This is a genomic window from Nocardia sp. NPDC050413 (assembly GCF_040655475.1).
Lineage (GTDB): Bacteria > Actinomycetota > Actinomycetes > Mycobacteriales > Mycobacteriaceae > Nocardia > Nocardia coubleae.
On the sequence record NZ_JBFAJZ010000014.1, the window covers coordinates 1 to 57671 of the forward strand.

53 protein-coding genes (1 of these 53 running past the window's edge) are annotated in these 57671 nt (G+C 67.5%); 22 read left to right on the plus strand and 31 right to left on the minus strand.

Translation table 11 applies throughout. The features are described from left to right. From AB0I19_RS25525 to AB0I19_RS25550, 6 genes are all read right to left on the minus strand, one after another. Window positions 1-462: MlaD family protein (locus tag AB0I19_RS25525; RefSeq protein WP_357151816.1), on the minus strand; the 462-nt coding region annotated here is incomplete at its 3' end. Then, window positions 459-1454 (minus strand): MCE family protein, encoded by a 996-nt coding sequence (locus AB0I19_RS25530; RefSeq protein WP_357151819.1) that lies wholly within the window; start codon window positions 1452-1454, stop codon window positions 459-461. The genes AB0I19_RS25525 and AB0I19_RS25530, both read right to left, overlap by 4 nt. Next, a complete protein-coding gene (locus AB0I19_RS25535) occupies window positions 1451-2476 on the minus strand; it encodes an MCE family protein (protein WP_067643952.1) in 1026 nt (341 codons plus the stop codon). The genes AB0I19_RS25530 and AB0I19_RS25535 overlap by 4 nt, the downstream gene beginning before the upstream one ends. Continuing rightward, window positions 2473-3966 (minus strand): MCE family protein, encoded by a 1494-nt coding sequence (locus AB0I19_RS25540; protein ID WP_357151822.1) that lies wholly within the window; start codon window positions 3964-3966, stop codon window positions 2473-2475. Before AB0I19_RS25540 ends, AB0I19_RS25535 begins: the two co-directional genes overlap by 4 nt. 6 nt (window positions 3967-3972) lie before the next feature. Beyond that, window positions 3973-4836: an ABC transporter permease gene (locus AB0I19_RS25545; RefSeq protein ID WP_067495001.1), complete on the minus strand. Its 864-nt coding sequence runs from the start codon at window positions 4834-4836 to the stop codon at window positions 3973-3975. A 2-nt stretch (window positions 4837-4838) separates the two neighbouring features. Then, on the minus strand, window positions 4839-5645 hold the full coding sequence (locus AB0I19_RS25550) for an ABC transporter permease (protein WP_243750043.1): 807 nt from the start codon (window positions 5643-5645) through the stop codon (window positions 4839-4841). Between the two features lie 538 nt (window positions 5646-6183). Between AB0I19_RS25550 and AB0I19_RS25555 the strand changes: the two genes are divergently transcribed. Beyond that, window positions 6184-6858, plus strand: a complete 675-nt coding sequence (locus AB0I19_RS25555; protein ID WP_357151826.1) for a serine protease — start codon at window positions 6184-6186, stop codon at window positions 6856-6858. 63 nt (window positions 6859-6921) lie between these two features. On the opposite strand, the gene AB0I19_RS25560 is transcribed toward AB0I19_RS25555, so the two are convergent. Next, window positions 6922-7548 carry a hypothetical protein gene (locus tag AB0I19_RS25560; RefSeq protein WP_357151829.1) on the minus strand — a complete coding sequence of 209 codons (627 nt, stop codon included), beginning with the start codon at window positions 7546-7548 and terminating at the stop codon, window positions 6922-6924. An 83-nt stretch (window positions 7549-7631) separates the two neighbouring features. Between AB0I19_RS25560 and AB0I19_RS25565 the strand changes: the two genes are divergently transcribed. The 7 genes from AB0I19_RS25565 (at window position 7632) to ugpC (ending at window position 15842) form a co-directional block, all read left to right on the plus strand. Next, a complete protein-coding gene (locus AB0I19_RS25565) occupies window positions 7632-8894 on the plus strand; it encodes a serine hydrolase domain-containing protein (protein ID WP_357151832.1) in 1263 nt (420 codons plus the stop codon). 36 nt (window positions 8895-8930) lie between these two features. Beyond that, window positions 8931-10256 carry a cytochrome P450 gene (locus AB0I19_RS25570; protein ID WP_357151835.1) on the plus strand — a complete coding sequence of 442 codons (1326 nt, stop codon included), beginning with the start codon at window positions 8931-8933 and terminating at the stop codon, window positions 10254-10256. A gap of 285 nt (window positions 10257-10541) precedes the next feature. Beyond that, window positions 10542-11411, plus strand: a complete 870-nt coding sequence (locus tag AB0I19_RS25575; protein WP_357151838.1) for a L,D-transpeptidase — start codon at window positions 10542-10544, stop codon at window positions 11409-11411. Between the two features lie 153 nt (window positions 11412-11564). Beyond that, window positions 11565-12494 (plus strand): sugar ABC transporter permease, encoded by a 930-nt coding sequence (locus AB0I19_RS25580; RefSeq protein ID WP_357151840.1) that lies wholly within the window; start codon window positions 11565-11567, stop codon window positions 12492-12494. After that, a complete protein-coding gene (locus tag AB0I19_RS25585; RefSeq protein WP_067643970.1) occupies window positions 12491-13357 on the plus strand; it encodes a carbohydrate ABC transporter permease in 867 nt (288 codons plus the stop codon). Before AB0I19_RS25580 ends, AB0I19_RS25585 begins: the two co-directional genes overlap by 4 nt. A gap of 20 nt (window positions 13358-13377) precedes the next feature. Then, window positions 13378-14706: an ABC transporter substrate-binding protein gene (locus tag AB0I19_RS25590; protein WP_357151843.1), complete on the plus strand. Its 1329-nt coding sequence runs from the start codon at window positions 13378-13380 to the stop codon at window positions 14704-14706. A 59-nt stretch (window positions 14707-14765) separates the two neighbouring features. After that, window positions 14766-15842: a sn-glycerol-3-phosphate ABC transporter ATP-binding protein UgpC gene (gene ugpC / locus AB0I19_RS25595; protein WP_357151846.1), complete on the plus strand. Its 1077-nt coding sequence runs from the start codon at window positions 14766-14768 to the stop codon at window positions 15840-15842. Window position 15843: 1 nt separating this feature from the next. On the opposite strand, the gene AB0I19_RS25600 is transcribed toward ugpC, so the two are convergent. From AB0I19_RS25600 to AB0I19_RS25610, 3 genes are all read right to left on the minus strand, one after another. Continuing rightward, window positions 15844-17037 carry a Fic family protein gene (locus tag AB0I19_RS25600; protein WP_357151849.1) on the minus strand — a complete coding sequence of 398 codons (1194 nt, stop codon included), beginning with the start codon at window positions 17035-17037 and terminating at the stop codon, window positions 15844-15846. A gap of 121 nt (window positions 17038-17158) precedes the next feature. After that, window positions 17159-17911 carry an MBL fold metallo-hydrolase gene (locus tag AB0I19_RS25605; RefSeq protein ID WP_357151852.1) on the minus strand — a complete coding sequence of 251 codons (753 nt, stop codon included), beginning with the start codon at window positions 17909-17911 and terminating at the stop codon, window positions 17159-17161. A gap of 61 nt (window positions 17912-17972) precedes the next feature. Continuing rightward, entirely contained in the window at window positions 17973-19988 is a 2016-nt protein-coding gene (locus AB0I19_RS25610) for a M13-type metalloendopeptidase (RefSeq protein ID WP_357151854.1), read from the minus strand. A 151-nt stretch (window positions 19989-20139) separates the two neighbouring features. Between AB0I19_RS25610 and AB0I19_RS25615 the strand changes: the two genes are divergently transcribed. Next, window positions 20140-20724 (plus strand): dihydrofolate reductase family protein, encoded by a 585-nt coding sequence (locus AB0I19_RS25615; RefSeq protein WP_357151857.1) that lies wholly within the window; start codon window positions 20140-20142, stop codon window positions 20722-20724. 12 nt (window positions 20725-20736) lie between these two features. Here AB0I19_RS25615 and AB0I19_RS25620 read toward each other — a convergent pair whose 3' ends face one another. The 3 genes from AB0I19_RS25620 to AB0I19_RS25630 form a co-directional block, all read right to left on the minus strand. Beyond that, a complete protein-coding gene (locus AB0I19_RS25620) occupies window positions 20737-21780 on the minus strand; it encodes an RNA polymerase subunit sigma-70 (RefSeq protein WP_357151860.1) in 1044 nt (347 codons plus the stop codon). Window positions 21781-21864: 84 nt separating this feature from the next. Then, on the minus strand, window positions 21865-22230 hold the full coding sequence (locus AB0I19_RS25625) for a DUF397 domain-containing protein (RefSeq protein ID WP_357151862.1): 366 nt from the start codon (window positions 22228-22230) through the stop codon (window positions 21865-21867). Window positions 22231-22240: 10 nt separating this feature from the next. Further along, on the minus strand, window positions 22241-23092 hold the full coding sequence (locus AB0I19_RS25630; RefSeq protein WP_357151865.1) for a helix-turn-helix transcriptional regulator: 852 nt from the start codon (window positions 23090-23092) through the stop codon (window positions 22241-22243). Window positions 23093-23226: 134 nt separating this feature from the next. On the opposite strand from AB0I19_RS25630, the gene AB0I19_RS25635 reads away from it, so the two are divergent. Continuing rightward, window positions 23227-23751, plus strand: a complete 525-nt coding sequence (locus AB0I19_RS25635; protein WP_220139377.1) for a hypothetical protein — start codon at window positions 23227-23229, stop codon at window positions 23749-23751. On the opposite strand, the gene AB0I19_RS25640 is transcribed toward AB0I19_RS25635, so the two are convergent. Next, window positions 23748-24521 (minus strand): pirin family protein, encoded by a 774-nt coding sequence (locus AB0I19_RS25640; protein ID WP_357151868.1) that lies wholly within the window; start codon window positions 24519-24521, stop codon window positions 23748-23750. The two genes, AB0I19_RS25635 and AB0I19_RS25640, sit on opposite strands and share 4 nt — an antisense overlap. Before the next feature lie 167 nt (window positions 24522-24688). Between AB0I19_RS25640 and AB0I19_RS25645 the strand changes: the two genes are divergently transcribed. Then, window positions 24689-25945: an MFS transporter gene (locus tag AB0I19_RS25645; protein WP_357152032.1), complete on the plus strand. Its 1257-nt coding sequence runs from the start codon at window positions 24689-24691 to the stop codon at window positions 25943-25945. A gap of 25 nt (window positions 25946-25970) precedes the next feature. Here AB0I19_RS25645 and AB0I19_RS25650 read toward each other — a convergent pair whose 3' ends face one another. From AB0I19_RS25650 to AB0I19_RS25680, 7 genes are all read right to left on the minus strand, one after another. Then, entirely contained in the window at window positions 25971-26828 is an 858-nt protein-coding gene (locus tag AB0I19_RS25650; protein ID WP_357151871.1) for a biotin-dependent carboxyltransferase family protein, read from the minus strand. Window positions 26829-26881: 53 nt separating this feature from the next. Continuing rightward, window positions 26882-27565, minus strand: coding sequence for an allophanate hydrolase subunit 1 (locus AB0I19_RS25655; protein WP_357151874.1), 684 nt, complete (start codon window positions 27563-27565; stop codon window positions 26882-26884). Between the two features lie 14 nt (window positions 27566-27579). Beyond that, window positions 27580-28335: a 5-oxoprolinase subunit PxpA gene (locus tag AB0I19_RS25660; protein WP_357152035.1), complete on the minus strand. Its 756-nt coding sequence runs from the start codon at window positions 28333-28335 to the stop codon at window positions 27580-27582. Window positions 28336-28400: 65 nt separating this feature from the next. Beyond that, on the minus strand, window positions 28401-29675 hold the full coding sequence (locus tag AB0I19_RS25665; protein ID WP_357151876.1) for an ATP-binding cassette domain-containing protein: 1275 nt from the start codon (window positions 29673-29675) through the stop codon (window positions 28401-28403). Beyond that, window positions 29672-30502, minus strand: coding sequence for an ABC transporter permease (locus AB0I19_RS25670; protein ID WP_357151878.1), 831 nt, complete (start codon window positions 30500-30502; stop codon window positions 29672-29674). The genes AB0I19_RS25665 and AB0I19_RS25670 overlap by 4 nt, the downstream gene beginning before the upstream one ends. Continuing rightward, window positions 30499-31239, minus strand: a complete 741-nt coding sequence (gene modA / locus AB0I19_RS25675) for a molybdate ABC transporter substrate-binding protein (RefSeq protein WP_357151881.1) — start codon at window positions 31237-31239, stop codon at window positions 30499-30501. Before modA ends, AB0I19_RS25670 begins: the two co-directional genes overlap by 4 nt. Beyond that, window positions 31236-31634, minus strand: coding sequence for a TOBE domain-containing protein (locus AB0I19_RS25680; RefSeq protein WP_357151884.1), 399 nt, complete (start codon window positions 31632-31634; stop codon window positions 31236-31238). Before AB0I19_RS25680 ends, modA begins: the two co-directional genes overlap by 4 nt. Window positions 31635-31852: 218 nt before the next feature. Between AB0I19_RS25680 and AB0I19_RS25685 the strand changes: the two genes are divergently transcribed. Next, window positions 31853-32668 carry a hypothetical protein gene (locus AB0I19_RS25685; protein ID WP_357151887.1) on the plus strand — a complete coding sequence of 272 codons (816 nt, stop codon included), beginning with the start codon at window positions 31853-31855 and terminating at the stop codon, window positions 32666-32668. On the opposite strand, the gene AB0I19_RS25690 is transcribed toward AB0I19_RS25685, so the two are convergent. Further along, window positions 32665-34119, minus strand: a complete 1455-nt coding sequence (locus AB0I19_RS25690) for a CCA tRNA nucleotidyltransferase (protein WP_357151889.1) — start codon at window positions 34117-34119, stop codon at window positions 32665-32667. The genes AB0I19_RS25685 and AB0I19_RS25690 overlap by 4 nt on opposite strands. Before the next feature lie 270 nt (window positions 34120-34389). Between AB0I19_RS25690 and AB0I19_RS25695 the strand changes: the two genes are divergently transcribed. The 8 genes from AB0I19_RS25695 to AB0I19_RS25730 all read left to right on the plus strand — a co-directional run bounded on the left by AB0I19_RS25695 (window position 34390) and on the right by AB0I19_RS25730 (window position 47101). Then, on the plus strand, window positions 34390-34845 hold the full coding sequence (locus AB0I19_RS25695) for an NUDIX hydrolase (RefSeq protein WP_067495077.1): 456 nt from the start codon (window positions 34390-34392) through the stop codon (window positions 34843-34845). Beyond that, on the plus strand, window positions 34842-37289 hold the full coding sequence (locus AB0I19_RS25700) for a DUF6049 family protein (protein WP_357151892.1): 2448 nt from the start codon (window positions 34842-34844) through the stop codon (window positions 37287-37289). The genes AB0I19_RS25695 and AB0I19_RS25700 overlap by 4 nt, the downstream gene beginning before the upstream one ends. 1391 nt (window positions 37290-38680) lie before the next feature. After that, a complete protein-coding gene (locus AB0I19_RS25705; RefSeq protein ID WP_357151895.1) occupies window positions 38681-42445 on the plus strand; it encodes a murein biosynthesis integral membrane protein MurJ in 3765 nt (1254 codons plus the stop codon). Between the two features lie 329 nt (window positions 42446-42774). Then, the gene (gene sigM, locus AB0I19_RS25710; RefSeq protein ID WP_357152037.1) at window positions 42775-43332 is read left to right on the plus strand and encodes an RNA polymerase sigma factor SigM; all 558 of its coding nucleotides are present in this window, start codon (window positions 42775-42777) and stop codon (window positions 43330-43332) included. A 96-nt stretch (window positions 43333-43428) separates the two neighbouring features. Next, window positions 43429-44217, plus strand: coding sequence for a hypothetical protein (locus tag AB0I19_RS25715; protein WP_357151898.1), 789 nt, complete (start codon window positions 43429-43431; stop codon window positions 44215-44217). A gap of 211 nt (window positions 44218-44428) precedes the next feature. Next, window positions 44429-45415: a thioredoxin-disulfide reductase gene (gene trxB / locus AB0I19_RS25720; protein WP_357151901.1), complete on the plus strand. Its 987-nt coding sequence runs from the start codon at window positions 44429-44431 to the stop codon at window positions 45413-45415. Window positions 45416-45446: 31 nt separating this feature from the next. Continuing rightward, the gene (gene trxA, locus AB0I19_RS25725; protein WP_225281643.1) at window positions 45447-45779 is read left to right on the plus strand and encodes a thioredoxin; all 333 of its coding nucleotides are present in this window, start codon (window positions 45447-45449) and stop codon (window positions 45777-45779) included. 134 nt (window positions 45780-45913) lie between these two features. Further along, the gene (locus AB0I19_RS25730; protein WP_357151904.1) at window positions 45914-47101 is read left to right on the plus strand and encodes an N-acetylmuramoyl-L-alanine amidase; all 1188 of its coding nucleotides are present in this window, start codon (window positions 45914-45916) and stop codon (window positions 47099-47101) included. Between the two features lie 57 nt (window positions 47102-47158). Here AB0I19_RS25730 and AB0I19_RS25735 read toward each other — a convergent pair whose 3' ends face one another. The 9 genes from AB0I19_RS25735 to rpmH form a co-directional block, all read right to left on the minus strand. After that, window positions 47159-47884, minus strand: a complete 726-nt coding sequence (locus AB0I19_RS25735) for a GNAT family N-acetyltransferase (RefSeq protein WP_181698208.1) — start codon at window positions 47882-47884, stop codon at window positions 47159-47161. A gap of 106 nt (window positions 47885-47990) precedes the next feature. Then, window positions 47991-49019, minus strand: coding sequence for a ParB/RepB/Spo0J family partition protein (locus AB0I19_RS25740; RefSeq protein ID WP_067644027.1), 1029 nt, complete (start codon window positions 49017-49019; stop codon window positions 47991-47993). Between the two features lie 37 nt (window positions 49020-49056). Then, window positions 49057-50052, minus strand: coding sequence for a ParA family protein (locus AB0I19_RS25745; protein ID WP_067644030.1), 996 nt, complete (start codon window positions 50050-50052; stop codon window positions 49057-49059). A gap of 537 nt (window positions 50053-50589) precedes the next feature. Further along, window positions 50590-51336, minus strand: a complete 747-nt coding sequence (gene rsmG, locus AB0I19_RS25750; protein ID WP_357151907.1) for a 16S rRNA (guanine(527)-N(7))-methyltransferase RsmG — start codon at window positions 51334-51336, stop codon at window positions 50590-50592. A gap of 93 nt (window positions 51337-51429) precedes the next feature. Next, window positions 51430-51963, minus strand: a complete 534-nt coding sequence (locus AB0I19_RS25755; RefSeq protein ID WP_067495109.1) for a protein jag — start codon at window positions 51961-51963, stop codon at window positions 51430-51432. A 26-nt stretch (window positions 51964-51989) separates the two neighbouring features. Further along, entirely contained in the window at window positions 51990-53066 is a 1077-nt protein-coding gene (gene yidC / locus AB0I19_RS25760; RefSeq protein WP_357151910.1) for a membrane protein insertase YidC, read from the minus strand. 4 nt (window positions 53067-53070) lie between these two features. Next, window positions 53071-53370, minus strand: a complete 300-nt coding sequence (gene yidD / locus AB0I19_RS25765; RefSeq protein ID WP_067495118.1) for a membrane protein insertion efficiency factor YidD — start codon at window positions 53368-53370, stop codon at window positions 53071-53073. Further along, entirely contained in the window at window positions 53370-53786 is a 417-nt protein-coding gene (rnpA, locus tag AB0I19_RS25770; protein WP_357151912.1) for a ribonuclease P protein component, read from the minus strand. The genes yidD and rnpA overlap by 1 nt, the downstream gene beginning before the upstream one ends. Window positions 53787-53808: 22 nt before the next feature. Then, window positions 53809-53952, minus strand: coding sequence for a 50S ribosomal protein L34 (gene rpmH, locus AB0I19_RS25775; protein WP_071932098.1), 144 nt, complete (start codon window positions 53950-53952; stop codon window positions 53809-53811). A 685-nt stretch (window positions 53953-54637) separates the two neighbouring features. Here rpmH and dnaA point away from each other — a divergent pair. Further along, window positions 54638-56818 (plus strand): chromosomal replication initiator protein DnaA, encoded by a 2181-nt coding sequence (gene dnaA / locus AB0I19_RS25780; RefSeq protein ID WP_357151915.1) that lies wholly within the window; start codon window positions 54638-54640, stop codon window positions 56816-56818. A gap of 773 nt (window positions 56819-57591) precedes the next feature. Then, on the plus strand, window positions 57592-57671 hold the beginning of the coding sequence (dnaN, locus tag AB0I19_RS25785; protein WP_067495127.1) for a DNA polymerase III subunit beta. It continues 1096 nt past the right edge of the window; 80 of the gene's 1176 nt are visible here — the first part of the coding sequence; its start codon is at window positions 57592-57594; the stop codon falls past the right edge of the window.

Here is a 57671-nt window from a genome sequence, read left to right on the forward strand (position 1 = left end):
GAGCGCGGCGGCGAACTGGTCGATGGTCTTGATCATCGTGTCCAGCTCGACCGGAGTCCTGGTGCGTGCCTTGGGCAGATGGTCACCGGACTCGAGGGCCTCCCCGCCGGTGTAGGGCGGGGTGATCTCGATGTGGCGGTCGGTGACGATCGAGGGGGAGATGATCGCGGCGATCGCCTCCTTGGGGATCTTCACCCCCGACTCGATGGTCATGTGGACCTCGACATAGGTCCCCTTGGGCACGATCTTGTCGACCTTGCCCACCGGCAAGCCGAGGACCATGATCTGGTTGCCCTCGTACATACCCGCGATGTTCTCGAAGTCCGCGGTGATCTTGGTCGAGCGGCCGAGGGCGTCGTCCACCTGATTCGGCAGCAGCGAGCAACTGCCGATGGTCAGTGCGGTCGCGCCGATCAGCAACGCGCGACCGAGCTCCTTACCGCGTCGGAAATTCAGTTTCATCCTGCGCACCCTTGGATCACCTGTGCGAAGCACAGCCAGTTGTCGGGGAGAATCCACGGCAGCGCGACCGAGCCGTAGTTACCGTTGCCGAGCGCGTTGTTGAAGTAGCGCGCGGTCGGCGCACCGATCTGCAACAGCTTGTCGAGGTTGTCCTTGTTCTTCTGCAGACCCTGGGCCATGGTGTTGAGCTGGCCGATGGTGCCCGCGAACTGGTTGCCGTTCTCCCCGCCGATCTGTTCGAGCTGACGGGTGAGGGTGGCGATGTTGTCGAGCAGCTGACGCAGCAGGTTCTGCCGTTCCATCACCCGGCTGGCGATGGCCTCACCCTGGGTGATGACGAGCAGCACGCTGTTGCGGTTGTCGGCGAGCAGCTGGGTGACGCGGTCCAGATCCTTGAGCAGGCTGTCGACCTCGCCCTTGCGCTTGTCGACGACCTTGGCCAGGGCGCCGACGCTGTCGAGCGCCTGCGCGACCAGCGCGGGCGAATCGCCGAGCTCGCCGCTGATGGTGTTGAGCGAGGCGGCCAGCTTCTTGGTGTCCAGCGCCTCGAACTTCGGCGTACCGACCTGCACCACATCGGCGATGTCGTAGGGGACATCGGTGTTGGAGCGCGGGATGGTGTCGTCCTTCAGGCCCGATCCGTCGCCCGGCTTCAGGTCGACGTAGCGGGCACCGAGCAGGGTCGCCATCTTGATCGAGGCGTGCGCGTCGGGTCCGAACTTGATGCTCGAATCCACGTCGAGGGTGATGACCACATGGTCGCCCTCGATCTTGGCGCCCGACACCGTGCCGACCTGAACACCGGACACGGCGACCTTGTCGCCGGTGCTGATGCCCGCGGCCTGCACGAACTCGGCCTCGATGCTCTGCTTACCGATCCCGATGAACTGCAGGATGCTCGAGCCGACCAGCAACAGCACGACCACCAGCGAACCGATGACGCCGAGCCAGAAGTTGCGGTTGCCGAGGAATGTTTTCTTGAGCTTGCTCATCGGCACACCTCCGAGTGCGACGTGCCACCGATCTGGCTGAACAGGCCGCGCGGGAAGAGCACCCCGTACAGCGAGACATCGAGGCCACACAGGTAGGCGTTGGCGTGCGTGCCTTCGGACGTCATACGGCCGAGGTCGGCGAGCATCGACGGCATGTCGATGGCCACCTGGTCGAGCTTGGCACCGTTGGCGAGCAACAGGTTCAGCGCCGCGGTGGTGGAGTTCTGCGTAGCGGCCAGCTGCGGCTGGATCTTGCTCATCATCGCCACCAGCGAGGTAGTGGCGTCGGCCAGCGTCGCCGTCGAGTTCTGCAGCGACTGGCCCTGGTCGTAGAGCCCGCCGATCAGCGCGCGGGTCTGGGTCACCAGGGTCTCCAGTTCGTCACCGCGCTTGGCCAGACCGGCCATCACCGCCGACAGGTTGGTGATGACATCGCTCAGGATGGCGTCGCGGCGCTGGAAGTCGGTGGCCATCTGCGCCGCCTGGATGATGAAGGAGGACAACGAGACTCCGTCACCCTGCAACGCCTGGATCAGCGTCTCCGACATCGCGTTCACCTGGGCCGGCTCCAGCGCCTGGAACAGCGGCTGGAAACCGTTGAGCAGCGCGGAGATATCGAACGAGGGCTCGGTGCGCTCGAGCGGGATCACCGAACCGCTGGCCAGCACCTGCGGGCTCGGCGACTTGCCCGGGGTAAGCGCCACATAGCGCTGGCCGATCAGGTTCTGGTAGCGGACAAGGGCTTTGGTGTCGTCGAAGACGTCCTGGTCGCTCTGCACGATGAACGACACCTTGGCGTCGTTCTTGCCGTCGAGCTCGATCTTCTCGACCTTCCCCACACGCACACCGGCCATCCGGACGTCGTCGCCGGGACGCAGCCCGAGGACGTCGGTGAAGATGGCGGTGTACTTGCGGGTGTCACCGTCTACCGAACGGGCGAGCGTATTCCACACGACCACGATGACGAGCATCGAGACGATCGCGAAGATGCCGAATCCGATCAGTGGCTTGCGGATACTCATGCGCCACCCTCGTTGTCGTACACGGTCAGAGTTCCGCCCTTCATGATCGGACCGAGCAGCAGCAGCTCGGAGACCGTCGGTTTGCGGCCGAGGAGTTCGACGATGGCGTCGTTGCCCTGGTAGGAGATGGGCGTACCCGACGGCACCGCGGGTGCCTGCTCGGGCGCGGGCGCAGGCGCGGGTGCGGCGGCGGGCGCCACACCGGGCAGGCCCGGGATCTGGAACGACGGGACGAGCCCCTCGAGCGGAGTACCGGCGAACGGCGTGATCTCGGTTCCGGCCGCCGCCTGCAGCGGTGCGGCCGGGATGGTGAGGCCCGGAATCTGCGGCAGCCCGGGGATGTTCACCAGCGGCGGCAGACCCGCGGCGGAGTCGAGCGCCCGGGGACGCAGCTTCTCCGGGAGCGGCGGCAGGCTCACCTCGGCGGGCGCGGTGAAGCAGCTCGGACCGAGCAGATCGCCGTAGCGCGGGCAGTCCGCGACGGTGTTGGGCTGGTACGGGGTGAACGTGAGCCCCGCGTTCCAGACCATCTGCTTACCGCTGGGACCACCGTGGAAGGTGGTGTTCAGCGCGGCGAGTCCGGGTCCGAACACCTGGAAGGTCTTGGTGATCGAGCTCGGTTCGTGGGCGACGGCACCGAGGGTGGCGTTCATACCGACGGTGACTTCCTTACCCACGTCGGGGTTGCTCGCGAACAGGTCGTTGACCCGGTCGGTGGTCGCGCTCGACCCCATCAGCAGGGCGACGAGCTGGTCGCGCTTGCTCGCGATGGTGTTGGCGGTCTGCACCGAGCTGCCGAGCACGTCGAGCAGTTCCGGCGCCGACTGGTTCAGCGCGTTGGCCGAGGCTGAGAAGTCGTCGAGCATGCCTGCCAGGTTCGGGCCCGCGTCGGAGACGGTGGTGATCCACTCGTCCAGGCGCTGGATGGTCGAACCGGGCACGCGGCCGCTGCCGTCGAGGGCCTGGGTGAGGGTGCCGAGCACGCGGCCCAGCTGCACCGGGTCGACCTCGTTGAGGATGTCGCGCACCGTGGTGAGCGTGTCCTGCAGGGCGATGGTGCCCTCGCTGCGGTCCTCCTGGATGACCGAACCCTCTTCGAGGTAGTCGTTGGAGGCACCGTTGAAGACCAGTTCCACCGAGGTGACAGCGAACAGGTTGCTCGGCACGATGCGGGCGGTGACATTGCTCGGGACGCCCTTGGCGAACTCGGGCTTGAGCTCGATGTTCACCTTCTGCACGGCGCCCTGGTCGACGATGTCGACGTCCTTCACGGTGCCGACGAGCACACCGCGGAACTTCACGTCGGCGTTGGACGGGAGCCCGTCACCGGTGGTCGACAGGTTCGCGGCCACGTTCACCTTGGGTACGAAGTAGCCCTGGTACCTGGCCATGAGGAAAGCGAGAATCACAGCGAAGACGACCAGGCCGCACAGGCCCGCGACGTACAGCTGTTTCATGGTGGGACCGCGCCCACTGGGATCGATGATCATCTGGCCCTACCCCGAGATCCTGATGCCGGGGTCGACGCCCCAGATCGCCAATGTCATGAACAGGTCGGCGAACACGACCAGGATGATGCACATCTTGATCGCCCGGCCCGCGGCCACGCCGACGCCCTCGGGACCACCCGAGGCGAAGAAGCCGTAGTAGCACTGGATGAACGTGGTGATCATGACGAAGATGACCGCCTTGAGCAGCGAGTACAGCACGTCCGTCGGTACCAGGAATTGGTAGAAGTAGTGCGAGTACGTGCCCGCCGCGGTGCCACCGATGAGCTGCACGGTGACCGAGCAGGACAGATAGGCCATCACCAGGCCGATGCAGTACAGCGGAACGATCGCGATGACCGCGGCCATCATCCGGGTGCTGACCAGGTAGGGCAGCGGGCGGATGGCGATGGAGTCGAGCGCGTCGATCTCCTCGGAGATGCGCATCGCGCCCAATTGCGCGGTGAATCGACAGCCCGCCTGGGCCGCGAACGCCAGCGCCGCGAGCAGCGGGCCGAGTTCACGGGTGGTGGCGAAGGCCGAGATGGCACCGGTGATCGGGCTCAGGCCGAGCAGGTCGAGCGAGGTGTGGCCCTGGATGGCGACGGTCATGCCGCCGAAGGCGCTGATGATGAGGATGACGCCGATGGTTCCACCACCGACGACGATGTTGCCGTTTCCCCACGTGACGTCGGAGAGCAGGCGCCAGATCTCCTTCGGATACTGCTTGAACGCCAGCGGAATGGAGCCGACGGACCGCAGGAAGAAGAAGACCTGGTGGCCGAGGCGGGCGAGCGCGTCGACGGGCGCTTTGCCCGCCGCCTTGAGCTGGCGTATCGGCCGCAGCAGCGGAGGTACATAAGTCGATGACATGGTCAGACCACCTGTGGGGGGAAGACAGCGGCGTAGATCTGCGTGATCGCGACGTTGACGCCGAGCAGCATGACCATGGAACTCACGACCGCCGAGTTCACCGCGTTGGCGACACCGCCGGGGCCGCCGCGGGCGTTGAGGCCCGAGTCGCAGGCGATGATCGCGGCGATGATGCCGAAGATGACCGACTTGAGCAGCGCCACCGCGAGGTCACGGGTGACCGCGAACGAGGCGAAGGTGCTCATGTAGGAACCGGGCGTGCCCGCCTGGGCGAAGATGTTGAACATGTAGCCGGTGATGAAGCCGACGAACACGACGAAACCGCAGAGCAGGAAGCTCACCAGCATGGCGGCGCCGAGCCGGGGGGCGACGAGCCTGCGCAGCGGGTCGACGCCCATCACCTTCATGGCGTCGATCTCTTCGCGGATGGTTCGTGAGCCGAGGTCGGCGCACACCGCGGAGCCGACGGCGCCGGCGATCATGATCGAGGTGACCAGTGGCGCACCCTGCTGGATGATGCCGAGGCCGTTGGCGGCACCGATGAACGAGGTCGCGCCGACCTGACCGGCGACCGCGCCGACCTGGATGGACACGATGACCGCGATCGGGATGGCGACCAGCAGCGTCGGAGCGGCGGCGACGCTTGCCATGAACGCGCACTGACGCACGAATTCGTCGAAGGGGAAGCGTTTACGGAAGATCGCGACGACCAGCTCCGTGATGGCTTCGATACCCATCGTGATCTGTCGACCGAAGGTTTCGAGGGACTTCTTCGGATGGTCTTCCCAAAGGCCCTTGGTCCAGTCCACAGCTTCACTGACCCGTGAACGTTCGGGCGGACTCTTGGTCGACTGCACTGCTATTACCCCTCTCGACGCCAGGCCATCAACACCCCGACGACTTGTTTGCTTGACGCACCTTACTACGGAGTAGTGCAGAACACACCACCGACATGTGAGCGCTGTCATAGATGGATATCACTGTCGGCGGCCCTTATGACCACTGCCATGACGGACCATACAGCCCTGAATTGTCCCGTTTCGGAGTTTGCGCCGGATGTCGTTTCCAGGCGCGGACTCCCAGCGTCTGCGGCTGCCGGAAAGAATATTGCGGAAAACTGTCATACATAACGAATGACACGCCTGATTTCTCGCACAGATCACGGGTATAACTCGCCAGGCCCGGCTTCATCACGATTTCGATAGAGAATCGCTATCACCGCCCGGGGTGTCGCGGGGCCTGGTAAGCAGCAATCCGAGGGCTTCGCTCTGGCGCGCCCGGGATCGAATACTGCGGCTATAGACAGACCGTATTGATATCGTGCGGACTTCCGACATCTGGAGGGACATGTTCAGCAAACTCGCGCGCGTGGCCACGGCCGCCTTCGCGCTCACCCTCGGTGCGGCTCTACTCGGCACCGGCGCGGGCACCTCGCAGGCACAACCCGGCCCACCGGTGGTCGGCGGCGGATCCGGGATCGTCATCGACAACACCTTCGAATGCACCCTCACCACGGTCGGCCACGACGGCGCGGGCAGGCTCGTCGGCCTCACCGCGGGCCACTGCGGTGACGCGGGCGCACCGGTGGCCGCCGAGGTCGATCGCGGATACGGCGAGATCGGCAGGTTCGTCTACAGCAATACCGAACTCGACTACGCCGTCATCGAATTCACCCCCGGCCGGATCACCCCGGTGAACCGGATCGGCAATGTCACCATCACCGGTGTCGGTGGGCCCGCCCAGTTCCCGACCATCGTGTGCAAGGAGGGCAGGACCACCGGCAACACCTGCGGCATCACCTGGGGCGACGTGTTCGCGACCAATGTGGAGACGTGGTCGCAGATGTGCGTCGTGGAAGGCGATTCCGGTGCGCCGGTGGTGGTCGGGTCGACGCTGGTGGGGATGGTGAACGCCTATCTCGCGGTGGCCTGCTTCGGCCCCGAGGTCGGCACGAACATGTCCGCGATCATGAACGACATGAACGCACGCGGCGGTCACGGATCCGGGTTCCACCCGATCTGATCGGCGAGTGGACAGACAACGGGCCGCGCGGTCACACCGTGCGGCCCGTCTCGTCGTCGGTGGTTACAGCGTCTGTGCGCAGACGACGAAGCGGCGGGTGTCGTAGACATAGCCCACGTCGGCGTCGTCGGGGCAGTCGTTGGCGCTGGTCGCGTCGCTCTTGATGGTGACGACCCGGACCGGCTCGTTGCCCGAGGCGTTGCAGTCGATCCGGCGCGCGACGAGTTGTTCGGCGGCCACATCCATGCAGCCACCGACCACCCAGTCGATGTCGAGGCACAGGGCGCCGGTCTCGACGCCGTCGAGGGTTTCGAAGTAGTTCTGGTCGCTGTCGGCGATACAGCCGTCGCGGTTGGGCGCCTTGCCGATCACCTTGTAGTTGGCCGCGCGGCTGCCGCACGAGGCCTTCTCGATGGTGGCGTCCTCGGCGGTGCCGCCGAGATTCACACAGTCACCGACGGCGGCCTGGAAGTCGGTGGTTCCACCCTTCTTGGTGGTGGGTGCCGGTTTGCTCGTCGTCGACTTGCCCGGTTTCTTGGTGGTCGGTGCGGCGCTGCTGGTGGCGGGGACCACGTCGATCGCCGGCTGCGCGTAGCCGTCGATGGTGCCGCCGCACGCGCTCGAACCGAGCGCGACCGCCGTGATGGCGAGCGCGCCGGCCAACCGGCGGATGGACAGATCTGCAAACACCTACTGTGAATACACCACCGAAGCCACCGGCGTCGACCCGATCCGGTCGGCGGATCGCTACGCAGCATCAGGAGGTTGGGCCGATGGTGTCAGCAACAGCGGGCGAGCCGGACGCGGGTACGCCGACCGCGCCACGGCAGATGCGTATCGATCCGAGGTTCATCCGGCTGGCCGACCACTTCTTCGGGATGTTCCAGCAGCCGAGCCGCGGGGGCGGCGCGCTGGCGGTCTACCTCGACGGGCGCCCGGTCGTCGATGTCTGGGCGGGGTGGGCGGCCAAGGATCAGCGGTGGAACGGCGGGCATGTGGCGCTCACCTTCTCCACCGGCAAGGGTGTGGCCGCCACCGTGCTGCACCGGGTCGCGGAGCGGGGGCTGATCGACTACGAGGCGCCGGTCGCCGAGTACTGGCCCGAGTTCGCCGCGCACGGCAAGCACGACATCACCGTGCGCGACGTGCTGTCGCATCGGGCCGGGTTGCATCGGGTACGCGGGCTGGTTCCGGGCCGCGAGGGGATTCTCGACTACGGCGCGGTGGTGACCGCCCTGGCCGAGAGCCCGGCCGACCCGCGCCGCATCCGCACCTCCGGATACCACGCCATCACCTTCGGCTGGCTCGTCTCGGAGATCCTGCAGCGTGCGACCGGCGAATCCTTCACCGAGCTGTTGCGCCGGGAAGTGGCGCAGCCCTTGGGAACCGACGAGTTCTGGTTCCAGGTGCCCGTCGCGCAGCGCCGCCGGATCGCGAAGATCTTCCCGCATCTCGCGCCGCCGGGTATTCGCTGGAACACCGCGTCGTCGGTGTTGTCGTGGGTGCGGCCCGTGCGCGGGCTCGCGGAGGCGGGAATGCCGGAGAGTTTCGACGAACTGGTCCGCGATCCGCGCGTGCACGACGCGGTGATGCCCGGCTGGAACGGGGTGTTCTCGGCGCGGGCGCTGGCACGGATGTACGGCGCGTTGGCCAACGGAGGCGTCGTCTATACGGGTGACGCGGAAAATGCTACGGGCGAACGTGATTCACCGGTGCAGTTCCTGCGGCCGGAGACGATCGAGCAGATCAACCGCACGCAGCAGACCGAGAGCCGTGACTATGTACTCGGATTGCCGTTGCGGTTCACCCTCGGCTACCACCGGCCCGTGTTGATGACCAAACAGCAACCGCGACATGCCTTCGGGCACTACGGAGTCGGCGGCTCCGGCGCCTACGCCGATCCCGATCTGGGAATGTCGATCGCGTTCGTCACCAACCGGCTCGGGAACGCGGTGACCGCGCTCGGGGACGCGCGGCTGGCCAAGCTCGCGGCCATCGCCCAGGGCACCGTGCGGCGCACCCGCGCCGAGCGGTAGTCGAACCGGGCGGGGGCGCACGCCGTAGTACCTGACATGAACGGTCAGCGCCCGCCCCGCCCCGCCCTGCTGCACGGCCTGGCCGCAGGCCTCGATTTCGAGGGCTACCTGCGTCGACGTGCCGCGAGCGGTGACCCGTACGCGGTCGGTTTTCCGGGGTTTCCGCCGGTGTTGTTCACCGGGTCCGCCGAGGGTGCGCGTGAACTGTTCCGGGCGCCGGTCGAGCTCGTCGACCCGCCGCGGCCGAACCCGATCGAGCCGATGGTCGGCACGGCGTCGCTGATCCTCAACTCGGGGCCGCGTCACCGCACGGATCGGGCCGTGCTCGCGCCCGCGTTCCACCGCGCGAAGGTACGGGCGCTTGGCGAGGTGATCCGGGAATCGACGCTGCGCGAACTCGAATCCGACAGTGGTACAGGCGTTTCCTGGCCGGTCGGCAGCCGGGTCGATGTGCTGACGAAGGCACGATCCATCACCCTGCGCACCATCCTCGCGGCGGTGTTCGGCGCAGGGGCCGACAGTGAATACGGCGACGCGGTCGACGATTTCCTCTCGACGTTCACCACGCCCCTGCTCGTAGCGCCCGGCTTGCGCCGTGCCACAGGAGGTTTCGGGCCATGGGACCGCTTTGTCGCGGCCAGGGATCGTCTCGATCGGCGGCTGCTCACGGGTATCGCACGCCGTCGCGCCGAGGGCCCGGCCGCGGGCGATCTGCTCGATCTGCTGCTCGCCACCCGCTACGAGGACGGCGCCGCGCTGACCGATTCCGAACTGTGCGAACAGTTGCGCACCCTGCTCGTCGCCGGGCACGAGACCACCGCGACCTCACTCACCTGGGCTTTGTACCACCTGCATCGTGAACCGGGCCTGCTCGCCAGGCTCACCGACGAGCTGGCTCAGACGGGCGACGACCCGGCCGAACAGGCCACCGCGCCGCTGCTCGACGCCGTCTGCCAGGAGACGCTCCGCCTGCACCCTGCCGTGCCCATCGTGCTGCGGCAGCTGCGCGAACCGTGGCGCTGGCGTGGGGTGGACGTGGCCGCCGGGCAGACGATCGGGTTGGCCGTCGGTGTACTGCACAGCCAACCCTCGACCTGGCCCGCACCCCGGCTGTTCCACCCCGACCGGTTCCTCGGCCGCAAATACACACCGTTCGAGTACGCGCCGTTCGGCGGCGGTCATCGCCGGTGTATCGGCGCCACGCTGGCCGAATACGAGTTGCGCGTCGTGCTCGCCACCCTGCTCACGAGCGCCCGGCTGCGCCTGGACCCCGCGCTGGCCCTCGGCCGTCGGCCGCGCACGGTGCCGCACAATCTCGCGACCGCGCCGAACCGGGCGATCCACTTCACACGGACGGCGTGATCTCCCTCACTCCAGGTTTGAGAGTCACATGCGTGTGCTTCCGGACCGTGGTGCCGACGCCTTTCCGACTCGCCGCCCTGAGCGTGGCGTTTGACGAAAGCCACTGAGTCACAGGTTGTTATGTGACACAGCGCACACCGTTGCCGTTCCGTGATCGCGATGCAACGGAGCTGGCACGTTGTCACCCCGGACGGGTAGGAATGAGCGGTCAGGGTCGGGGCGTCGTTACCCCGTGGAGACCCAAGCGGACTCCGCGTCATTCGAAGATATAGACGAGGAAACCTAATGCACTACGAGGCAAACCGGCAGCAATCCCATCGGCTTCGCCGTGGTCTGCTGCTGACGGCGGCGATCGCCGCCACCGGCGCGCTCATCGCTGTTCCCGCGCAGGCTCAGCCCGCGCTTCCCGGCGCGGGTTCCAGCAACCCTGTGGTCGAGCAGCCCGCGCCGCAGGCGACGTTCGCGCCGCCGAACATCAACATCGCCGACGGCGAGACCGTCGGTGTCGCACAGCCGATCATCATCACCTTCAAGGAGCCGATCGAGGATCGTGCGGCCGCCGAGCGGGCCATCAGGGTCACCTCGAGCGCCAACGTGGCCGGCAACTTCTACTGGACCGGCGACAAGCAGGTGCGCTGGAAGCCCACCGAGTTCTGGCCCGCCAACACCGACGTGACCGTCGTGGCCGGCGGCACCACCAGCTCGTTCCACATCGGTGACGCCTTCGTCGCCACCGTGGACGACGCCACCAAGGTCATCACCGTCACCCGCAACGGTGAAGTGGTGCGCGAGATGCCGACCTCGCTCGGCAAGCCCGGCTACGAGACCCCCAACGGCACCTACATCGTCGGTGAGCGCCTCGAGAAGATGACGATGGACTCGTCGACCTACGGTGTGCCGGTCACCGACCCCGAGGGCTACAAGCTCGAGGTCGAGTACGCCACCCGCCTGTCCAACAGCGGCATCTTCATCCACGCCGCGCCGTGGTCGGTCGGTCAGCAGGGCTACTCCAACGCCAGCCACGGCTGCCTGAACGTGAGCACCGAGGATGCCAAGTGGTTCCTGGAGAACTCGCGTCGCGGTGATGCCGTGATCGTCACCGGCACCCAGGGCCCCACCCTGAGCGCGGGCGACGGCCTCGGCGACTGGAACTAAACTCTCTGCCGCACTGAACAAAAGCCGAACAATACGATCAAACCCGGTCGTGTTGTTCGGCTTTTTGCTGTACTCGTCTTTGTGCGCCCGATGTTCAGGAAATCGGCGGGCAGGGTTAACCAGTGGTTCGCCATGCGCCGTAAAGCTGCCGCGGTGCGTAGCAGTCCGGAGCGGGTTCTTCCCGTGCAGCGAGGTCGTGGCCTGAGAAATCGGCCGTGGCAGGACTACGCGTTGTTCGTGTTACTCGTGGTCCCGAACTTGGTTCTGCTCGGGATGTTCGTCTACCGGCCGCTGGCCGACAACATCCGGCTCTCGTTCACCGACTGGAACATCGCCGACCCCGTCGCCACGCCCATCGGTTTCGCCAACTACGTGGAGTGGTGGCAACGCGACGACTCCTGGAAGGTCGTCGGCAACACGGTGATCTTCACCGTCGCGGCGGTGGTGGTTAGCATGGCGCTCGGCCTGGCGCTGGCGCTGTTACTGGACCGGAAGTTGTTCGGGCGCAATGTGGTTCGCTCCGCCATCTTCGCACCGTTCGTGATCTCCGGTGCGGCGATCGGCGTGGCATTCCAATTCATCTTCGACCCCAGTTTCGGGCTCGTGCAAGATGTGCTGCACCGCCTCGGCGTGACGAATGTGCCGGATTTCTACCAGGATCCGCAGTGGGCGTTGTTCATGGTGACGATCACCTATATCTGGAAGAATCTCGGATACACCTTCGTCATCTATCTGGCGGCGCTGCAGGGCGTGCGGAGCGAACTGCTGGAAGCCGCCGAAATGGATGGCGCGAGCCGGTGGACGACTTTCACCAAAGTGCTTCTGCCGCAACTTCGTCCGACTACATTCTTTCTTTCGATCACGGTATTGCTGAACTCGCTTCAGGTATTCGACATCATCAATGTGATGACACGTGGCGGGCCGCTCGGCAACGGCACGACGACCATGGTGTTCCAGGTGTACGAGGAGTCGTTCCGCAATTTCCGCGCGGGCTACGGCGCGACCGTCGCGACGATCATGTTCGCCGTGTTGCTCGTGGTGACCCTGATCCAGGTGCGCGTGATGGATCGAGATGAACGATGAAACACGTTGGTCCCGAAACTGTTTCGTATCGCAGGCGAGAACGCGCGATCACCCTGCTCGGGTACGCGGCGATGCTGTGCGTGCTCGTCATGGTCGGGGTCCCGCTGTTCTGGATCCTCATCACCTCGTTCAAGGACCGCGCCGACATCTACACCCAGCCCGCGGTGTACTGGCCGCACAGCTGGCACCCGGAGAACTACGGGCACGCCACCACCACCGTCCCGTTCTGGACGTTCCTGCGCAACTCGCTGATCGTCACCGGGGTGGTGTCGGCGGTGAAGTTCACGCTCGGGGTGTTCAGCGCCTACGGCCTGGTGTTCCTGCGCTTCCCCGGCAAGAACATCGTGTTCCTGGCGATCATCGCCGCGCTGATGGTGCCCAACCAGATCACCGTCATCTCCAACTACGCGCTCATCGCGCAGCTCGGCTGGCGCAACACCTTTCAGGGCATCATCATCCCGCTCTGCGGCGTGGCCTTCGGAACCTTCCTCATGCGCAACCACTTCCTTTCCCTGCCCGGTGAGGTGATCGAGGCCGCCCGGATGGACGGCGCCAACTGGTGGCGGCTGCTCACCCGTGTGGTGCTGCCGATGTCGGGGCCGACGATGGTGGCGTTCGCGGTGGTCACGCTGGTGAACGAGTGGAACGAATACCTCTGGCCGTTCCTGATGGCCGACTCCGCCGATGTCGCCACCCTGCCGGTGGGGCTCACGCTGCTGCAGAACACCGAGAACCCGAGCGTCACCAACTGGGGTCCGGTGATGGCGGGCACCGTGCTCACCATGCTGCCGATTCTCGTGGTGTTCCTCGCGCTGCAACGTCACATGATCAAAGGCCTCACCTCCGGTGCGGTCAAGGGTTGATTCTCGAACAGGAGATCCACGTGTCCACTTCACGATTTCCGGCGCTGAGCCGTCGCGGCTTCCTCGGCCTGTCCGGCGGTGTCGCCGCCGGTCTCGCGCTCACCGCTTGCGCGGGCACCGGCGGCGGGTCCGGTGGTGGCGGCGACGCGAACACGATCACCTTCTGGTCCAACCACCCCGGCACCTCCAAGGAACTCGAGCTCGAGCTCATCAACCGGTTCCAGGCACAGCACCCCCAGCTGAAGGTGAACCTCGTCGACGCGGGCAAGAACTACGAGGAGGTGGCGCAGAAGTTCAATGCCGCGCTCACCGGTGGTGACCTGCCCGATGTCGTTGTGCTGTCGGATGTCTGGTGGTTCAACTACGCGCTGACCGGTGCCATCGAACCGCTCGACGGGCTGTTCGGTGAGGCGGGGGTGAAGCTCGACGACTATGTCGACTCGCTGGCCGCGGACTACCTGTTCGACGGTAAGCACTACGCGCTGCCGTATGCGCGCTCGACGCCGCTGTTCTATTACAACAAGGACGTGTGGGCCAAGGCCGGGCTGCCGGATCGTGGGCCGAACTCGTGGCAGGAGTTCGACGAGTGGGGGCCGAAGATCCAGTCGGTGGTCGGTGGCGACAAGTTCGCACACGCCTGGGGTGATGCCAAGAACTACCTCGGCTGGACCTTCCAGGGCCCGAACTGGACCTTCGGCGGCGCCTACTCCGACAAGTGGGCGCTGAAGTTCACCGATCCCGGTTCGATCGCGGCCGCCACCTACCTGCGCGAATCGATCAATGTGAAGAAGTACGCGGCGATCCGTCCGCAGATCGCCGTCGACTTCGGGACCGGGGTCGCCGCCTCGACGATCGCTTCCACCGGTGACCTGAAGGGCATCCAGAAGAACGCGACCGGCAAGTTCGAGCTCGGCACGGCGTTCCTGCCGCATCCCAGCGGGCCCGGCGTCACCACCGGTGGTGCGGGTCTTGCGGTGCCGTCGCGCATCTCCGCGGAGCGGAAGGTGAACGCGCTCAAGTTCATCGAGTTCGCGACCAATGCGGCGAATACGGCGTACTTCTCGCAGAACACGGGTTACATGCCGGTGCGCAAGTCGGCGGTGAGCGACCCGACCGAGGCCGACTTCCTCGCGAAGAACCCGCACTCCAAGACCGCCATCGACCAACTGGCGGTGACCAAGTCGCAGGACTACGCGCGCGTATTCGTGCCCGGCGCCGACCAGATCATCGGCACCGGATACGAGCAGATCGGTCTGCAGAACGCCGATCCCGCAACGGTTCTCGCCAAGGCCGCCGCTGACATCCAGGCGATCATCGACCGGCAGATCACCCCCAAGCTGCCCAAGTAGTCCCCGTGGGCCCGCGGTCACCGCCGCGGGCCCGCTCGTCCGTTTTCGAGGAGAAGTCCATGGCGACAGTGCAGTTCGACGGTGTCACCCACCGCTACCCCGGCAGCGAGACCGCCGCGGTCGACGCACTCGATCTCGACATCGCCGACGGCGAATTCCTCGTGCTGGTCGGGCCGTCCGGATGCGGGAAGTCGACCAGCCTGCGGATGCTCGCCGGACTGGAATCGGTGGAGGACGGCACGATTCGCATCGGTGATCGTGATGTGACCGGACTGCCGCCCCGGGCACGGGATGTGGCGATGGTGTTCCAGAGTTACGCGCTGTACCCGAACATGACCGTCGCGCAGAACATGGGCTTCGCCCTGCGCAACGCGGGAATGTCGAAGTCCGAAACCTCGGTTCGGGTCCGCGAGGCGGCCGCCATGCTGGAACTCGAGCCGCTGCTCGACCGCAAACCGGCGAAACTGTCGGGCGGGCAACGGCAACGGGTGGCGATGGGCCGGGCGATCGTGCGCCGCCCACAGGTGTTCTGCATGGACGAACCCCTGTCCAACCTCGACGCGAAACTGCGGGTGAGCACCCGCTCGCAGATCGCCGCCCTGCAGCAGCGCCTCGGCACCACAACGGTGTATGTCACCCACGACCAGGTGGAGGCCATGACCATGGGCCACCGCGTCGCCGTACTGCGCGAAGGCACCCTGCAGCAGATCGCCGCACCGCGCGAACTCTACGACGACCCCGTGAACACCTTCGTCGCCGGTTTCATCGGTTCACCCGGCATGAACCTGCTCGAAGCGCCTGTGTCGGACGGTCATGCCGTCCTCGACGGCCTGCGAATCCCGCTGCCACGCAGCGTTTCCGGTCGACGCGTGATCCTCGGCATCCGCCCCGAATCCTGGGAAGTCACCACCGACCCCATCGGCATCACCGTCGTCGCCGAACTCCTCGAGGAACTCGGCGCCGAATCCTTCGTCTACACCCACGGCGCAGGCACCGACTGGTCGACCCGCGCAGGCAAAATCGTCGTCCGAGTAGACCGCCGCTTCCACACCACCCTCGGCGAAACCCTCCACCTCCGCCCCAAACCCGAAGAGATCTTCTACTTCGACGCCGAAACCGAACTCCGCCTCCGCTGACCTATTTCAGCCCGGCGGCGGTCCGCTTTCCGATCGTTGCCGAGAGAGCGTCGAGTTCGGCCAGAATGTCGGTTGCCGCCCATACTCGACCCCGCTTCGCTGCCGAAAGCACCTCGAGCACGCCCGCCTCGACCAGGCGATCCAGCGCTCGATAGGTGGCGGAGTCGGTCGTTCCGGCGATTCGCTGTGCCGTGTCGATATTGAGGATCGGGTGGTCGAGCAGTCCGGCGAGCAGCGCCTCGTCCGAAGATCCGGCCCTCGGCCGGGCCGAGGCGCGCCACTGCGCGGGCAAGTCCGCCAACGTCCGGGCGGATTCGATTGCAGCGTCGCTGGCGTGGACGGCCGCGAGCGCCACGTACTCGACGAATTCGTCGACGCGACCCGCGCGGTAGGCCATGAGTTGATCGAAGTAGCGTGCGGTGTTCGCCAGCATGACCGACGCCAACGGAACGGTGACCCGGCTGGTCAGGCCACGCCTGCGGAATATCGCGCTGATCAGCGCGCGCCCGATCCGTCCGTTGCCGTCGACGAACGGATGGATGGACTCGAACTGCGCGTGCGCGATCGCCGCCTGCGCCATGATCGGCAGGTCGGTTCGGGCGGTGAAAGTCAGCAGGTCGTCCATCAGCTCACCGACGAGCTCGGGCGGCGGCGGGACGAACAACGCGTGCAGTGGGGTGTAGTCGCTACCACCGATCCAGTTCTGCGCAGCGCGGAACCGGCCGGCCTCACGAGCGGCGTAATAGTCCGGAGCCATGAGCAGCCGATGTGCCGCAAGCAGATCCGAGGTCGTGACCGGGCCGCTGCTTGCCGCATCCACCATCGCGGCGAGTGCCTGGACGGCGGCGAGCTGCGATTTCGCTTCATCGCTCGCCTTCGCTCCGCCGACGGCCTTTCCGAAGGCCCGCCAGCCTGCGTCGATGTGTTCGATCTTCGACGACGCCACCGACTCACTGCGCAGCAGGAAGTCGGCGAGCGGAGCCATGTACTGGCCGAATCCCGCTTCGAGCCGCGCGACCGCGATCACGGCCGCTTCGCCCGCCGTCACCACCTGCGATGGCGGAACATAGTTCAGATCGGCGATGCGTGGGGGGACGGAGACCGTAATACGGTCCAGGAGGCGGTCGTCACGCGAACCCTGGCGTTGCCGCGGCGACCACGCGCGTTCTTCGAGGCGATGCGGTGGCCAGGTCATCGGCAGCTGCGATCGGAAAGTACAGCAGGCATCTGCTTACTATACTTTAGTTGCTATAAACGCGACTATCTCCGACCTTACTCGCGTTAGATGCACCGAAAAACGAGCATCTCCGGCAAGTTCATCGGAGGAGGGTGGTGGCGTGTTCGCGGGCTCGGATGACAGCTTCGGCGATGCCTTGGCGGAAGGGGAGGCCGTGGCCGGGGAGGACGAGGGGGGCGTCGAGGGGTTCGAGGGTGGTGAGGGCGTTCAGGGATTGGTCGGGGTTGTGGTGGAAGAACTTGGGGAGTAGTTGGGGGCCCTCGTGGGTGGAGGTGGGGTGGGCGGTGATGAGGGCGTCGCCGGTGGCTATGGCGCCCTGGGTGGGGAGGTGGAAGGCGGTGTGGCCGGAGGTGTGGCCGGGGGAGGAGATGGGGACGGGGTGGCCGGGGAGGTCGAGGGGGCCTTCGGTGGGGAAGGGCTGGATGTGGGGGACCGGGTTCTTGCGGAGGCCGCCCGCGGCGGTGATGCGCAGTGCCCAGGCCGCGGTGCTGGGGTCGGTGAGGCGTTTGATCACGTCGAGGGGAGTGGCGGACTCGTGGACCTCGCCTCGGGCGTGCGCTACCTCGGTGGGGCTGGTGTAGGCGGGGGTGTCGTAGTGGCGGTGCAGGTGGTTCAGGGCGCCGACGTGGTCGAGGTGGGCGTGGGTGAGCAGGACGGCGACGACGTCTTCGGGGCGGTGGCCGAGGGCACGGAGCGCCGATTCGATGATCTTCGCGTCGCCGTACCAGCCGGCGTCGATGAGGGTGAGGTCGCGGCCCTCACGCAGCAGGACCATGTTCACATCCGTGCCTCGGATGGTGAACACGTCGTCGGCTACTTGACGGTGGCGCATGAAAACCTCTCCCTGACAGTGGGTTTCGACCCTACCGGCTCAGCGGTAGGGCCGCGCCCGATCACCAGATGGTGACCCGCTCCTCCGGTGCCAGGTACAGCTTGTCCTCGGGAGTCACCTCGAAGGCCTCGTAGAAGCTGTCGATATTGCGCACCACCGCGTTGCAGCGGAACTCCGGCGGCGAATGCGGGTCGACGGCGAGGCGGCGGATCGCCTCCTCCTGCCGCGCCTTGGTCCGCCACACCTGCGCCCAGCCGTAGAACACCCGCTGCAGGCCGGTGAGGCCGTCGATGACCGGCGGCTCTTCCCCGTCGAGCGAAATCTTGTACGCGGCAAGGGCGATCGACAGACCACCGAGATCGCCGATGTTCTCGCCGATGGTGAACTCGCCGTTCACAGTGTGCTCGTCGGACAGGTCAGCGGGCGAGAGCACGTTGTACTGGTCGATCAGCGCCTTGGTCCGCTTGCCGAATTCGGCGCGGTCGTCGTCGGTCCACCAGTCCTGCATATTGCCGTCGCCGTCGTACTTCGCGCCCTGGTCGTCGAAGCCGTGCCCGATCTCGTGTCCGATCACCGCGCCGATCCCGCCGTAGTTGGCGGCGTCGTCGGCGTTCATGTCGAAGAACGGCGGCTGCAGGATGGCGGCCGGGAAGACGATCTCGTTCATGCCGGGGTTGTAGTAGGCGTTCACCGTCTGCGGGGTCATGAACCATTCGCCGCGATCCACAGGGCCACCGAGTTTGCCCAGGTCACGGTCGTGGTCGGCGGCGTAGCCACGGCGGTAGTTGCCGACGAGGTCGGTGGCGTCGATCTCGACCGCCGAGTAGTCGCGCCAGGTGTCGGGGTAGCCGATCTTGGGGGTGAACTTCTCCAGTTTGGTCAGTGCCGCGGCGCGGGTGTCGGGGCCCATCCATTCGAGTTCGGCGATATTGCGGCGGTAGGCCTCCTGCAGATTGGCGACCAGTTCCACCATCCGCGCCTTGGCCTCGGGCGGAAAGTGCCTGGCCACATATAGTTTGCCGACGGCCTCGCCGAGCAGTTCCTGGACCAGGCCGACGCCACGCTTCCAGCGTTCCCGGATCTCCTGTGCGCCGGTGAGAGTGCGGCCGTAGAAGTCGAAGTTCGCGGCGACGATCTCGTCGGTGAGGTACGGGGCGCGCGCGTGCAGCACCTGCCACGTGGCCCATGCCTGCCAATCCGCTTGCGGCACATCCGACCACGCGCGCGCGAAGGCACCGACGTAACCGGGCTGGCGGATCACGAGTTCGGCGAACAGCTCGGCGCCCGCACGGTCGACACCCTCGGCGACGGCGTCGGCCCAAGCAGCCCAGTCGAATTCGGGGTGGGCGGTGGCGAGCTCGTCGAAAGTGGTGAGGTTGTAGCTCTTTTCGGCATCGCGGCGGCGTACCACGTCCCAGTGGCCTGCCGCCAGAGTGCGCTCCAGCTCGAACACCCGGTTCGCGGCGTCGGCCGGATCGGTCGGCACGAGGCCGGCCAGGGCCGGGTCGGACGCGGCGAGGGTGAACATCTTGGTGATGTGGGCGCGGTAGGCGTCGCGGATCTCGGCGAACTCGTCGGACCGGTAGTACGACTCGTCGGGCAGGCCGATGCCCGACTGGGTGGCGTGCAGCAGGTAGCGGGTGGAGTCCTTGTCGTCGGTGTCGACGTAGTAGGCGAGCGCGCCGCGCACGCCGGTGCGCTGCAAGCGGCCGAGCAGTGCGGCGAACGCGCTCGCGTCGGCGACCGTGGCGACGGCGCGCAGTTCGTCGGCCACCGGGGTGAGCCCGGCGGCGGCGACCAGCTCGGTGTTCATGAAGCTCGAGTACAGGTCACCGATCTTGCGGGCGTCCGCGCTGTCGGCCGCGCCATCGGCGCACTCGGTGATGATGGTCTGCACATCGATCTCGGCCTGGTCGTACAACGTCCGGAACGCACCGTCCACCGCCCGGTCGGCCGGGATCTCGTAGTCGGCCAACCACCGCCCGTTGACATGCGCGAACAGATCGTCCTGCACCCGCACATCCTGATCACGGAAGGACAGGTCGATACCGGAGGGGCTGCTCAGATCCGAAGTCACGCGCTCCAGTATGCCGAAACATCATTGCGAACCGGGGGCGTGCCGGACGGCGCCGCACTGATCGACCGGCCGCTCACAGATCGCGCTCCGATCAGCTTTTCGCTCCGTGGCCGTCTGTACCTGGGACATCGACTCACAGGAGGCAGACGACATGCGGAAATTGATCTACGGGATGAATGTGACTCTGGACGGCTACACCGCCGCGCCCGGGGACGACCTCGGCTGGAGCGGGGGCGAGGGGCCGGATTCCTCATCGAGCGACGAACTGTTCCAGTGGTGGTCCGACCGGGTGGCGGCGACGGAGCTGTCGCTCTACGGGCGCAAGTTGTGGGAGGCGATGAGTTCACATTGGCCCACCGCCGACGAGCAGCCGGGCGCCACGCCGGCGGAGGCCGAGTTCGCCCGCCGCTGGCGGGACATGCCGAAGGTGGTGTTCTCCTCGACCATCGGCGCGGTCGACTGGAACACCCGCCTGGTCAGCGGCGATGCGGTCGGTGAGATCGGCCGGCTCAAGGCCGAGGGGGGCGGTCCGATGGATATCGGCGGTGCGACGCTCGCGGCGGCCGCCATGCGAGCCGGGCTGATCGATGAATACCTGCTGGTCACCCATCCGGTGCTGGTGGGCGGCGGTACACCGTTCTTCACCGCGCTGGACAGCTGGGTGAACCTGAAGTTCCTCGAAACGCGGACGTTTCCCGGCGGCGTGGTGCTGACCCGATACGAGACGAGGCGGTGAGCATCGATCGGTTCACGGTCGGCCTGCCCCTTCCCCGGCGCCTTGGACCCTGGCCTCGTCGACCGGCAGTGTCGTCGGCAGGCCCAGCCAGGGCTTGCCGGTGGCGTCGAATCCGGTGAGCTCGGCGATCTTCCCGCCGACGATGTGCAAGGCCGCCACGGCGAACAATCGGTACTCGGCGGCATCGGGGGTGCGTAGGTACAGCGCGGCGGCGGGCATGCGGTTGACCGTCGTGGCGATACCGCGCCAGTCGTCGTGGCCGGGCTGGAAGAGCCCGCCGGCGACCCAGCCGTCCACCGCGTCCTTCGCTGTCCTGGTGACGATGCCCGAGTCGGGCAGCATCACGAAACGCAGGTCCTCGCGCAGCAGGGCGATCAGTGCGTCGAGGTCGTTGCGCTGATGGGCGTCGATGTAGGACCGCACCACACCGCGCTCGTCGTTCGACAGTTCGTGGCGTGCGGGGAGTTGCCAGTCGAGGCGGCGGTCGGGTAGCTGCTCGCGTATCGTCCCGCGCGCTCGCTGCAAGCCACTGGTCACCGCGGCGACGGTGATCTCCAAGGCCTCGGCCACCTTCGACGCGGGCCAGCCGAGAACGTCGCGCAGGATGAACACCGCCCGTTGCCGCGGCGGCAGGTGCTGGACGGCGACGATGAACGCCAGCTCGATCGTCTCCCGCGCGACCGCCGATTCCTGCGGGTCCTCGGGCAGCATCCGGTCGGGGTAGGGCTGCAGGTGCGCTGCCTCGGAATCGGGCAGCTGCGAGGGTATGGGCGTGCGCTTGTCCAGGAAGTCGAGACAGGCGTTGGTCGCGATCCGGTACAACCAGGTGCGCAGAGCGGCGTTGCCCTTGAACGACTCCCGCTTGTGCCAGGCACGCAGGAATGTCTCCTGCGTCATGTCCTGCGCGTCGTCGTAGTTCGCGAGCATCCGATAGCAGTGCACCTGCAGCTCACGCCGGTGGCGCTCGGTGAGGGCCGCGAACCGCGCCGGATCGCCCGAGCGGACAACGTCGAGGAACGCGGCCTCGTCAGCGCTCAGCGGTCCGGCGTCGGTCATGTCGGTATTCCTTCCACCGGTGCGAGGGACATCAGAACTGACGACGCGGCGGAGGATTTCTGATCGGTGGCGGCCGGATCGGCCCTAGACGCAGGCGAATTCGTCGTCGCGGACGCCGGCGACGAAGGCGTCCCATTCGGCGGGGGTGAAGTGCAGGGCGGTTGATCCGTGGCGCAGGGTCGTGGCGCCGTCGGCCGCGTGCTGGGTGGTGAGGGAGGGGTGCGGGCGCTGGGCGAGCAGGCAGTCGAGGAACGTGGTCCACACGGAGGCGGGGACGGTGATGATGGGCTCGTCGAGGCCACGGTTCATCGGGTTGCGCCGGAATTTGCTGTCTCGTATCTGGACGGCGTCACCTTCGAAGCGAACCTCGACACATTGGTTACCGTTGTTGGAGCGCGACGAGGTGAACCAGCCGTGATCGGCCGGGCGGCGGCGAGCTGTGATCGACATAACACGAATCTTACACTCTCGCATAGTCGCTGATCAGGGCAAGGGATTCGGATCTCGGCATGGCCTGTTCCCTGGCACGCAGGAAGGCGTAGCCGAGATCGCGGACCTGTTCGGCGTCGTCGACGTGACCACCGAAAACAGCGCTCTCGGCCCACGCGAAGGTCGGTAGCTGGTCGCTTGCGAAGTCGAGTAGATGGAAGCTGGAACCGCCGAGCACCGCGCCCTCGGGTGCGCTGAACGGGATCACCCGGACGTCGACGGTGTCGAGTTCGCGCATCAGCTCCACCAGGTGACGCAGCTGCCCGCGCAACACTTCGGGGCCGCCGGTCTGCTGACGCAGCGTCGCCTCACCGAGCACGGCCGTGAGTTCCAGCGGTTCCGGTTCCCGCAGCCGCCGCTGGCGACGCAACCGGATTGCGACTAATTGGTCTACCTGTACTGGGCGGATCATCACGTCGGCACTGATGAGCGCCCGTGCGTACGCCTCCGTCTGCAGCAGGCCGGGCACGATCAGGCTGTCGTAGCTGCGGATGCTCTGCGCCCCCGCCTCCATGCCGTACAAACGCTGCAGTTCGGGGCCGATCAGCGCGGCGGAAGTGGACCACCAGCCGCGCTGTTTGCTGGCCTCGAGCAGCGCGAGCAATTCCCGGCGTTCGTCGGCGGGCACATCGAGTACATCGAGCACCGGTTCGATGGTCGTGCGTGTGAGGACCCGTCGGCCTTTTTCCACATGAGACCAGTTGGCGGGGGTGAAACCGACCCGCTTGGCAAAACCCGCGGAGTCGAAACCACGCTGTTCGCGCAGGTCACGCAGGCGCAGGACCAGTTCCCAGCGCGCGGCGGTAGGCGAAACGGGTGCCATGGGCGCTGATCGTACTCCGGGCGGACACACCTGCTACTGACTATTGTCAGCGTCGTTGTGTCGCATTAGGCTGTAGATAGCGGCAAATATCTAGCGAATGCAAGCTCCACACCGTCGACGGAGACGAGGTAGTGATGAGCCAGCGCACTGACAGCAAGGGCGGCTATGCCGCCGCCGAGGAATACTCGGAAACCCAGGACGCGCTCGCGCGCTGTCGTCACTATCGCAAGCACAACGGTCTGTATGCCGTGGTCGAAGCCACCTTCGGGCGCATCGTGCTCGAAATCGGGGCCGTCGGAGCCGTGGTGATGCCCTCGACGCTGGGCGAAAGAGTGCGCGGACAGCTGCTCAGCCGTGGTCAACGCTGCGGGCCGATCATCGGGCACCCCCGGTCCGGGCGCTGGACCTTCCTCACCGGGCCCACCGACAATTCCTACCTCGACACCGAACTGTTCGCCGAGATGTTCCGGGTGTGCGCATCGGTCGCCCTGCCCGGCAGCGACGTGGTGCTGCCCTCCCCGGCCGACGAACGCAGCGGCTACCGCATCTGGCTGCAACCACCCGACGGCGACTACCGTCCCGACTTCGCGCAGATCGTCGCCGCCACCCGCGCCAACGCCAGAACCACCGCCCTGGTGCGCGAACCCGGCTCGGCCTAACCGCCCAGCCGGGCGTGCATCTCCCAGACCAGCACCTCGGCGTCGCCGTGCGGACGAATCAGCTGACCACCCGAGCGGGTGAGCCGCACGGCGTCGCCCTGTGCCAAGGTGCCGACACCTTCCAGGTCCACCTCGCCGCGTGCGACGAAAACATGCAGGTAGGGGGCATCGGGCAGGGACACGGGGGCGCTGTCGGCGGTCAGCCGGGCCACGTGCATCGCCGCGTGCGAGGAATTGATCGAGATGGCGGTGCGGTCGCGGTAGCGCGGTAGGCCCGAGGCCACCGTCACCAGATCGCCGCGGGCGAGTTCGTCATCGATCTCGAGCTGCTGATAGCCCGGATCGACACCGGGTTCGTCGGGCACCACCCACATCTGCACGAAATGCACCGGCTCGTCGTGCTCGGGCAGCTTGCCGTCCAGGCGCCAGGAGTCGTTCTTCTCCGAGTGCAGGATGCCGGTGCCCGCGCTCATCCGCTGCGCAAGACCGGGATAGATCACACCGTTGTGGCCGAGCGAATCCTGATGCACCAGGCTGCCACCGAGCACCCAGGTGACGATCTCCATGTCGCGGTGCGGGTGGGTGTCGAAACCCTCGCCGGGCAGCACCACGTCCTCGTTGTTCACCAGCAGCAGGCCGTGATGGGTGTTGTCGGGGTCGTAGTGCTCGCCGAACGAGAACGAATGCTTCGAGTCGAGCCAGGAAATTCTGGTCTTCATCCGGTCACCGCCCCGATGCACCTCGATGCGCGGTGTCGTCGATGTGGACATGACCCTCCTCCTGCGCTGCACCCGTACCGCCACCTCAATTCTGGCACCACTATCCTCACGACGTGTCGACCCATCGCGCTGACGGCTCGAATCCGGCGGATGAGCGGCCGATCTCGCTGCGACATCTGCTGCGCGAAAGCCGCGGTGTGGTGCGGCGCAATCCACGGATGCCACGGTTGGCGCTGCTGCGCCTAGCCGCCCAATTCGGTGACGGCATGTTCCAGGCGGCGCTGTCGGGCGCCATCCTGTTCAACCCCGAACGCGAAACCGACCCCCTGGCCATCGCCGCCGGGTTCGCGGTACTGCTGCTGCCGTATTCGGTGCTCGGTCCCTACGCGGGCGCCCTCCTCGACCGGTGGGATCGGCGCAATGTGCTGCTGGTGGCGAGCATCGCGCGGGCGACGCTGATCGCGGCCGCCGCGTTGGCGCTGTTCGCCGGGGTGGGGGAGAGCGTGCTCCTGGTGCTCGCGCTGGCGACCGTCGGAATCAGCCGGTTCGTGCTTGCCGGGGTGTCGGCCGCACTGCCGAAGGTGCTCGAACAGCGCTGGCTGGTTCCGATGAACTCCGTGCTGGCCACGGTGGCCTCGGCGTGCGCGGGGGTCGGCGCGGCGGCGTCGGTGGCGGTGATCGCGGTGCTCGGGGCGGGGGATTCGGCCTCGGCCGTTGCGGTCGCGCTCAGCGGGGTCGGGTCGGTGGTCGGCGCGCTGCTGGCCATCGGTTTCGCACCGCACATCCTCGGGCCCGAAAAAGGTTCGGCGGGAGCGGAAAGTGCTGTCCGGGCGATCGCGACCGGATTGGCCACGGGTGCGCGGGCCGTCTGGCGATCGACGCAGGTGACGACGGCGATGATCGGCATCGGGGCGCATCGCATCGTGTTCGGGATGAACACGCTCATCATGGTGCTGGTACTGCGTCAGCCCGAGGGGCAGAGCGAAATGAGCGGCGGGCTGGTCGGATTCGGGGTCGCGATCGGTGCGGCCGCGGCGGGCATGCTGCTCGCCGCGATCCTCGCGCCCGTGCTGATTCCCCGGCTCGGCAGGCCGCGGACCGTGCTCGTCGGACTGGCGACGGCCGTCCTCGTGCAGCTCACCCTGGTGACACCGACCGCGCTCGCGTCCTCGGAAGCAGCCACCGACCACGCCCACCGGCTGCTGCTGATCGGCGCGTTCGGGCTCGGGCTCGCCGGGCAGACGATCAAGCTCACCGGCGACGCCAGCATGCAGATCGACATCGACGACGACCGGCGCGGGCAGGTCTTCGCCCTCCAGGACACGGTCTTCAACATGACCTTCGTGCTGGCCATCGCCGCGACCGCCCTGGTGATTCCGGCCGACGGTCGTTCGCTGCCGGTGGTGCTGGTCGGAGCCGGGGTGTACGCGCTCGGCATCGTCGCGATCGCGCTGAATTCACGGCGGGCACGCTGATCCGTCGAAGAGCGTCCGTGCGCGGTCAGTCGTCGGGTTCGAAGCGCAGGCGTTCACCCGGACGGAGTTGGGCGACGCGGTCGACGTCGGCGTCGAGCACGACCGCGACGACCGGGTAGCCGCCGGTGATCGGATGGTCGGCGAGGAAGACCACCGGCTGACCGCTCGGTGGCACCTGCACCGAGCCGAGGGCGACACCTTCGGCGGGCAGTTCGCGAGTGATCGAGCGGGTGAGCGGCGGCCCGGCGACCCGGTCGAGGCGGGCGCCCACGCGATCGGTCTCACTGCTCACCTGCCACGAGGCCCGGAACAGGGCGGTGGGGTCGGTGAACCAGTCTTCGCGCGGGCCGGGACGAGCCCGGACGACGAGCACCTCCGGCGGCACGGGGACCGGCGCGAACTCGACGGTCGGGAAGGTGCGCGGCGGGGGACCGACGGGCAGCTGCATGCCCGGGCGCAGCGGGTCGGGGCCGATCCCGGAGAGGGTGTCGCGGCTGCGGGAACCGAGAACCTTCGGCACGTCGATGCCGCCACGTACACCGATGTAGGTGCGTAATCCGGTGCCTGCCATGCCGAGGCGAAGGGTCTGGCCCGCCTCGAGCTCGAGAACGCTCGCATGGCCTACGGGTGTGCTGTCCACTGTGGCCGTCGCCGGTGCGCCGGTGACCGCGACGGTGACGTGCGCATCGGTGCGCACTACGAGCCCGCCGAGCAGTACCTCGATGCCCGCGTGGTCCTCCGGATTGCCGACCAGCCGGTTCGCCAGCCGCAACGAGGCGCGGTCGGCGGCGCCGGCCGGACCCACGCCGGAATCGAACCAGCCGGGTCTGCCCAGGTCCTGGATCGTCGCGAGCGGCCCCACCCGCTCGATGAAGATCACCATGCGATCTCTCCCCGATTATCTGTCGAGGCGGCGCACCGTTGAGCAGCCCTTGCCTATTGCGCGATGTCGACGAACCGCACCGCCGTTCCCGCCCGGATCAGTGCGGGTGGGTCGCGATCGACCGCCCACATGCGTAGATCGGTACTTCCGATCAGTTGCCATCCGCCCGGTGTGCCACGCGGATATACCGCCGAGTACCCACCGGCCAGTGCCACCGCACCCGGTGGGATGGCGGTGCGGGCCTGGGCCCGGCGCGGCACGGTGAGCCTGCCGTCGGGCGAGACGAGATATCCGAACCCGGGTGCGAAACCCACGAAGGCGCACTGCCAGACGGTACCGGTATGGGCCGCGATCACCTCGGCGACAGACAGGTCGAGCAGCCGGGCGACTTCGGGCAGGTCGACCCCGTCGTAGCGCACCGGTACCTCGACCACCTCCTCGGGGCGCTCCGGGTCGGACAGTGTTCCACGGGAAACATCGAGCGAATCCGGCTGTGCGGATTCGGAATCCAGGCGGTCGAGCAGCGCGAGCAATTCCCGGCGCACCTGCGTGCCGTAGTTCACCGAATGCAGGGTGACCAGCACGGTCTCCGCTGCGGGCAGCACGTCCTGGACACCGGCGATGGCATGCACCCGCAGCGCCGACGCCAGGCGCTGCACCGGTCGCGGATCGTCGAGGGTGATGAGCATGGCGCGGTCACCCGCGGGCCTGATCCGCGTGCTCCAGTCGGTCACCATCGCGCCTCCCACCCTCAACCGAATGGTTCGACAGGTACGCCTGCCTCGTCCAACGCCCCCCTGATGCGGCGCGCCATCTCCACGGCCGCGGGCGAGTCACCATGGACACACACACTGGCCACGGACACAGCGACCGCACCCGGACCGTCAACGGTACGCGCGGTCCCCGACAACGCAAGGGATACCGCCTGGGCGACGGCGTCGTCGGGCGTCAGCACCGCACCGGCAACCCCGCGCGGCGCCAACGTGCCGGTGGCGGTGTAGGCACGGTCGGCGAAACCCTCGCCGACGAAACGCACTTTCGCCCGGTTCGCGGCGTGTTCGAGTTCGGTTCCGGCCGGGCCGAGCAGGGCGAGACCGGTTTCGGCCTCGGCGACGGCGGTCGCGACCGCGTCGGCGAGCAGACGATCCCGAGCGGCCGCGTGATAGAGGGCGCCGTGCGGCTTCACGTACCGCACCCGTTCGCCCGCCGCGCGCGCGAACGCCGCGAGGGCGCCGATCTGGTACAGCACCTCGTCGCGCAGTTCGGCGGGCGCGATGGCGATATCGCGGCGGCCGAAGCCGACCAGATCGCGGTAACCGACGTGCGCGCCGATCCGCACACCCTTGGCCACGGCCAACTCGCAGGTGCGGCGCATGATCGTCGGGTCGCCCGCATGGAAACCGCACGCGATGTTGGCGCTGGTGACGATGTCGAGCATGGCGGCGTCCTCACCCATCCGCCACGGGCCGAAACCCTCGCCCAGATCACTGTTCAGGTCCAGCGGCATGCTGCCCTCCGGTTTGCGCGCGTGCATGAACGCCCTCATTGTGCGCCGTGCACCGGGGCCACGTTTCAGCAGGCGTACACCCGCACCTCCGTGGCCTTGACCGCGAAATACGCCCGCGCACCGACGGTGAGGCCGAGCTGGGCCACGGCGGCCGGGGTGAGATCGGCGCACAGGCCGGGCGCGTTCGGTGCGTCACCACGCACCCGGACGATGCCGCCCCGATCGGTGATCTCGGTGATATCGACGGTGAAGACGTTGCGTGGGCTGCCGCCGGGGGGCCGGGTGAAAACCGACACGGCGGCGGGAGAGAACACAGCCGCCGCACGCGTACCTGCGGTGAAATCGCCGACGACACAACCGTCGACCGCCGAACTCGTCGCACCATCGTCCACGCCAACCGTCGGCGGCTCTGTGGAACCAGGCGACGGTTCGTCACGTCGGTCGGAACCGATCGACACCGCCGCCAGGGTCGGGTCGGGCCCGCGCGGCGCGGTGGCGGTGCCGTGGAGGAGGTTGAGGCCGGCGATGCGGGCGGCGAAGGGGCTGCGTGGGTGCGACATCACCTCGGTGACCTGGCCGGATTCGACGATGCGGCCCCCTTCGACGATGACGAGCCGGTCGGCGAGGGTGATGGCGTCGATGATGTCGTGGGTGACCAGGACCGCGCAGCGCGGGTGGGCTGGGTCGCGCAGAACGCGGCGCAGCAGCGAGCGCATGGCGGGGGCGACATCGACGTCGAGGGCCGACATGGGTTCGTCGAGCAGGAGCAGGTGCGGGTCGACGGCGAGGGCACGGGCCAGGGCGACGCGTTGGGCCTGGCCGCCGGAGAGGGCTGCGGGGTGGCGATCGGCCAGGTGCGTGGCGTCGACGGCCGCGAGCCATTCGGCGGCGACGGTTTTCGCGTCGCGGTTACCACGGCTGCGTGGGCCGAAAGCGACATTCTCGGCGACGGTGAGGTGCGGGAAGAGCAACGGCTCCTGGGCGAGCAGCGAGATGCCGCGTCGATGTGGCGGGAGCGCAACACGCTTCGCGGTTTCGGTGAGGATATCGGCGCCCAGGCGCACGTGGCCCGCATCGGGGACGAGTAGGCCCGCGATCACCTGCAACAGGCTGGACTTACCCGCACCATTCGGGCCGAGGACGGCGAGGACTTCGCCTGGTGCGACCTCGATCGCCAGGTCCAGATCGCGATCCGCAATGCGTGCGGCCACCGAAAGGCCCGCCGGACGCGACGGCTTCCCCGACGATTCGTCGAGTGCGCTCGCGGAGGATCCCGCCGAATGTGCCGCCTGATCGGCGGGTGACGGCACACTTCTCGGCAATTCGTCCTGCGGGCTCATTCGACCCTTCCTCCGCTTCGGGTGCGGCCGAGTTGGGTGCCGGGGATGGGACTGGTGCGCCGGTAGGCCAGCAGCACGATCAGGATCGCGACGATGATGAGCACCACCGAAAGCGCGACGGCCGCATCGGGATCGGCTTCCCGCTGGAGGTAGATCTCCAGGGGCAGGGTGCGGGTGCGGCCCTGGAGGCTGCCCGCGAAGGTGAGGGTGGCGCCGAATTCACCGAGCGCGCGGGCGAAGGCGAGCACCGCACCGGAGATGAGCGCGGGGCGCATCAGCGGCAGGGTGATCCGCCACCACACCGTGCTCGGCCCGGCACCGAGGGTGGCCGCGATCTGCTCGTAGCGGTGACCCGCCGTCCGCAACGCACCCTCGAGCGTGAGGACCAGAAACGGCAGCGCCACAAAGGTTTGCGCCAGCACCACCGCCGTCGTGCTGAACGCGATCTGCAGACCGAGGGCTTCGAGGTGGCTGCCCAACAGCCCACGCCGCCCGAAGGTGTACAGCAGAGCGATACCGCCGACCACCGGTGGTAATACCAAGGGCAGCAACACAAGTGCGCGCAACACCGGCAGCCCACGCCAACGGGCCCTGGCCAGGACGACTGCCATCGGCACACCGAGCAGCACGCACAACAGCGTGCTGCCCGCTGCCGTCCGCAAGCTCAACCACAGTGCGTCGCGCGAGGCCTCGGTGGTCACCAGCGCACCGAACCGACCCCATTCCACGCCCCAGGCCAAGGCGCCGAGCGGCACGACGACCAGGGCGAATCCGATCAGCGCGGGCAGCAACAACCAGCGGGGGAACCCTGCGGCGCCGGTTCTCACGGCACACCGAACCCGGCTTCGGTCAGCACCTGCCGACCCGTCGGGCCGGTCACCAGGTCGATGAACTTCCCGGCATCGGCGGAATCCCCGACCGCCCCGATGGGATAGGTGTTCACCGCCGCCGACGCCTCGGGGATCGCGACCGTACTCACCTTCGCGCCGGCACCCGCCGCATCCGTGACGTACACCAGGCCCGCATCCGCCTGTCCGGAGGTCACTTTGGTGAGCACGTCGGCCACCGAAGATTCCTCACTCACCGGCCGCAATGTCACCTGAGCCGCTCCCGCGACCTTCTGTGTCGCCCGGCCACACGGCACCTGCGGCGCACACACCACCACGGACAACCTGTCTCTCGTCAGATCGCGGAAACCGTTGATCCCCTTCGGGTTACCGGGCGCGGTGACGATCGTGAGGACATTCGTGGCGAAAGGGCGCGCAGTGGTGATGCGTCCGTCGGCGATCACCTTGTCCATCGTCGGCTGGTCGGCCGAGGCAAAGACGTCGGCGGGAGCACCGGCCTGCAACTGGGCGGCCAGATCCGACGATCCGGCGAACGAGAACCGCACGTCCACACCGGGATTCGCGGCTTCGAAATCGTCCTCGAGGTCGGTGAAGACCTTCTTCAACGAGGCGGCGGCGAAGACGGTGAGCGTCGAATCGCCCGTCGCCGAATCTGTTTCGGAACCACAGGCGGTGAGCACGGTCAGCGCGGCCGCCAGGGCGAGTGCGCGCTTCATCCGGCGGCCCGTTCGACGACGACCGTCGTAGCCTTCACACTCGCCAACGCCACACTCCCGGGTTCGAGCCCGAGCTCGCGCACCGCTTCGCTGCTCATCAACGAAACCACCGTGAACGGACCGCATTGCATCTCCACCTGTGCCATCACCTTGTCGGTAACGACGCGAGTGACCAAGCCGGGGAACCGATTCCGTGCCGAACTGGCACTGCCGACCTCGGTGTGCGGCGGGCGCGCCTGCTCGACGGCGAGAGCCGCCAGCTCACGACCCTCGACGACCAACCGGCCCGCGCTGTCCTTGCTCGCCGACAGCGCGCCGGAGTCGATCCACCGGCGCACGGTGTCGTCGCTGACGCCGAGCAGATCGGCGGCTTCCTTGATTCGCAGTTTCGCCACCCACTCAGGATAGATCCGCAAACTCGGCAAAATCTAACCAACTTCTCCGCATTCTCGGAGTATCGACTCATCGTGGTGTCGGAGGTATCTCGGGAGAACATGGGTAACTCGCCGGGGACGGGCCGACCCGTCACAGAGGAACCGCCGGCCGCGTCCACAACATCTACGCGCCCGAGCCCGGCCTTGATTCGCGGGGAGGCGGGTAAGCTCGGACCATCATGGCCACGTATTTCGATCCGAAGTCCTGGTCACTGGCGGGCGCTGTCGACCTGGGCAAACGTCTGCTCGACCCCTCGTGGATCGACCAGTGGCTCGGCTTCACCACGTCCTGGGCCGACCCGGTGGCCGACCTGGGCTCGGGCACGGTCACCGCGCTGATGCCCGACGTCCTGATGACCGTGCTCAGCGAGGGCATCTTCAGCCGCTTCGGCGGGCGGGAAGTGTCGGCCACCCTGCTCGGCCACGACCTCACCGCCACCCTCGACACGTTCAAGGTGCGCAGGCGCGGCGCCCACTTCCAGAGCAAAACGGTGCTGTCTGACCTGGTCTGGGACTCCCACCCCTTCGACACCGTCACCGTGATCGCGCACGGCGTTCGCCTCATTCCCGGTGTGCCGACCAAGATTCGCGTGCAGCAACTCGACATCGAGGGCAGCATCGGCATCGGCGCCCTCATCGACTGGGTGGACGAGCAGAACCTGGACTGGAAGCTCCGGCTCGACGAGCAGGGCCGGATCGTCGCCACCCATCGCACCCGCAAGATGAGCGCCGTCGTCGACGCGCAGGTCTACGACAACCTGCTCACCATCGATATCCGCCGCGCCAGCTGGTACCGCATCCGGTTGCCGCGCCGGGTGGTCCAAGCGCCCGCACTACTGCTCGACGACCTGCCCAACCGGGCGAGCATCTCTTACGCGCATCGCCGCGGCGACGTGGTGAAATTCCGCATCGAACTGCCCGAGACCACCGGTTCGTTCGACCTCACCCAGATCCGCGACGCCATCATCGCCGGGACCACGCTGATCGTCTTCTAGGACTGCTGGGTCGCCCACCACTCGCGCAGGGCGGCCTCGGCTTCGTCGCGGGTCATCGGGCCACGGTCCAGGCGCAGGTCCTTGAGGTATTTCCACGCCTTGCCCACCTGCGGGCCCGGCTCGAGACCGAGTAGCTCCATGATCGCGTTGCCGTCCAGGTCCGGGCGCACCCGCGCCAGATCCTCCTGCTCACGCAGGGTCGCGATGCGCTGCTCCAGCTCGTCGTAGGTGGCGCGCAACGCCGCCGCCCGCCGCTTGTTGCGGGTGGTGCAGTCGGCCTTGACCAGTTTGTGCAGGCGATCGAGCAGGTCGTCGGCGTCGGTGACGTAGCGGCGCACCGCCGAATCGGTCCACTGGCCCTTGCCGTAACCGTGGAAACGCAGGTGCAGGAACACCAGGCGCGCAACGTCTTCGGTGAACGCCTTCGGATACTTCAGCGCCCGCATGCGTTTACGCACCATCTTCGCGCCGACCACCTCGTGATGGTGGAAGCTCACGCCGCCGCCCGGCTCGTTGCGCTTGGTGTCGGGCTTGCCGATGTCGTGCAGCAGCGCCGCCCAGCGCAACACCAGGTCGGGGTCGCCCTCCTCCTGGTCGATCGCCTGCGACAGCACCGTCAGCGAATGCTGGTAGACGTCCTTGTGCTGGTGGTGCTCGTCGATCTCGAGCTTCATCGCGGGCACCTCCGGCAGCACCCGCTGGGCGAGACCGGTATCGCACATGAGGTTGATGCCGTCGATCGGATGTTCCGCGCCGATCAGCTTGTCGAGTTCGGTGCGCACCCGTTCGGCGGTGATGCGGTCGATCTGCTCGGCCATCTCCACGATCGCCGTGCGCACCCGAGGCGCTACCTCGAAACCGAGCTGCGCGACGAAGCGGGCGGCGCGCAGCATGCGCAACGGGTCGTCGTCGAACGAATCCTGCGGGGCCGCAGGTGTATCGAGCACGCCCTTCAAGAGGGCGTCGAGCCCGTCGAGCGGGTCGACGAACTCGAGCGAACCGTCCTCGGCGATCTTCACCGCCATCGCGTTCACCGTGAAATCGCGCCGGACCAAGTCGCCCTCGAGCGTGTCACCGAAGGTCACCTCCGGATTGCGGGACACCCGGTCGTACGTATCGGCCCGGAACGTGGTGATCTCGAGCTGGTGATCCCCCTTGGCCGCACTCACCGTCCCGAACGCGAGCCCACCGGTGTCCCACAACTGATCGGCCCACCCTCGCATCAGCTCCTGCACGACCTCCGGCCGCGCATCGGTGGTGAAATCCAGATCATTGCCCAACCGCCCGAGCACCGCGTCGCGCACGCTGCCCCCCACCAGATACAGCGAATGCCCCCGCGCGGCGAACATGCCCCCCAACGGCACCAGCACCTCGGACAGCTGCCCCAACGTCACCGCCGCACCAGCAAGCAGCCGAGCACGACGATCCGCGACAACATCAGAGGAAACCACGAGTACAGAGCTTACTGTTCCGCCTCCCCGCGACTCTGGCCAGACTCAGGTGCGTGCGGACTTGCGGACGCGGCAAGCTACTTGTGATGGCCTGGTCAGCCCGTCCCCGGTGAGTTACCCATGTTCGCGCGTGATCGCTGGGTTGCGGCGACAACAGCGCTCGAGCAACACAGCTAAGCTGGCGAGGTGTCTCCTCCGGCCGATCGCGCGAACAGTCGACGCCGCCAGCCGCGGCGGCGCGGCGGGGCGGGTAACGGCGGTAAGCCGCGTATGCGCACGGTGCGCGAAACGTCCGCAGGCGGCCTCGTTGTCGACGGGTTGGACGGGCCGAGGGAGCTGCGGTGTGCCGCGTTGATCGGGCGGACCGATCGGCGCGGGCGGTTGCTGTGGTCGCTGCCCAAAGGCCATATCGAGGAGGGCGAGACCTCCGAGCAGACCGCCATGCGTGAGGTCGCCGAGGAGACCGGCATCATCGGCGAGGTGGTCGCCGAGCTGGGCAATATCGATTACTGGTTCGTCACCGAGGGCAGACGGGTACACAAGACCGTGCACCACTATCTGCTGCGCTGTCTCGGCGGTGAGTTGTCCGATGCCGACGTGGAAGTCACCCAGGTTGCGTGGGTTCCGTTGAGCGAGTTGGATTCTCGGTTGGCCTACGCCGACGAGCGGCGCCTGGCCGAGGTGGCTAATCGGATGATCGACCGGATGGAGACCGGCAAGCGATGACGGGTGGACTGTTCCGGCTGATCACGGCGGTCCTGACCATCTTGGGTTCGGTGGCGCTGTTGCCCGCGGTGGCGCAGGCGCAACCGGACGACGCGTCGGCGCCGAAGTTCCTCAAACTCACCCTGGACGCGGTGGCGCCGGGCACGGTGACCACGAGCAGCGATCCGGTGCTCACCGTGTCCGGGACGGTCACCAATATCGGTGACCGGGTGGTCGACGATGTGAGCGTGCGTATCCAGCGCGCCGCCCCGGTGCTGTCGCCGAGCGGGTTGCGCAGCTCGCTGCGGCTCGATCAGGTGAACTACGACGTGACCGGACCGTTCGAGGATGTGGCGCCGCAGCTGAGTCCTGGCCAGCGCAAACAGTTCTCGGTGCGGATCGCGTTGCGCGGCGGCGACGGCGCGTCGCTCGGCATCACCGATCCCGGTGTGTATCCGCTGCTGCTGAATGTGAACGGTGAGCCGGCCTACGGCTCGCAGGCCCGGCTCGACGACGCCCGCTTCCTGCTTCCGGTGCTCGGGCTGCCACCGGCCGACGGTGACCCGGCGCCGGTCGCCGCGCCGCCGGAGGCCACGCCGGTGGCGACGACGGTGATCTGGCCGCTGGCCGACCGGCCGCGCATGGTCGCGGGCAAACCGGGGTCGGTGAACGGGCAGGTGGAACTGCTCGACGACGAGCTCGCCGCCTCGCTCGGCAAGGGCGGGCGGCTCGAGCAGCTGGTCGCCGCGCTGGAAGCGGTGGCACCCGCACCGGGCAAGGACAACGCGGTCGCCGGTTCGGTGTGCATCGCGATCGATCCCGACCTGGTGTCGACCGCGCAGACGATGACGCGCGGCTACCGGGTGCTGGCGAGTCCGTCGGATCCGGAGGGCGCGACGCGGGAGGGGACCGGCGCCGCGAACGCGCAGGCCTGGCTCGACCGGTTGCGCGCGCTCGCCGGGTCGATGTGCACGGTGGCGTTGCCGTACGCGCAGGTCGATGTGACGGCGTTGGCGGCGGTGAACGAGCCGGGTCTGTCGGCGCGGGCATTGCACGCACCGGCCGATGTGGTGGACGCGATCCTCGGCACCCGGTCGCTGCGCGGGGTGAGCCTGCCCGATTCCGGCAGCATCGACCACGCGGCGGGGCAGCTGCTGCGTGAGTACGGGTACGGCACGGCGGTGCTCGCCGGGTCGGCGGTATCGGGTGAGGGTTCGGTGCCGGATCCGGAGACCGCGCTCACCTCGACGCCGTCGACGTTCGTGCCCGGCACGGTCGTCGGCGGGGAGCAGGCCGCGCCGGACGTGGTGCGGGTGCCGGATGTGAGCGTCGAGGCGGGGCCGAACACCGATCCGGCGCTGCGGGTGACGACCTTCGACATCTGGTCGGCGACCGCGCTGGCCGCCGTGGGTTCCAACCCGCCGACGCCCTCGTTCACGCCGTCGAAGGTGCGCTTCGACGTCACCAACGATTCGCGGGCGGCCCGGTTGCAGGACGCGCTCGGCGCGATGGCGTGGACCGCGCTGAATCCCGCGCCGGACCGGCCGCGTTCGCAGCTGTTGATGCCGCCGCAGCAGTGGGGCGCCAGCCGCGAGGAGGGTGTGGCGCTGCTGAAACAGGTGGAACTGCTCGCCCGCAACCAGCTGGCCCAGCCGCGGCCGTTCGCGGAGCTCGTCGCGCAGGAGCCGGATCCGCGCCCGTTCACTCTCGAATACCTGCCGTCGGCCGCTCAGGACGCGGCGCCCGAACATCTCGTCGTGCCCGTGCGCGACCAGGGTGCGCGGATCACCGAGATGATGCGGGCGCTCGTCGAGCTGCCCGAGGCCGAGCTGACACCGCTGGCCTTCCTCACGCCCGCGCGCGAGGATCTGCTGCGGGCGTTGAGCCTGTCGGACCGGCGTGGCGAGGACGACACTCTCGCCGACCTGCATGCCGACCGGCGTGTCGATCAGGTGACCCGGGAAATCGACACCGTCTTCGCGTCGGTATCGGTGTTGCCCCCGGGCGGTGTGTACACGCTCGCGTCCGAGCAGAGCCCGTTGCTACTGGTGGCCCGCAATGATCTGCCGGTGGCGATCCGGGTGAACTTCCGGATCTCCGCGCCTTCCGAGACGAACATCACCGATATCGGCGAACAGCTCCTTCCGCCGAATGGAACCCGGTCATTTCAGATACCGACCGAGGTGAGCGACAGCCGTAAGCTGGTCATTCCCATCGCCCTTACCACCCCCGACGGAATCACGCTAGGGGAGCCGACGTCGGTCTCGGTGCGCTCGAACGCCTACGGTCAGGCCTTGGCCATAATTACGGCATGTGCCGCGATACTGCTGTTGCTGTTGGCCGGGCGCCGGCTGTGGCGGCGCTTCCGCGGCCGACCCGACCCCGCCGACGAGGGGTTCGCCCCCGAAACGGTGGAACGGGCCGGACGACTGCGACGCGCCCGGCAACGACTGCGTCGGCAGTAAACACCCACGCCTGACCGGCGCGCGGGGGACCATGACAGGCAAGAACGAGGCGGGATTCGCGGGTTGCGCCGGGTACAGGAGGCATGATGGGCGACGATGATTCCGCTCATCGGCACAACCACGACGAACGCGACGAGCCGACCCACCGCTGGGGCCCCGCCGCGCCATGGGAGCGTGGAATGAGCGGCCGCGACACCGACGAGCCGCAGGTGCCGGCCCGTCCCGGTGATCGCCCGGTCCCGCCGCGCCTCGGTCCCGTCGACCCGGCCTGGCCACGCCCTGCTGATCCCGGCCCGCGCCCGCAGCAGGGTGCGCGACCCGCCCAGCCGACGGGACGACCCGTTCCCGGCAGTTCGGGCGAAATCCCGCGTGTGCAGCCCCCTCGCCAGCCGCAGCACGGGCCCGGTCGTACTGGTGAGCCGCCGTACCCGCAAGCCCCCCGGCCCGGCGAACCGAACTTCAGTCCATCGCCCGGCGAACCGCCGCACGCGCGGTATCCGCGCGATGACGAGCCGCGTCATCGCCCCGCCGAACCCCCGCGCGCACCTCATCCCGGCGAGTCGAACTACGGCCCGGCACCCGATGCTCCGCATCGACCGCTGCCACCTGTCGAGCCGAATCACCGTCCGGGGCCCGCAGACCCACTGCGCGGGCAGCCACCGCGACCGGGGGACCCGAGCGGTGCCGTGGCTGACGACGCGCTGCGCGCACCGGGACGTTCCGGCGAAAGCATCCGTCGGCCCGCACCTTCCGGCGAATTTCCGATCCAGCAGCGACCGGGCGGCCCCGGTCCGCAGCGACCCCAGCCGTACCCGGCCGATGGCCGTTCCGGGGAGTTCCCTCGGCAGCAGCGACCAGGTGGTCCGCAGCCTCCTCGGGCCTATCCGGCGGACGGGCGTTCGGGGGAGTTCCCCCGCCAGCAGCGACCTGCGCCGCCCGATCCGAGATCGGCCGCTCCTTACGGCGAGTCGTCGCAACCACCGCCGATTGACCCGCGGGTGCCCGGCGCCGGTGCGCCGCGACGCCCCGAATCGGGTCGCCCCGGCGAGTTCCGACCACAGGGACCCGGCCCCGAGGGACGCCCGGGTGGCTTCGGGTCGGTGCCCGGCGGTCAGCGGGGCGCCGGTGGACAACCTGGCGTCGGCGGGCAACCGCGAGGTCGTCGGGGCGGCGATGATGCGCATCAAGGGCCTGCACAGCGGCCGGGTGGTCCACAGCGGCCGGGGCCCAGGTCGGGGGAGTTTCCGCAGCAGCGGGCTGCAGGGGCATCCGGGGCGATTCCTCGGCAGGCACGTCCCGAGGTGGATCCTGGGCGGCGTCCGCAGGCCGGTCCGCCGCCGCGTGGCTACGAGGCAGCTCGACCGGGGCCTGGGCGTGACAGCTTCCCCGGGATGCCCGCGGCATCGAGTCGGCCCGGTGGTGACGCGCTTCGGGCGGCCGAGCAGACGCAGGTGATCGCGCGGCCGGAGCGGATTCGTACCGAGAAGCCCGCGCCGCGTGACACGAATCCACAGTCGGCCAACGCGAAGTTGCTCAAGGATTCCGGGTCGATCGCCGTGGCGACGCTCGTCAGCCGGATCACCGGGTTCGCGAAGCAGTTGTTGCTGCTCACCGTGCTCGGTCCGGCCATCGCCAGTGCGTTCATCTCGGCGAACCTGATTCCGAACATGGTGGCCGAGTTGGTCCTCGGCGCGGTGCTCACGGCGATCGTCGTGCCGACGCTGGTGCGCGCCGAACAGGAGGACGCCGACAACGGCGCCGAGTTCATCCGAAGATTGGTGACCGCCGCCTTCGCCGTGCTTTTCGTGGCGACGGTCCTGACGCTCGCCGCGACGCCGATCCTGGCCAGCCACGTGCTCGTCGACTCCGACGGCAAGGTCGACACCTCGTTGACCACCGCGCTCACCTACCTGCTCGCACCGGCGATCCTGTTCTACGGCATGTCGGCGCTGTTCACGGCCATCCTCAACACCAGGCAGGCGTTCAAACCGGGCGCGTGGGCACCGGTGATGAACAACATCGTCGCGCTCGTCGTGCTGGCGGTATACGCGCTCACGCCCGGCGAGATCACCCTCGACCCGGTGCGGATGAGCGACCCGAAACTGCTGGTCCTCGGCCTGGGCATCACCGCAGGTGTGGCCACCCAGGCGCTGAGCCTGCTGCCCGCCATCCGCAGGCACGGGATCAATCTGCGCCCGCTGTGGGGCATCGACGCTCGCCTCAAGCAGTTCGGCAGGATGGCCGCCGCGATCATCCTGTACGTGCTCATCAGCCAGGTCGGCCTGGTGGTGGCGAACAACATCGCCTCCGCGGCCGACGAGGCGGGCCCGGCGATCTTCGCCAACGCCTGGGCGCTGCTGCAGCTGCCCTACGGCGTCATCGGCGTCACGCTGCTCACCGCGATCATGCCGAGGCTGAGCCGCAACGCCGCCGCCGACGACACGCCCGCCGTGGTCGACGATCTGTCCGCGGCCACCAGGCTCACCATGATCGCGCTGATCCCGATCGTGGCCTTCATGACGCTGGCCGGTCCGGCGATCGGCGAGGCCCTCTACGGCTACGCCCGGTTCTCCGGTGACGCCGCCCGCCTCGGCAGCGCGGTGAGCTGGTCGGCCTTCACGCTGATCCCGTATTCGCTGGTGCTGATCCATCTGCGCGTCTTCTACGCCCGTGAGCAGGCGTGGACGCCGACCTGGATCATCCTCGGCATCACCACCGTGAAGATAGCCTGCTCGGCGCTCGCCCCGGTGATCGCTCGCGACAGCGACGACGTGGTCATCATCCTCGGCGTCGCCACCGGCCTCAGCTTCACCGCGGGCGCGGTGATCGGCGGGATCCTGCTGCACCGCAGCCTCGGTGATCTGCGCATGTCCAATGTCGGCCGCACCATCACGCGGGTGGTGCTCGCCTCGATCGCGGGCGGCGCGGTGATGCTTATCGTCGACACCGTGACCGGCCTCGCGAACGTCACCGGCGGCCCGGCCTCGCTGTTGCGGGTCACCGTCGACGCGCTCGTCCTGTTCTCGGTGGCGTTCGGGCTGATGCGTCTGGTCGGCATTCCCGAGGTGGTGGCGATCACCGTCGCGGTCTCGCGCAAGCTCGGCATCACCCCGCCCGCGCCGGACTCCACGCTCGACGAAGACGCCTCGGCCGAGGACATCTACGCGACCACCGTGTTGCGCAGGCCCGACACCTACGCCTTCCCGGCGTACGGGCAGTCGATGGATACCCAGACCATGGTGTTGCCGGTGATCCGGCCCGGTGCTGTTGACATCACCGGTCAAGCGCAGTTCCCGTACGCTGTTCGGCAGACCGATACGGGAGATCAGGCCGAAGGAGGACCGAGGGTGAGCGATGACGCGGTGGGCGGCGTCCCAGCCGCTGATTCTGCGGCGCGCGCCGCAGGAGGAAGGTCCACCGATGTCCGGCCCGACGGGGCAGACACCGCGGGATCCGAACACGCCGACGCGCCCGACGACAGCAAGAACCCGCAGGCAGACGGGTCGCCGGAGAAGAACGAACCGACCGAGGACCGTCGCGGTGCCGCGCCGCCGCACGATCCGACCCACGACACCGGCATGCTGCCGATCCCCGTACCGCCGCAGGACGTGCAACGTCCGCAGCGCGGACCGAAGCTGATCCCCGGCGCGTCGGTCGCGGGCGGCCGCTATCGCCTGCTCGCCAGCCACGGCGGCGCGCGCGGGCTCAAGTTCTGGCAGGCCCTCGACATCAAACTCGACCGCGAGGTCGCGCTGACCTTCGTCGATGCCGATCAGAAGTCGGGTGAGAACGCGGGCCACGACGGCCCGCAGGCGATCCTGTCGCGCACGCTGCGCCTCGGCCGCATCAACTCGCCCGGCCTGGCAAGGGTCCTGGACGTGGTGCGCGGTAGTTCCGGCGGCATCGTTGTCGCGGAGTGGACGCCCGGCCGGTCGCTGCGGGAGATGGCCGAGACGGTGCCGTCCCCGATCGGTGCGGCTCGGGCCATCCGGGTGCTCGCCTCGGCGGCCGAACTGGCCCATCGCGGCGGTGGCTCGCTCTCGATCGACCATCCCGACCGCATCCGGATCAGCGCCTCGGGCGACGCCGTGCTCGCCTTCCCCGGCACGCTCGGCGATTCCGACGCCCAGTCCGATGTGCGTGGCCTCGGCGCCATGCTCTACGCGCTCATCACCGCGCGCTGGCCGATTCGCGTCGGCGGTGTCACCGGTACGGCCGCGACGATCGGCGGGCTGCGGCTGGCCGATTTCGGACCCGACGGAACCCCGGTGGAGCCGCGCCAGATCCGGCCCGAGGTGCCGTTCGAGATCTCGGCCGTCGCCGTGCGGTCGCTGGAATCGAACAAGGGTGTGCGCACCGCCGCCACCGTGCAGCACGTGCTCGAGCAAGCCTCGGTCGTCGATCAGAAGACCGATTTCATCCCCGTGCTTCGGCTGGGTCAGCGGGCGGTCGCGGCCGGTCCCGATTCGCTCGCCGACCCGGAACTGCTTGCGGCCGAACGCGAACGCTCCAAGCGGATGATGTGGATCATGGTCGGGCTCGGCGTGCTCGCCGCGTTGGTGGTCGGCATCTTGATCTGGTGGATGGTGAGCATCTTCGCGCCCGGCGCGTCGGACAAGCCGCTGGATCAGCAGGTCAATATCGGGCTCACGTCGAGTGTGGCGCCGCCGAGCGCGGCCGCCGCGCCGACGGCCGACCAGCCCGCGCAGCCGTCGAGTGTGCCGGTGGCCGTCACCGGTGCCAGGGTGTTCTCCCCGGAGGGCACCCCCGACGGTGCCGCGACGTCGAGTGCGGTGCTCGACCAGAACCCGGAAACGGTGTGGCGCACCGACCAGTACTTCCAGCAGTTCCCCGCCCTCAAGAAGGGCGTGGGACTGCTGGCTACGCTGCCCGCCCCCGCCAAGCTCACCAATGTCTCGATCACCTCGCCCAGCGCCGGCAGCACCGTCGAGATCCGGACCTCGCCCACCGAGACGCCCACGCTCGACCAGACCCAGCTGATCGGCTCGGCTCGCCTCGGCGACGGCGTCACCGAGGTCCCTGTGCAGACTGATCAGGCTGCTCGCTTTGTGCTCGTATGGATTACCGGACTGGCGAATTCGGGCGGACAGTTCCAGACCGCCGTCGCCGACGTCCGCTTCGACGCCGCGCCGTAAACCCGCGCCGCAGTCCTTCCCACCTGCTATCTGCGCAGGTGGATGCCTATTTCGCGCTAGAACATCAGTGTTCATCGAACCGCGGTCCGGTTGGTGCGCAATTGTTATCAGCGATATGATCACCCCGCGCTCTCGGCAGGGAGCTACCCAGGATCTGTCGACGTCGGTCCTGGACGCCGCGTTGTAGTCAGGTGATGGATCGGCCTCGTTCGCCGACGTGAAGTCGCCGTAATGAGCGCTGTCCAAGGGGTCAGGTGTTGTCGCCGGAAGTCAACGAGCAAGTACGCGGGGGGACAACGCGCCAGGCGGCGTTCCGCGATCGCTCGTTCCTGGAGAACGGCAGCGACAAGGAACTTCTCGCCGCGCACGTACGCGGCGAACCGCACGCCTTCTCCGAACTGCTGCGCAGGCACAAGGATCACCTCTGGCAGACCGCGCTGCGCACGTCCTACAGCCGTGAGGACGCCGCCGACTGCCTGCAGGACGCCTTGTTCTCCGCCCATCGCACCGCCGAGACGTTCCGCGCCGAGTCCGAGGTGCGCAGCTGGTTGCACGCCATCGTCGTGAACGCCTGCCTCGACCGGATCCGGCGCAACAAGACCCGCCGCGCCATCTCCGTCACCCCCGACACCATGCCCGAGGCGGTCGAGCCACGCGATGCCTACGCCGACTACGAGCTGAACCTCGTGGTGAGCGAGGCGCTGTTCACCCTCCCTGACGAACAGCGGCTCGCCCTGGTGATGACCGAGATGGAGGGCCGGAGTGTGGCCGATACCGCCTTGGCACTCGGCGTGGCGGAAGGCACGATCAAGAGCAGATGCGCCCGAGCGCGCGTACGTTTGCAAGAACGTTTGGAATTTTTCCGGGATCCAGGGAACCGGAGCTAGCCCGGATGCGTCATTAACAGTGACGAACAAGTCAGCGATGTACATGCTGCGATCCGAAAATCGACAGAACAGGGGAGGTGCGAGGTGGCTCGATCCGTGCCGCAGCCTCCGTTCCCGTCGGAACTGCTGGCCGATCTGCACGCCGACAATCTCGCACCGGAACTCCGCGAGCAACTGTGGCCCAAGGTCCGCACCGACCCGGACGCGCTGCGCTACCTGAACGATCTCGACGAGGTGAACACCCGCCTCCGCACGCTGGCCGACGAAGACCTGGTCGTGCACCGCATGCCCGACGACGTCGCCGACCGCATGTTCCGATTCGTCGCCGAACTCGACGCGAACGAGGGACCGACCGAACGAATCACAGCCGAACCCGACGTGGGCGACGGCCCGACCGAACGAATCACCTCTGTCCCGACCATCGCCACCCCCGCCGCGGAACCGTCCACGCCGATCTCGTTGGCGCAGTACAAGTCCCGCCGCCGGATGGGCTTCTTGGTTGCGGCAGCGGCCACGATCGCCGTCCTCGCGGGTGTGGGCGCCGTCGTCGGCACCCTCGACAACACCGACGGCACACCGACGGCCGCCCCACCCACCGAACCGGCCGTCCCGGGCGACGACCTCACCGCGGCCGCCGCCCTCACCGCCCTCGGCAAACGCGACGTGCACGGCCCGCTCGCCGACGAGGCCGCCCTCACCCGGTGCGTGCAGGCCAACGGCATCGACCGTGCCGTCCTAGGTGCGTCGAGCATCACCTTCCGCGGCGACGACGCCGTCCTCGTCCTCGTCAAAGGCCCCCAAACCCCGACCATCACCGCGTTGGTCGTCGGCACCGGATGCACCACGGGCGCCCCGAGCCGATTAGCCGTCCGCGACATCGGCTGACCTGCCCTTCCAGGCGACACTCAGCTGTTCTCGGCGCGTCCCCGCCTCTGGACTGACCGGAGGGTGCGACGAAGGAGTGCCCGCAGGGAGGGAAGAGGCGGGGGTTCAGCGCCGAGAACCGCGGCGCCAGCCGCCAAATGAGCAGAGGGAACAACACCGTTTAGGCTGTTGTTGACTCACACGTCCCAGCATTGCTTTTCGGAAGGGCCCCATGAGCACGCCAGTTCGCGACCTGATCATCGTCGGCTCAGGACCCGCCGGCTACACGGCGGCCGTCTATGCCGCCCGCGCCGAGTTGGCGCCCTTGGTTTTCGAGGGCACCCAGTTCGGCGGTGCCCTGATGACCACCACCGAGGTGGAGAACTTCCCCGGTTTCCGCGAGGGCATCATGGGCCCGGACCTGATGGAGCAGATGCGCGAGCAGGCCAAGCGGTTCGGCGCCGACCTGCGCACCGAGGACGTCGACGCGATCGACCTGTCCGGCCCGGTGAAGAAGGTCACTGTCGGTGACGAGACGTTCGAGGCCTACGCCGTCATCCTCGCGATGGGTTCGGCCGCCCGCTACCTGCACGTCCCCGGTGAGCAGGAACTGCTCGGCCGCGGCGTGAGCGCGTGCGCCACCTGCGACGGCTTCTTCTTCAAGGGCCAGGACATCGTGGTCGTCGGCGGCGGTGACTCGGCGATGGAGGAAGCGACCTTCCTCACCAAGTTCGCCGCGAGCGTCACCATCGTGCACCGCCGCGAGGAGTTCCGTGCCTCCCGCATCATGCTCGAGCGCGCCAAGGCCAACGAGAAGATCAACTTCCGGCTCAACGCCGAGGTCGTGAAGGTCAACGGCGACAAGAGCGTCACCAGCCTCACCCTGCGCGACACCAGGACCGGCGAGGAATCCGAGCTGGCCGCGACCGGCCTGTTCGTCGCCATCGGCCACGATCCGCGCAGCGAACTGGTCAAGGGCCAGGTCGCGCTCGACGGCGAAGGCTATGTGCAGGTGACCGATCCGGGCACCGCCACCGATGTGGCAGGCGTGTTCGCGGCGGGCGACCTCGTCGACCACACCTACCGCCAGGCGATCACCGCTGCGGGCACCGGTTGCCGCGCCGCCATCGATGCCGAGCGCTGGCTCGCCGAGCAGGGCGACATCACCGCCAACACACTCGAAAACGCCGACGGCCCGGCCGCGGTGTCCGCCAACTGATTTCGCGTTCCACCCAGGCAGGAGAACACCCATGGCCGACAGTGCCAACACCATCACCGTGACCGACCAGTCCTTCGCCGACGACGTGCTGCTCAGCGAGAAGCCCGTGCTCGTCGACTTCTGGGCCGACTGGTGCGGCCCGTGCAAGATGGTCGCCCCCGTGCTGGAGGAGATTGCGGGCACCCATGCCGACAAGCTCACCATCGCCAAGCTCGACACCGAGGCCAACCCCGGCGCAGCCCGCGACTACCAGATCCTGTCGCTGCCGACCATGATCCTGTTCCAGGGCGGCAAGCCGGTGAAGCAGATCGTCGGCGCCAAGGGCAAGGCGGCGCTGCTGCGCGAGCTCGACGGGCTCATCTGAGCGGCGATCGATCCGACAAAGACACCTCCCACCGGCCGACGCGCCGTAGGATGCCTGGACCCGGGATTCCCGCAATACCGCCCGGGTCTGAGACAATCGACGGACGCTCCGGCCGAAGGAAAGGGCTCTTACGCATGCACCGACTTCGTCACGGCGATTCAGGACCGGCCGTCGCAGAGGTTCGGAGCACCCTCGCAAGCCTCGGTTTCCTGCATCGCCAGCACGATTGGCAGGACACCGATGTGGTCTTCGACCGCTCGCTCGACTCGGCGGTTCGCGCGTTCCAGCAGCAGCGTGGTCTGCTCGTCGACGGGATCGTCGGCCCGGCCACGTATCGCGCGCTGAAGGAAGCCTCTTATCGCCTGGGTGCCCGCACACTGATCTACCAGCTGTCCGCCCCGCTGTACGGCGACGACGTGGCCACCCTGCAGCGCAAGCTGCAGGACCTCGGCTTCTACGTGCACCGGGTCGACGGCTACTTCGGTCCACACACCCACGAGGGACTCAGCGCCTTCCAGCGCGAGATCGGTCTCTCGGCCGACGGCATCTGTGGTCCCGACACATTGCGCTCGCTCGATCTGCTCGGCGCGCGCGTCACCGGTGGCAACCCGCATCGCATCGCCGAGGAAGAGGTGGTGCACCGGGCGGGACCGCAGCTAACCGGCAAGCGCATCGTCATCGACCCCGGATTCGGCGGTCCCGACAAGGGATTCGCCGTGCCGTCGGAGTTCGGTGACGTGTACGAGTCGGAGATCCTGTGGGATCTGGCTTCGCGGCTCGAGGGCCGGATGGCCGCCACCGGCATGGAGACGTTCCTGTCGCGGCCGTGGGGCGCTAATCCGACCGATGCCGAACGCGCCGAGACCTCCAACGCTTTCGACGCCGATCTGATGATCTCGTTGCGCTGTGCGATGAGTGACAATCCGTCGGCGCAGGGCGTAGCCGGGTTCTACTTCGGTAATTCGCACGGTTCGGTGTCGATGATCGGGCAGGTACTCGCGGGGTTCATCCAGCGCGAGGTGGTTGCTCGCACGTCCCTGCAGGACTGCCGTACCCATCAGCGCACCTGGGATCTGCTGCGTCTCACCAAGATGCCGACGGTCCAGGTGGACCTGGGCTACCTCACCAACGAATACGACGCCTCCATACTCACCAACCCGCGCATGCGGGACGTGATCGCCGAGGCGATCCTCATCTCGGTGAAACGGCTGTACCTGCTCGGCCAGGACGACCAGCCCACCGGCACCTACACCTTCGCCGAGCTGCTCGCCGAGGAACTGGCGGCGCAAGACCGGCTGCCGGAGAATTCCGGTCTGGTGTAACCATCGCAACGAAAGCGGCCCCGCAGAGTATCTGCGGGGCCGCTTTCGTCTATGTCCTCAACGCACGCCGATACGGGCAGGGGGCGCCATTTCCGCGGCGGCCAGAAGCTGGTCGAGGGCGCGCTCGACGTCTTCCTTCCAGCCGTGATCGGAGTCGAGCTCGAGACGCAGGCGTGGGAAGCGGTGATGCTGCGCCACCACTTCGAAGCCGACGTCCTCGAGGAAATCCGCGTCGATCATGCAGGTTTCCGGGGTGCACTGGGTGGTCGAGGCGCGATCGCGCAGGGGAGCGGCGATCCGTTCCATGAGCCGCATCGACGAGCCGAGTCCCCGATCGGCGACCGAGCTCGACGGCGGCCCGTTGCGGATGCCGAATGCCTCGAGCGCCCGCACACCGCGACGCACCAGATCGGCCACCACGGCCTGCACCAGCCGGTGGGCTACATCGGATTCGTCATAGGGGAATTCGGCCTGCAGCGTCGTCAGCAGGATGGCATCCGGGCTCACGGGGGAGGTGGGGAACAGGGTCGAGCGCGGCACCGAACTCGGCGGCGAATACAGCGCGCAGCCGGCGATGTTGTTGTCGACCTGTGCCACCTGCCCGCACGATCCCCATTCGAGCATGACCGTCGAGAGCCATGCCTCCTTCTCGAAAACCGGATCGCTGAAGGACTGGGAGTCGGCGGCCACGGCCGGATCGAGCTCCCAGAAAACACACCGCCGGGTATGCGCCGGAAGCCGATCGAGTCCGTCGAGGGTCAATGCTGTGACGCTGGTCGACACTGCTCTGTTCAGCCTCCAGCTGTCCGATTCATCCACGCTCACGCCACATCACTATCCACAGTAATGCCGCCTCTTTCCGAGATGTAGAAAGGCTGGGAAGTCCCTGTCACAGTGACGTTTCAGGGCTGGCTTGCTCCATCAGCGCCACAATGCGCTCGAGATCTTCGACGGAACCGAACTCGACAACGATCTTGCCCTTGCGCTTGCCGAGGCTCACCGTCACCCGGGTGTCATAGGAACCCGATAGGCGTTCGGCGACTTCCTGTAGACCCGGCATGTGGATCGGCTTGCGCTTCGGTGCCGGGGGAGCGACCTCCGACGGATTGCGGTTGGCCAGCGTCACCGCTTCCTCGGTGGAGCGCACCGACAAACCTTCGGCGACAATCCGTTCCGCCAGCGCCTCCTGCGCCTCGGCGCCCGCGTCCAAACCGAGGAGCGCGCGGGCATGGCCGGCCGACAGCACACCGGCGGCCACCCGACGCTGCACCGGAATCGGGAGCTTCAGCAGCCGGATCATGTTCGTCACCACCGGACGCGAGCGGCCGATACGCGAGGCCAGTTCCTCGTGGGTGACATCGAACTCTTCGAGCAGCTGCTGATACGCCGCCGCCTCTTCGAGGGGGTTCAGCTGCACGCGATGGATGTTCTCCAGCAGCGCGTCGCGCAGCATCGAGCTGTCGGCGGTATCGCGAATGATGGCCGGGATGGTGGCCAGGCCCGCTTCTTGGCATGCGCGCCACCGGCGCTCGCCCATGACCAACTGGAACTTGTCGACACCCGGTTCGAGCCGCCGCACCACGATCGGCTGCATCAACCCGAATTCGCGGATCGAGTGCACCAGCTCGGCCAGTGCCTCTTCCTCGAACACCGAGCGCGGTTGCTTCGGGTTCGGTTCGATCTGATCCGCGGGGATCTCGCGGTACACCGCATCGCCGGGGGAGACCAGATCCTCCTCCGGCTCCGCGGGTTCGGCATCGGGAACGCGATGCAGGAATGCCTCGGCCGGTTGCGGGCCGATCGGGTTGATGCCGATCACGCTCGCCGCGGAACTGCTGAGCCCGGGCGCCACGGCGGGCCCCGTCGGGATCAACGCCGCCAACCCGCGACCGAGACCGCCCTTTTTCGCCTGACTCATCGGCTACCGATCCCTTCCTCGTTCCAACACACCAGCACTACGACGCGCCCTGGACAACCTGGGCGCGCCCGGCGAGCTCACGCCCGGCGTCCATGTAGCTCATCGCGCCGCGGGAGCCTGGATCATAATCGAGCACGGTCATCCCGTAGCCCGGCGCCTCCGAGACCTTCACGCTGCGCGGGATCATCGACTTGAGCACCACGTCGCCGAAGTGATTGCGCACTTCCTCCGCGACCTGGTCGGCCAGCTTCGTGCGGCCGTCGTACATGGTGAGCAGAACCGTCGACACGTGGAGCTCCGGGTTGAGATGCGACTGCACCAGCCCGATATTGCGCAGCAACTGGCCGACGCCCTCCAGCGCGTAGTACTCGCACTGGATCGGAATCAGCACCTCTTTGGCCGCGACGAGCGCGTTGACGGTGAGCAGCCCGAGCGAGGGCGGGCAGTCGATCAGCACGTAGTCGATGTCGTATCCGGCGACGGCGGCATCGCGAATCGCGGTCTTCAACCGCCCCTCTCGCGCGACCATCGAGACCAACTCGATCTCCGCGCCGGCGAGGTCGATCGTGGCGGGAACGCACAACAGACGTTCGCTGTGCGGGCTCTGCTGGATGGCGTCGGTCACCGACACCTCACCGATCAGCAGCTCGTAACTGGACGGCACACCGGAGTGGTGGGCGACGCCCAGCGCCGTACTCGCATTGCCCTGCGGGTCTAGATCGACGACGAGGACGGTCATCCCCTGATGCGCCAGTGCGGCGGCAAGATTCACCGTCGTTGTCGTTTTGCCTACGCCACCCTTCTGGTTGGCGATGGTGATGATCCGTTGCTCGCGGGGTTTCGGCACAGTGACCTTTCCTGGATGCAGAATCTGGCTGGCGCGTTGCGCTTCCGCCGCGATCGGGGTCTCGGCGGGGGAGATGTGCCCGAAAGGAGTATTCCCGAACGTCTCCGCGTCGAAGCTGCTGGAATCCAGCATCCCCGGGACCCGCGACGTTGTTTCCCGTGAAACATTCGCCGGACCGCTCGACATAGATTGCTCCTAACCCGAGAACTTCAGATCACGTATCCCCGACGAACGTCGGCGCCGTGTCATCACAAACAAACTGCGTCGGTGGAGAACTCGAAATTCGAGGAGATGGACTCACTCGCGCCGACCCTCAATAGCTTGCCAGCACCGGGACCGTTAGGAAAGCTGAATCGCGGCACGCCGCACGGGACACGCACAACGCGGCACAGAATTCACTTCACCGACGCTTGTTTCACGGGAAACAACGTGTGGTCACGTTCCACGTGAAACACGGAACGAGCCAGTCGCCAGCGCCCCCACCGGATTCCGCGCTTCAGAACCAGATCCTCGACAGAGCGTCGTTCACGAACCGGTTCCGTCGATGATCATCCACCACGGCCGGCGAGGCATGGGCGCGGTCCGCAACTCCTACGCCCACCTCTTGCTATCCCAGTCGCTATGGCGAAATTCAACGCTAACCCGGCGCACCCAACCACCCTCGACCCATTTCGTCACGGTACGAAACTCATTGAGCCGCATCCGAAAGCGAGCCAGGGCAATTCAGGAGTTGTTGCGCCTTCTCGTCTTCTTTTCCGCGCCAGCGGCTTTACGTCCTCCGCGACGGTTCGGGCGTTCGGCACGGGGGAGGAGTTCGGCGCTGATGACAAGGGTCGGGATCTCGACGATGCCCGCGCCGCAGCCGACGACGCGAAGATCGGTCGCGCCGTCCCGGATCAGCTCGGCACCGTCGCGTTCGAGTTCCTCGGCGGCGCTGGTTCCTTTGAGCGCGAGCATCCGTCCGTGGTCACGGAGAAGGGGGAGCGACCAGTGCGCGAGTTTAGCGAGCGGGGCGACCGCGCGCGAGGTGACGACATCCGCGCCGCCCGCTTCCTTGATGACGCCCGACTGTTCGGCGCGCCCGCGCACGACGGTGACCTCGAGTCCGGCGTCTTCGATGAACTCGCTCAGGAACACCGTCCGGCGCAGCAGCGGCTCCACGAGCGTGATGCGAAGGTCCGGCCGCGCGATGGCCAACGGGATGCCCGGCAGTCCGGCGCCACTGCCGACATCGACCACGGACACGCCTTCGTCGATCAGCTCACCGACCACCGCGCAGTTGAGGATGTGCCGCTCCCAGAGCCGGGGGACTTCACGCGGACCGATGAGCCCGCGCTCCACGCCTGCGGTGGCGAGCGCAGCGCAGTAGCGGCGGGCGAGGTCCAGGCGGTCACCGAACAGCCGGGCTGCGGCAGCGGGCGGTTCCAGTTCGGCGGACAGCGCACCCAGTTCTCGTTCCACGTGAAACATCCTTCTCCAGTGGTGGTGATCGGGGCATGAATAAGGCCCCCGGTCCGGGACCGGAGGCCTTATTACTTCCTGCGTGGTCGCGGCGGTGTGAGCCTACTCCGGCACAACCACCACATGACGATTCGGCTCGACACCTTCGCTCTCGCTCGCCACGCCGTCGATCTCGGCAACGGCGTCGTGCACGATCTTGCGTTCGAACGGCGTCATCGCCGACAGCGCCTCGGGCTTGCCCGACTCGAGCACCCGCTTGGCAGCGGCCACACCCAGCTCGCTCAGATCGGCACGGCGCTGGGCGCGCCAGCCGGCCACGTCGAGCATCAGGCGGCTACGGACGCCGGTCGCCTGCTGCACGGCCAGGCGGGTGAGTTCCTGAAGCGCGTCGAGAACTTCACCATTGCGGCCGACCAGCTTGGTCAGGTCGCGGCCGCCGTCGATGCTCACGACCGCGCGGTCGCCCTCCACGTCGAGGTCGATATCGCCGTCGAAGTCGAGCACGTCCAGCAGCTGCTCGAGGTAGTCGCCCGCGATCTCGCCCTCTTCGATCAACGCCTCCTCGGCGTCGTTCACGACGTCCACAGTCGTCGACACGGTGGCGTCCCCTCCGTCGGTCTGGGTCTCAACAGTCATTGGATTTCCCTCTATCCGGTCGCGTCTCAGCGCTTACGCTTCTGGTTCGCGCGGCCACGGTTACCCGGCCGCTGCTGCCCGCCGGGCTTGCGCTTTCCGCCGCCCTGCTTGGCCGACTGCTTCGGGGTGCCGTTGCTCGCCGCAGTCCCGTTCGCCGAGGGCGACTCGTCGGCAGGGGCGTCCTGCTTCTTGCGGACGTCGACCGGCTTGGCACCGGGCTTGGGTGCGTTCTGCGCCCGCAGCTCGAGCTTCTTCTGCTTCTTGGCCTCTTCTTCCTTCTCCATCCGGCCGAACACCAGGTGCTGCTGTCCGTAGGTCCAGATGTTGTTGGCCACCCAGTAGAGCAGGATGCCGATCATCAGGAAGGGGCCACCGACCATCACGCCGAGCGGGAAGACCCACAGCGACAGCTTGTTCATGATGGCGGCCTGCGGGTTGGCCGCGGCCTCGGGGGTCTGGCGGGCGACGGAAGCGCGAGCGTTGAAGTGGGTCGCCACACCGGCGATCACCATCAGCGGGATCGCGACGAGGGCGATGCTCGTCCGGCTCGGCGTGCCACCCCAGTCGGCGAACGCCTGCAGCTCACTCACCGGCGCGGTGATGAACGCCGCGATCGGGGCGCCGAAGATCCGCGCGCTCAGGAACGACTGGACGTCGGTGGCGCTGAAGATGTAGTTGCCGATGTTGGCGTTTTCCTCGGCGGACAAACCGAGCTGACCCCACCCGTGACCGGTCCGGTTGAACGAGCGGAGCACATGGAACAGACCGAGGAACACCGGCACCTGCACCAGCACCGGCAGACAGCCCATGAGCGGGTTGAAGCCGTGTTCCTTCTGCAGCTTCTGCATCTCCCGCGCCATGGTCTCGCGGTCGTTCTTGTACTTCTTCTGCAGCTCCTTGATCTGGGGCTGCAGCTCCTGCATCTGCCGCGTGGTGCGGACCTGCTTCACGAACGGCTTGTACAGCACCAGCCGCAGGGTGAAGACCAGGAACACCACGGCGAGGCTCCAGGTGAGCCCGCTGTCGGGGCCGAACACGAAGCCGAAGGCTTTGTGCCAGAACCATAGGATGGCGGATACCGGCCAGTAGATGATGTCGAGCACGGCTCTAGGTACTCCCGTCGTTCGTATCGCCGATCAGCGCGGGCGATGACTTTGTGAAAGCATTCGACCCGCGCTCCGGCACGGGATCCCACCCCCCAGGGTGCCAGGGCGCGCATTTGGCCAGGCGAACGACCGTCAGTACCGATCCGACGACCAGCCCGCGGGTCCGCAGGGCGGTCACCGCGTACTCGCTGCACGTGGGGGTGAAGCGGCAGATCGGCATCCGGGTGGGGGAGACATAAGTGCGGTAGAGCTCGATCAGGAAGATCAGCGCGTTCGCGGGTAACCGAGCGAGCGTGCGCATCACCGTTCACCGGCCGGGGTGCGACCGAGCGCGGCCGCCGGGACCCGCTGCAAGCCGAGCTTGCGGAGTCCGGCGCGCAGCTGGCGCAGCAACTCGGCGGAGTCGGCGGTGGCCGCACCGGGCAGGGCCCGGATCACGACATCGGTATCGGCGGGCAGTTCATCGATCACCTGGGCGCACATATGACGCAGGCGGCGGGCCACCCGGTGGCGAACCACCGCGTTACCCACCGCCTTGCTGACAATCAGCCCGAACCGAGGACCGCCTACGCGGACCAGGGAATCGCCGTCGGCGACATCGTCGTACGTGTGCGTGAACGCGTGTACGACGAGATCTCGCCTCCCGATTCGCTGACCGCGGCGCACCGTGCGGGAGAAATCAGCACGGTGGTGCAACCGATACGGCTCAGGCAACACCCGAGCGTCCGACTACGCGCGATCAGGCAGTCAGTTCGGAGCGGCCCTTACGGCGACGCGCCGAAACGATGGCGCGGCCCGCACGGGTCCGCATCCGGAGGCGGAAGCCGTGCACGCGCGCCCGACGACGGTTGTTCGGCTGGAACGTCCGCTTGCCCTTGGCCACGGTCAACACTCCTCGAGTTGGTGGGCACCGGTGAGGTACCCGAAGTTTTCGGTGATTCGGATTCTGCGCTGCGGACCGCGGTCTACGCACAGAGTGCCTTGGCGATCAGCGTGCAGCGCACAGCCGCCACCGCGCCAAGGGGTGACTGTATGAGGGTACTGATCGCCCCATACAGGGTCAAATTCGGCCCACATGGGGCGAAACGGTCGGCGAACGTCCGGCCCGGATGCGGTCGGGACGAGTACCGACGTCCAGACTACCTGCCGGCCGTGTCGAGCCCTCGGCGAGCCGACCTGCGGCGACACGCCCGGGCGTCACTGACGCGGACAGCAACTTTTCGTGAGTTCCTCCACACCTCTGGCGTCGCGGGCGCCTTGCGGCTAGCCTCTGTAGCCGGGGGATTGCTGAAGAACCGCAGGTCCAGCTTCTTTCACTGCCACACGCTGGCAGAATTCCTCTATCCCCAGGTTTGTCCACATCTGTGGATAATTGTGTGGAAAGACGGCCGGAGTGGCATATTCGTAGGGCCCACGGTGCCCTCGCCAAGTCCGATCCCGGGACCGCACGGCGTTCGAACCGGCTTCGGTTGTTCGCTTCGATCACGCCGATCGCACCTGGTCACAGGTGCTGCGCTGGCGTGCTCGGCGGCCGTTGGCCCAACAAACCGGTCCGGGGAGGACGCTGCATGGACGACGAGCAGAACGTGCTGGCCACAGTGTGGCCGGAGGTGGTCGCCGAACTCACCACCGGCTCGGCCGACGGCGCCATTCCCGCGGTGAGCCGGGCCCAGCAGGCGTGGTTGAAGCTGGTGAAACCGCTCACCGTCGCCCAGGGTTTCGCGTTGCTGTCCGTTCCGTCGTCGCTGGCACAGGAGGCGATCGAGCGCGATCTGCGCGAGCCGATCCTGCGTTCGCTCGGCCGCAGACTCGGGCCGCAGGTGGAAGGACTCGGGGTGCGCATCGCCGCGCCGAGCCCGGCCGCGGGGGAGCGCACGGGCAGTTCGCCCCGGCACGCCAGGATGACGAGCCGTCCGGAGCGTCCGCGTGAGCAGGTTCGCCCGCCCGCCGGCTACCCCGGCCCCGATTTCAGCGTGCCCGACTATCCCCAGCGCGGTGACTACGGCAGGCCGCGCTACGGCGCCGACGACTACAACGGCAACTCCGGCGAGTACGGCAACGACTACCAGCAGGCGCCCGAGTATCAGCAGGCGCCCGACTACCAGCGCGACGGCGAGTACGGCAGCAGCTTCGGTGGCCGCGAGTTCCCGGCGCAGGCCGGTGAGTACGGCGAGCGCGCCGAATACGCCGGACCGCGCGAGTACCCGGCCGAGCCGGAGTACCAGCAGCAGGGCGACTACCAGCAGCAACCGGAGTACCAGCAGGCTCCCGAGTACGCCAAGCCCCAGGAGTACAAGGCCGGCGAGTACAGCGGTGAGGATTTCCCCGGCGCCGATTTCGAGCCGACGGCTGTCTATCCCGTTCCCGATTTCAACGGCGAGTTCGCCGGCCGCCCGGACTTCCGCGGTGCCCGTCCCGAACAGCGCGCCCCCGAACCGACCCAGGGCAGGCGCGAGCAGGGATCCTCGCGGCGCGATCATTCCGGGCAGGAAACCCTGTTCGGCACCGATCCGCCCGCACGTGCGCCGCGACGGCCGCAACCGCAGGAGGAGCCGGTTGCCGCGCGCGTCGAGGAGACACCGGCCGACGCCGCGCCCGAGCCGCCGCGCCCGGGGACGCCGGGCGCCCAGCCCGTCGACGACGAGCCGGTGGTCGACGCGCGCAACAACTGGCCGACGTATTTCAGCAAGTCGCCCGAGGCGCCGCCGCAGTCGTCGTCCTCGGCCAGCCTGAACGCGAAGTACACCTTCGAGACGTTCGTGATCGGCGCGTCGAACCGGTTCGCCCATGCCGCCGCGGTGGCCATCGCGGAGGCGCCCGCCCGGGCCTACAACCCGCTGTTCGTCTGGGGCGCTTCGGGTTTGGGCAAGACGCACCTGTTGCACGCGGCCGGTCACTACGCGCAGCGGCTGTTCCCCGGCATGCGGGTGAAGTACGTGTCGACCGAGGAATTCACCAACGACTTCATCAACAGCCTGCGCGACGACCGCAAGGTGGCGTTCAAGCGCCGCTACCGCGAGACCGACATCCTGCTGGTCGACGACATCCAGTTCATCGAAGGTAAGGAAGGCATCCAGGAGGAGTTCTTCCACACCTTCAACACCCTGCACAACGCGAACAAGCAGATCGTGGTGTCCTCGGATCGTCCGCCCAAGCAGCTGGCCACCCTCGAGGAGCGGCTGCGGACCAGGTTCGAGTGGGGCCTGATCACCGATGTGCAGCCGCCCGAACTCGAGACCCGCATCGCGATCCTGCGCAAGAAGGCCAGGATGGACCGGCTCGACGTACCCCACGACGTGCTGGAGCTCATCGCGAGCCGGGTGGAACGCAATATCCGCGAACTGGAGGGCGCGCTGATCCGGGTGACGGCCTTCGCCTCGCTCAACGGGCAGCCGCTCGACCTGTCGCTGGCCGAGGTGGTGCTGCGGGACCTGATGCCCGACACCGCCGCGCTCGAGATCAACGCGGCCACGATCATGGCGGTCACCGCCGAGTACTTCAATACGACGTTGGAGGAGCTCACCGGGCCGGGTAAGGCACGTCCGCTGGCGCAGGCGCGCCAGATCGCCATGTACCTGTGCCGTGAGCTGACCGATCTGTCGCTGCCCAAGATCGGGCAGGCGTTCGGCCGCGACCACACCACCGTGATGTACGCGGAGAAGAAGGTGCGCAAGGAGATGACCGAGCGCCGCCGCGTCTACGACCAGGTCCAAGAACTCACAGCCCGAATCAAACAGCGCTCTCGCTGATTTCATCCACACCCTCGAACACCGCCCTGAGCTGGGGCGGTGTTCTTTTTTGCCCTGTGGAATCCCTGTGGACTCCTCGAGGAATCCACCGGTTGTGCACCGGTTCACACACAGGCCTGGGGAGGGATCTGGGGAGCATCTACCCACAGGCAGTTGTGCACATCGTCCACAGGTTCCTCCACCAACAGCCTGTGAGTGCCACTGACCTGCGGCGGCGCCGGATCCGGCCTGTGGATTCCTCGAGGACTTCTTGTGGACTCCTCGAGGAATCCACCGGTTCGTCACCACCCTTGGTCAGGGTGTGAACAAGTGGGTGAAATCGGTGGAACAACTCGAGGACTACTCGAGGATGGATCTGGGACAACTTCGGGTGTCCACAGACACTCCCGATTCATCCTCGAGTCACTCCACGGCCATCCCCATGCCACCAAGCCCCCTGAGCTGCGGAAACGGGGGAAGTCCACAGATTCCACAGTGCCTACTACTACTTCAGTTCTCATTCTTAGAGAGATCTCTTGAAAACAGGGTGTGTGGAAACTCGGTCGGGGAGGCTCGGCTCGGTCGGTGGTTCACTCACAGGCAGGCAAGGACAGGAGGGGATGGTTCAGGACGCGCGGAACTCCTAGAGGGTCGATGCGGAGATCGCGCGTTGTCCGGGTACCGTTTGGTTGTCGGCAGGTTGTGCGAGACTCAGTGCGCGGCCGACGCAGCACCTCAACTCCGCTGAACACACCCGCATACGGATTCGAAACTCGGAGAGGACAAATCGGGCGATGGAGCTTGCGAGCATGAAGTTTCGGGTCGCCCGAGAGGATTTCGCCGAGTCGGTGGCCTGGGTGGCCCGCAGCCTCCC

Bases quoted from the DNA above. Each gene is read 5' to 3' on its own strand.
- yidD (WP_067495118.1), bottom strand. From the start codon at position 53,370: ATGCGCACGCTCGCTCGGTTACCCGCGAACGCGCTGATCTTCCTGATC.
- AB0I19_RS25545 (WP_067495001.1), bottom strand. From the start codon at position 4,836: ATGTCATCGACTTATGTACCTCCGCTGCTGCGGCCGATACGCCAGCTC.
- AB0I19_RS25620 (WP_357151860.1), bottom strand. From the start codon at position 21,780: ATGACCGACGCCGGACCGCTGAGCGCTGACGAGGCCGCGTTCCTCGAC.
- AB0I19_RS25740 (WP_067644027.1), bottom strand. From the start codon at position 49,019: ATGAGTCAGGCGAAAAAGGGCGGTCTCGGTCGCGGGTTGGCGGCGTTG.
- AB0I19_RS25730 (WP_357151904.1), top strand. From the start codon at position 45,914: ATGCACCGACTTCGTCACGGCGATTCAGGACCGGCCGTCGCAGAGGTT.
- AB0I19_RS25755 (WP_067495109.1), bottom strand. From the start codon at position 51,963: ATGACTGTTGAGACCCAGACCGACGGAGGGGACGCCACCGTGTCGACG.
- rsmG (WP_357151907.1), bottom strand. From the start codon at position 51,336: ATGTTTCACGTGGAACGAGAACTGGGTGCGCTGTCCGCCGAACTGGAA.
- AB0I19_RS25650 (WP_357151871.1), bottom strand. From the start codon at position 26,828: ATGGTGATCTTCATCGAGCGGGTGGGGCCGCTCGCGACGATCCAGGAC.
- AB0I19_RS25530 (WP_357151819.1), bottom strand. From the start codon at position 1,454: ATGAGCAAGCTCAAGAAAACATTCCTCGGCAACCGCAACTTCTGGCTC.
- AB0I19_RS25600 (WP_357151849.1), bottom strand. From the start codon at position 17,037: ATGACCTGGCCACCGCATCGCCTCGAAGAACGCGCGTGGTCGCCGCGG.
- AB0I19_RS25575 (WP_357151838.1), top strand. From the start codon at position 10,542: ATGCACTACGAGGCAAACCGGCAGCAATCCCATCGGCTTCGCCGTGGT.
- dnaA (WP_357151915.1), top strand. From the start codon at position 54,638: ATGGACGACGAGCAGAACGTGCTGGCCACAGTGTGGCCGGAGGTGGTC.
- AB0I19_RS25660 (WP_357152035.1), bottom strand. From the start codon at position 28,335: ATGCCGCTGGACCTGAACAGTGATCTGGGCGAGGGTTTCGGCCCGTGG.
- AB0I19_RS25635 (WP_220139377.1), top strand. From the start codon at position 23,227: ATGAGCCAGCGCACTGACAGCAAGGGCGGCTATGCCGCCGCCGAGGAA.
- AB0I19_RS25565 (WP_357151832.1), top strand. From the start codon at position 7,632: ATGGTGTCAGCAACAGCGGGCGAGCCGGACGCGGGTACGCCGACCGCG.
- AB0I19_RS25745 (WP_067644030.1), bottom strand. From the start codon at position 50,052: ATGTCGAGCGGTCCGGCGAATGTTTCACGGGAAACAACGTCGCGGGTC.
- AB0I19_RS25615 (WP_357151857.1), top strand. From the start codon at position 20,140: ATGCGGAAATTGATCTACGGGATGAATGTGACTCTGGACGGCTACACC.
- AB0I19_RS25665 (WP_357151876.1), bottom strand. From the start codon at position 29,675: ATGAGCCCGCAGGACGAATTGCCGAGAAGTGTGCCGTCACCCGCCGAT.
- AB0I19_RS25695 (WP_067495077.1), top strand. From the start codon at position 34,390: ATGCGCACGGTGCGCGAAACGTCCGCAGGCGGCCTCGTTGTCGACGGG.
- AB0I19_RS25585 (WP_067643970.1), top strand. From the start codon at position 12,491: ATGAAACACGTTGGTCCCGAAACTGTTTCGTATCGCAGGCGAGAACGC.
- trxB (WP_357151901.1), top strand. From the start codon at position 44,429: ATGAGCACGCCAGTTCGCGACCTGATCATCGTCGGCTCAGGACCCGCC.
- AB0I19_RS25655 (WP_357151874.1), bottom strand. From the start codon at position 27,565: ATGGTGACCGACTGGAGCACGCGGATCAGGCCCGCGGGTGACCGCGCC.
- modA (WP_357151881.1), bottom strand. From the start codon at position 31,239: ATGAAGCGCGCACTCGCCCTGGCGGCCGCGCTGACCGTGCTCACCGCC.
- AB0I19_RS25535 (WP_067643952.1), bottom strand. From the start codon at position 2,476: ATGAGTATCCGCAAGCCACTGATCGGATTCGGCATCTTCGCGATCGTC.
- AB0I19_RS25555 (WP_357151826.1), top strand. From the start codon at position 6,184: ATGTTCAGCAAACTCGCGCGCGTGGCCACGGCCGCCTTCGCGCTCACC.
- AB0I19_RS25645 (WP_357152032.1), top strand. From the start codon at position 24,689: ATGCCACGGTTGGCGCTGCTGCGCCTAGCCGCCCAATTCGGTGACGGC.
- ugpC (WP_357151846.1), top strand. From the start codon at position 14,766: ATGGCGACAGTGCAGTTCGACGGTGTCACCCACCGCTACCCCGGCAGC.
- AB0I19_RS25570 (WP_357151835.1), top strand. From the start codon at position 8,931: ATGAACGGTCAGCGCCCGCCCCGCCCCGCCCTGCTGCACGGCCTGGCC.
- AB0I19_RS25630 (WP_357151865.1), bottom strand. From the start codon at position 23,092: ATGGCACCCGTTTCGCCTACCGCCGCGCGCTGGGAACTGGTCCTGCGC.
- trxA (WP_225281643.1), top strand. From the start codon at position 45,447: ATGGCCGACAGTGCCAACACCATCACCGTGACCGACCAGTCCTTCGCC.
- AB0I19_RS25540 (WP_357151822.1), bottom strand. From the start codon at position 3,966: ATGATCATCGATCCCAGTGGGCGCGGTCCCACCATGAAACAGCTGTAC.
- AB0I19_RS25685 (WP_357151887.1), top strand. From the start codon at position 31,853: ATGGCCACGTATTTCGATCCGAAGTCCTGGTCACTGGCGGGCGCTGTC.
- AB0I19_RS25625 (WP_357151862.1), bottom strand. From the start codon at position 22,230: ATGTCGATCACAGCTCGCCGCCGCCCGGCCGATCACGGCTGGTTCACC.
- AB0I19_RS25640 (WP_357151868.1), bottom strand. From the start codon at position 24,521: ATGTCCACATCGACGACACCGCGCATCGAGGTGCATCGGGGCGGTGAC.
- AB0I19_RS25705 (WP_357151895.1), top strand. From the start codon at position 38,681: ATGCCCGCGGCATCGAGTCGGCCCGGTGGTGACGCGCTTCGGGCGGCC.
- AB0I19_RS25605 (WP_357151852.1), bottom strand. From the start codon at position 17,911: ATGCGCCACCGTCAAGTAGCCGACGACGTGTTCACCATCCGAGGCACG.
- AB0I19_RS25700 (WP_357151892.1), top strand. From the start codon at position 34,842: ATGACGGGTGGACTGTTCCGGCTGATCACGGCGGTCCTGACCATCTTG.